Here is a 57,671-nt window from a genome sequence, read left to right on the forward strand (position 1 = left end):
TGGATATCGAATGGTTTATGCCATCAGAACCAGGTTATTACCAGCCCATTGTAACTGCTCGAAAAAAGGTGTAGTTTAAGCTAACGGGAAACGATAGTTCAGAATCAACCACCTAATTTAATCAGGTGGTTTTCTTTTGCCTGTAGATGAACATTTACAAGCAAAAATTAAAAGGAGGACGCGCGAACGTCCTCCCCTTGACCAGGGTATCCCCCGGCTGAGATAGCGGCCCGCCGCGCGCGGCATTTATCGACTCCGCCGCTATCTCGGATTCCATCATAACGGAAAGCCGAGGGGAACGACAGTGGGAACACCTGAGAATAAAGATTTGCTTATGCAACATGAACTCGCGGTCATGGAAGGTATCCTCGAGAGCAAGGAACAATACAGGAAGATCGTCAAGGCCGGTATAGCCAAGTGGGTTAAGGATTTTCAGGAGGGCCGGATTGAAATCAAGACGGCGGATGACCTGAAGAAGCTGATTGAAATAGATATTGAGCTGCAGAAGGATGGGTTTGATTAATCGCTAGGCAATAACCGCTTTTTCTTAAGACCCAAGTTATTAGTCCAAACAATTTTTTGTAGTGGGCAATAAACTGTCTTAAATAATGCTGGGGGGCGATCGCATTTAAAAGACTAAAATGGGTGGTAATACATCCAAAATATAGACGTAGATGTAGGAGGAGACCGAAAAAAAGTATTTCTAAAGCTACAAGGCCCACGGGGTTTACAAGGTCCCCAGGGCTTACTTGGTCCTCAAGGTGTTCCGGGGCCACAAGGTCTTCAAGGAGTGGCTGGCCTTCCTGGATCCCAAGGTCCTCAAGGAATTCCTGGCCCTACTGGCGGCCCTACCGGACCACAAGGCATACCAGGCCCAGTTGGAGCTACGGGCCCACAAGGAGAGATAGGTGCAACAGGTCCTCAAGGTATACCAGGAGCGACAGGTCCTCAAGGTATACCGGGAGCACCAGGTCCTCAAGGTATACCGGGAGCACCAGGTCCTCAAGGTATACCGGGAGCACTAGGTCCTCAAGGTATACAAGGCCCTACAGGTCCTACGGGCCCGGTGCCGATATCTGCATTCAGAGCAGAAAATAATACGGATCAAGAAGTTCCTATCAATACGGACGTTTTGATATCTTTTCCGAATGTAATATTTGATCTTGCCGGCGAGTATGTACTTCCGAGTACATTTATCCCTACTGCAACAGGTATTTATTCTCTAAGTGTAAGTGCCCTTTTTATAGGCACAACTATTGGTTCAGCAGAAGTCCGACTCTCAATTCAAGTAAATGGTGCTTTTCGCTCGTACTATTTTAAACTCATCATTCCACCAGCTGGTCAAACTGTGATTGACACTGTAGGATTTACAACTATACTGCAGTTACAAGCTGGGGATCTAGTAACAGTTAGATTTTTTAGCAGCCAGGCGGTTATAATACAAAATGATGGGAACGCAACAAATTTTTCTGCGGCAAGATTTCCTTCGTAGCTCGTCATTGATCTTATGTCATTAAAAAGACGAGTTAAATTAACTCGTCAGGTTGTCGAGAAACCCCCTGTTTTTTGCAGGGGGTTAAAATTTGCCTTAATAGTTTCAAAACTAGGGCCTTTGATCGTTTTAAATCAATTTTTGTTTTAAAAGATGAGTCTCCCCATATAAAAAAATGAAGTGGCGAACAGTCCTCTGGACTTTCTAGATACTCTGACGAGTTAAATTAACTCGTCTTTTATTGTTGTATAAGAAAACCCCCGGTTCGACCGGGGGTTCAGGAAAGCTTATAGCTATGAGTAAAAATCCCTTGAACTTCATGATAAGATGGTGCCGGTCTGAGGGCCGCATCATCAAGATCAAGGAGGACAAAGGAATGGTTAAAAGCAGTCTAGCACATACACGATGGAACTGTAAATACCACATCGTATTTGCGCCGAAGAACCGCAGGCAAGTGATTTATGGGAAATTAAAAAGAGAAATTGGGAAAATCATTCGAGAGTTATGCGAGCGCAAAGGAGTAGAGATTCTGGAGCGGAGGCATGTGTAGATCCTATTCACATGCTGGTGAGCATACCACCGAAGTTGAGTGCATCGGAGTTTATGGGATATTTAAAAGGAAAAAGTTCACTCATGATCTTCGATAAATTTGCAAACCTGAAGTACCGATATGGAAATCGGCAGTTTTGGTGTAGAGGATATTATGTGTACACAGTAGGACGAAACAAGAAAGTGATCACCGAGTACATTCGGAATCAACTAACAGAAGACAAGAACTACGAACAACTCACGATGAAAGAACTGTTCGACCCGTTTACGGGTGAGTCGGTAGGAAAGGGCAAATAAAAAAGCCCCTTTGAGGGGCAAGCCTGAGAATACCCGCGGTTGGCAGACTTTCAATGCGCCTTATAGGCGCTTGTTAGTACCATGCCCTTATAGGGCTGATGGAAGCCACCGGCTAAGCCGGTGGTTATGACTTGCTGTTTATATGGCTGCAGCCATAAATGATCATAGCGAGCGTGCTGCTTGGTATCAGTTTAACCATCTGATGATCAAGCGGGGGATATAAAGTACAACATCGAAGATCAAGGATATAACACCACCGGAATGCTCTAATTGGGTTCTTCCCAACTTCTTCATACTTCTTGTGCACCTCCATTTTGATAAGGGGTGTTGCTGCTGCCTTAGTTCTTCGTTCGTCACGAATGACGAATCAGATCATCATGTTTTCACGAAAGGTCCTTTGAAACAATACGCCCAAATCTCTCCGTGGTTTCAACATGTTCTCCTTGGGGAATTTGTAATCGCAGGCGACTTGCGTTACATTTTAGAGGAGCCGTTAAAGACCAGACGTAATCCAAGGGCTGCGGCTGGTTGGTATGTCAGCTCATTTTAGTACATAGGACGGGGGATCATAGTGTCAGAATGGGTATTGAATCAGTCCTGGGGACTGCCTGTGTTGCTTGCCTTTTTGGTGATTGTATTCGTGTTTGAATCGAGAAAAGCCTTCAAGGCTTACAAAGAAAAAAGACGCTTCGAGCTGGGCTGGGCACTTTTATTTGCGCTTGTGGCTCTATTGGCAATCATTGTCCTGGTGGCTTATTAAAATACATAGCAAAACAAGCGCCCGTCAGCTGCTGACGGGCGCTTGTTCCATGTTATAAAGATATAGCGGTAGGGGGATCGTTTCCCTGTTCGTCAACGTTCATTCATGACGGCTTCGGTAGCGGACCAGGCTCTGCCGGCACGCATGGCCAGGAAGAAGCAGAGAATGAGCACGATGGAGGCAGCGATGTACGGATAATTGATATCCAGGTCAAACAAATACCCGGCCACAAGCGGGCCTGCGATATTTCCAAGGCTGGTGTAAGCGGAGTTTAAGCCGGCAACATAGCCCTGCTGGTCCTTGGCCAGCTTGGACATTTGCGTACCGATAGCGGGACGCAGGATGTCAATCGACAGGAACACCAGGAAGGTTACGAGGAATATCAACCAGTACTTATGCACAAACAGGGTTAACAGTATACATATCCCCGCGGTTAACAAACTGAGTGTGATGACTCTTTTCTCCCCAAACCGGTTCAGGATCCATCCGAATATTGTGGCCTGCACAACGGCGCCTGCAATCGAACCAAACGTTATGATCATGGCAATATCTTTGGGGGTAAAACCGAATTTATGATCCACGAACAATCCGAACACAGTCTCATAATTGGCAAGACCGAAGGAGAGAACAAATACAATGACCAAACTTAAGAAATAAGGCTCTCTGAAGGAACGCGCCAGCTGGAGAAACAGACTCTCCTTCTTCCGTCCCAGTACGGTAGGCGCTTCTTGTTTGGCTGAAGATTCGGGCAGCAGAATTAACGTTACCAAGGCAGCGATACCGCCCGCGACCGCGGCTGCATAGAAGGGAACCCGGATCCCAAACTCAGCAATGAAACCCCCGATTCCCGGCCCGATAATGAATCCGGTGGTAATCGCAGCATTAATGAAGCCCATGCCTCTGGCACGCTCCTCATTAGAAGTCACGTCAGCCGTGTAGGCCATAATGGCAGGCATGATGAGTGCGGCACCTATGCCGCCAAGCATTCTGGCTGCAAACAGCAGCGTCGGCGTGCTGGCAGCCCCGAACAGCCATTCCGATAAGGCGAATACAATCATACCGGAGATGATAATTTTTTTACGTCCTACGGAGTCGGACAAGCGGCCCGCGAGTGGCGAGAACAGCAGCTGTGTTAATGAAAAAGCAGCCACGAGCATGCCCACGGTACTGCCGTTAATATTAAGCTCCGTCATATAGGTGGGCATAATGGGTATGACCAGACCGATACCGGTAAAGACTAAAAATATATTGAACATGAGGAGCAGGATCGCTCCATTATTACGCAGCAGTAATGACATGATGATTCCTCCAAAAATAAATGACGATCCAACGTGTTGTCGTGATTTACATGTTTATATAATTGCATACTATAATTGCATACTGAACGTTCGGTTTGTAACATTCCACAAAAAATGGAAAGTTTATCTGCCGTTATTCATGCCAGGTTTCTTGGCGATACCATACAAGAGCACACGAATGGCAGAATGATAAAGCGCGAGCACATTGTCGAGCTTGGCCATTTGAGACATCTGGCTTAAACCCGCGATCAAGCTTTCAAATATAATTGAGAGGTGCTCCACGTTATGGTTCTCAAATTCACCCTGATCAATCCCTTGCTGCAGCATTTTCTGATTAAATTCCAGTCGATTCCGAATGATCTGGGTAATCCGCTGTTCCACATCCTCGCTCATACTCTCGCTGCTGCTCAGAAATTCATCCAGTGCTTTGGAGAACGGGTGGTTCAAATCATCAAACACCAATTGATCCGCGATGCCGTACAATTTGTCCGTGATGGTGGTATATTGATGTTCTTTGCTGCTCCACTTTTGCTCCCATTCCAGATCCCATTCCTCGATAAGATACAGAAACAGCCCTTCCTTGCTTTTAAAGTGGTAGTAAATGTTGCCCTTACTGCTTCTTGTTGCTTCTACGATTTCCTCAATCGAGGTCGACTTGTATCCTTTTTGCATAATGAGGGCTTTGGCCGCTTCAGCGATGCGCCGCTTGGTGTCTTCGCTCTGCTGTTGTTTTTTGTTCATTAGCGCCCCCCTTATACGTATAGATATTGTCATTATTTTTCTATACTGAACGTTCGTTCTGTATCTTATCAAATGGATTTAAAATATTCAAGTGGGAGTTTGAATGTCCGAAACAGCGAGAAATCAGCTGATAAAAAATAACCGTTACCTCCTGCAGGCAGCGGTTATTTTAGCATTGCAATGGGATGAATCAGTGGTTTACTTCAATAAACTTATGCGATTTATCATGATAGGAGAGCAGCTCGGATACAGTAACAAATGTGAAGCCACGCTTTTGCAGCTCCGGCAAAATCACGCTGAGCGCCTCCACCGTCTGTGTACTGGTCGGGACAAAATCGTGCATAAGCACGATGTCTCCATTGTGCGCGTTATCCAGAACCTTTTTGACGATCCGGTTGACGCCGGGCTTTCGCCAATCCAGCGTATCCTGGTGCCATGACCACAATACGGTCAGCATACCGATATCCTTGCTTGTTCTTACAATGGATTCATTGTAACTTCCACCGGGCGGGCGGAACAATACGGTTTTGCTGCCTGTCGCTTTGAAAATCGCTTCCTGGGTCCGGTTCAGTTCACTGGTTAATTTGCTGGCGTTGATATTGTGGAAGGGAGGATGGGTGTAGGAGTGGTTTCCTATTTCATGCCCTTCGTGAAGCTCGCGAGCCACGATATCGGGGTGTTTCTCCACCCGGTTGCCCACAACAAAGAAAGTCGCCTTTGCGCCATATTGTTTTAACAGATCCAGAATTTCAACGGTCGTGTGTGCATCCGGACCATCATCAAAGGTGAGGGCAATCACTTTGCTGGGTGTGGGCACTTCCCATACGATCTCTCCGCGTTCCTCATAGTAGTCTCTTCCCTTGGAAGCAGACGGCACATGATCTGCAACAACATGCTCGTTAAGGCACAGGGAGAGGGAGAGAGTAAGCCATATAACAGTTGAGAGCTTTTTCATGGTGATCATTATCCTTTTCTCTGCTGTTCTAGTCTTGGCATGTGACATGCAAGCTTCTTTATCATTTGGTGAACACGGTAAAATTATTCCTAATGTCTGGCTCAGACGCCGTTCGACATTAAACACCGATCCGCACAAGCATGCTCCGCATGCAGAACATGTAATGGTAGAAAGGAGTGATCCAGATGCAATCACGTAATCGTTCGAATGCCCAAGGGATTGACGTGAGCCGCTACAGGGGGTGGTGGATTGGGCAAAGGTAAAGGCTTCCGGTAAAGCATTGGACATAACGGAGCAGCGCGATCGAATCGATGAATTAGAGCAGCGACTCGGGGCAATCGAGAAAAATGGGGGATCGCATTCAGGGTGATGCGAAAAAATATGAGTTTCATATATTGACATCATATGGTTAGACATGGTATTATCGATTTTGTCGCCAGAACGAAAAGAATCGCAAAATTTTCCGTTAATCGGTATGAATCCCATATGGTGATTTGAATAGAGCGAATCTAAGATAAAATATGCCGGGGTGGCGGAATTGGCAGACGCACAGGACTTAAAATCCTGCGGTAGGTGACTACCGTACGGGTTCGACCCCCGTCCTCGGCATTATAACAGCGTCTGGTAAGATGCAAATAAGTCGGCCCCCTGTATGGGTGCCGGCTTATTTTTTAAATTGACAAGAGGTCAATTTTTTTGTACGAAGGCTATTATCGGAACAAACGGAATGGAAGACGTTAAAGTCCTTTCTATAAAAATCGCATTCTTTTATAATTCCACGCTGACCTGTGTGAGGAGGAGGGGAGGAGAGATGCGGATGTTTAACAATGATTGGGACGTTATCCTGAACGGAGAGATGGATAAGCCTTATTTTGAAGCGTTGATGGAACGGGTGGACGAGGAATACCGGCGCAGCACGGTGTATCCTCCTAAGGAAGATATATTTCGAGCTCTTCACCAAACATCGTATGAATCCACAAAAGTCGTTATTTTGGGACAAGATCCCTATCACGGACGAAAGCAGGCACAGGGATTAAGCTTTTCCGTTTCACCCGGAGTTACGATTCCTCCGTCTCTGCGCAATATACATAAGGAGCTGGCATCCGATTTGGGTGTACCTGTTCCGCACCATGGCTCTTTGCAGTCATGGGCTGATCAGGGGGTGCTGCTGCTTAATGCGGTTCTTACGGTACGCGAAGGTGAGCCCAATTCGCATAAAGGAATCGGGTGGGAGCGATTCACGGATACCGTTATTGCAAAGCTGAATGAACGCGATCAGCCAATGGTGTTTATATTATGGGGCAGTTACGCACAGAAGAAGGGTTCTTTCATAGACCGAAGTCGGCACAAGGTGCTTGAGTCCAGTCATCCGAGTCCATTTGCAGCGCACAAAGGTTTTTTCGGCAGTCGTCCATTTTCAGCATCGAATGCTTATTTAATGCAAAAGGGTATGGATCCGGTGAATTGGGACATCCCAAGCACATCGGGCGATGGAGTTGAATAATCCGCGAGAGGTGACCTTCATGAAGCATTGGATCGGTCGTCATGTTGTCATTCAGCGTTTAGACGGGGCGAAAAGCACGGTTGAAGGTGTGTTGAAATCATGGGACCCCATTCAGGAGAAGGTCATTCTTGGCCCGGGGGAGCTTGTCATCCCGTTTCGCTCCATTCATAGAATAATGCCGAGAAATTCTTCTCCGGCTCTAAACTCTATCGGTTATGTCGTGAATCATACGATTCAATTTGATAATGCAGTCTACTTTGGATCTTGTGTGATGGTATGGAGGGGCAATCAATTGGTCTCCTCTCAGGCCGTTCTTGCTTCTCATGATGAGGAGACGGTCACGCTGTCAAATGGAATGATTTTGCGTAAGGACGAGCATTATTTTGTCGTTCGGTCCTTGCGGGGCAATGCGTAATCATTTGAATAAAGGATGTCCCCAGCAGCCATCGTAAAGTTGGCGGGGACATCCTTTTTTTGTTTGAATGAAGGATAAGCAGAATTCCTTGAAGCGTTTAAGCCTCCTCTACTTTTTCAGCAAGGAAGAGTTCGTAGATCCGCACCACGAGAATTTTAATGATCATATAGGCAGGAATAGCGAGCAGGATACCGAGGAGTCCGAAGAAATCCCCACCTACCAGAATAAGGACCACCGTGGTGAGAGGGTGAATATCGAGCTGTTTGCCATAGATTACGGGGGTCAGAATATTATCTTGAATTTGCTGTGCGATCACAATGACTACGACAGACCATATGGCGATGGACGGAGCTTCAATGAACCCGACGATAACGACAGGGATGGTTGCAAGCAGCGCACCGATATACGGAATGAAATTCAAGAAGAAGGAGATCACGGTTAACAGCAAGGAATAGGGCAGTCCAATAATTAAAAATCCGATATAAATCAGAACGCTAAGTATAAGATTAAGGATGACTTTGCCGATAATAAAATTGCTGAGTGCGGAATCCATCTCACCCAGCACTTCCTGACCGTCACGGCGGAATCGTCTAGGCAGAACGCTGAGCAATCTTGGCGGCAGCTTGTTGCCCTCCTTGAGCATGTAGTACAGAATGATGGGAATCGTAGCAATAATGACAACAACACCGGATACAACGGTAATCAGGTTGTTGATGGAGTTGCTAATCCAGGTAATGATGCGATTCATATATTCCGTGAGCGAAGTGGTCAACTCTGATTCGGTTGGTATGAAGCGGGACCAGTACGGATTCTGCTGCAGCTGGTCAATCTGTTCCTGGACGCCCTCCACTAGGAAAGGGGCGTTGCTTATGAAAGTCTCCATCTGTTCCCGAAGTGTCGGCCACACCACGATGCCAAAGATCGCACAGAGTCCGGCAAACACGAAATACAGCATCAAGACGCCAATGGAGCGTTTGATTTTCTGGCGTTCCAGGTAATCGACAATTGGCCGAAGCAGGTAATAGAAGAAGCCGGCCATCGCGACAGGAACAATCAACATGTTGAACATGGAGACGATTGGGCGGAACAAAAAGCTGATCTCGGATCCTAGATAAATGATTAAGAGCAGCGCGATTATACCGAAGCATGTCCTGAAATATTTGCTCTGCATCATGGGCAATCCCTCCATAACAACGAATAGGTAAATACGTAAGTACCATATAACATTTGTATTTAACCAATTTGGAGGGATTTGAAATCACCAGTCTATGTTATTAGTTTCGTATGGTGACCTGGGTATGCAGGGGTACGAGCGAAGCAAGCTGCACAACATCCTCATTGTACATCCGAATGCAGCCATGGGAAACGGATCTGCCGATGGATGAAGGATCATTCGTGCCATGGATGCCGTAGTGCGGTTTGGACAAACCTAACCAATAAGCTCCGAATGGTCCGCCTGGATTGGGCTCTTTGGTGACGATTGTGTAATTGCCGGGAGGGGTCTGCGTGGCCATTTTGCCTACAGCAATCGGGTACGTATGTACCACGGCGTCACCGTCCAGCAAATGCAGCTGATAGTTGCCCACATCGACAATGATGCGGTACTTGGGCATCATCATCCACCTCCTTTTTCATCCATGTTATGAGTCGGGGAAGGCATTCGACCCAGAATCGGCCTAAAATAGGCAGATTGCACCTTCACGGTTTGGAAGAAATTTCATCCGTTGATAAGGGCGGGTCGATGTTATATTTAATAATGAAAAGCTTTACATCAGGAAGGGGATAACCGATGTCTCCTGTTGGGTTTTATCAAAAATACATCAAAAATAATATGTTTACCAAAATGCTGCTCTTGATTTCCCTAATTGCGGTGGTCACCATCGTAACTTTATCTTTTCTAATGTATTATTTCTTGTTTCAATCCGCTGTTCGCAGCGAACTGGATATCCAGCGCAGCGGAGTTGAACGGGTGGAGCGGCACGTGAATCAAAAATATGAGAATGTACAGTCCTACGTGAATGACTTGTATCGCAATGGTTCCCTTGGCCTTGACACCTCCTACTTTCTCATGAACTCGTTCAATGAATATATTGCCAAGCGGATGAACCGGATTGTGGGCAGCGGGCAGTCCAATACGGATAGTGTGCTTGCTTACTTTAAGCAGCGGCTGGACGATGATCCGGATATTGAGAATATTATGCTGTACAGTGCCGAGAAGCAGTATGTGTATGTATATAAACAGGGTAGCATGACCCGGCTCTATCAGGCGAACGCTACGCATTCTTACATACCCGATGTTATGGCCATGGAAAGCCAGAGCGTCACACTGCCGAATTTCTGGGTTCGCAAGCTGGCTGGAGATGCTGCTGTACCGCTATTCTCGATACGGAGTCCGATCAATGATATGACCACCTACAAGAATCTGGGGCAGCTGCTTGTTTTATTCCGGACGGAAGCGCTCGCAACCGTGCTGAACAGCAGCGAGGATGAGATGAAGGGATCTGTAATGGTCCTGTCGGGTGATGGCAGCGTAATGTTTGATTCTGGTGGCAGATATTATGGCGAGAAGTATCCGTATGCGGAGCGGCTGCTCAATTCCAAAGAAACCGTATTCTTGGACGAGGAGTCGTATGTAACCATATCGGCTCACAATCAGGCGGGCTATACGGTGGTAGGGATTACTCCGAAGCACGAGGTTGCGGAATCCCTGCATGGCTTGCAGAGCACGATTATTATTGCAGCCTTGTTATGCATTGTTGTTGCCGTTTCCATTCCGGCCCTGATGATTGTGAACTACTCCAAGCGGACCGATAACATCATCCGATTCATGCGCAAGGTGGAGAAGGGCGAGTTTGTTGCCCGGATGCAGGATACCAAGGAGGATCAGCTGGGGCAAATTGCCGGCAGCTTTAATGAAATGCTGGATGAGCTGACACGATATATCGATAAGGTATATAAAGCGGAGATCAACCAGAAGAACGCGGAGCTGTCCGCGCTGCAGGCCAGAATTAACCCGCATTTTCTGTATAATACGCTTGAAGTGATACGAATGAGAGCTCTCTCTCAGGGCGCTCAGGATGTTGGTGATATGATCTACAGCTTATCGATGCTGTTTAAGAATATCGTACAGCGCAAGTCCAACTATACGTTGAAGGATGAGCTGGAAGCTTGCCGGCTCTATCTGGAACTGTTCCGTATTCGCTATAAGGACAAGTATATTTATAAAATGTTCTGCGAGGAACCAATCAAGAGTGTGCCGATGATGAAAATGTCGCTGCAGCCGCTCATTGAGAACTATATTGTACATGGATTGCGAAGCGACCAGGATGATAACTGGCTATCGATCACCGCTACGCAGCAGGACGGTGAGGTCTGCATTGTGATCAAGGATAACGGTAAGGGAATCGAACCAAAGCGGCTTGAGGATATCCGTGCAAGACTGCAGATGGCTGAGTCCAACGGAGAATCCTTTGGGCTGCGAAGTGTGAATGAACGGTTAAAGCTGACGTTTGGAAGTTCTTACGGGATGGACATCGAGAGTGAGCCGGGTAACGGAACGACGGTGACCGTCAGATTTCCGGTGACAGAAGGGAAGTTGGATAACGATGTATAAGGTATTTATCGTGGATGATGAACCGTTCATTATAGAAGGATTGGTAGATGTCGTGGATTGGTCCAAGTATGGCATTGAGGTGGTGGGTCACGCAGGAAACGGTCGCCAGGCATTGGAGAAGATGTCGGTCGTTCCCGTTGATATCCTCATAACGGATATATCAATGCCTGTGATGACAGGACTTGAATTGATAGAAGGCGCACGCAAGCTGAACCGCAATCTGAAGGTGATCATCCTCAGCGGCTTTGACGATTTTGCCTATTTGAAGGAAGGCATGCGTCTCGGGATCGAGAATTATTTGCTCAAGCCGATCAATCTGAAGGAACTGGAAGAGACCATTGCCAGTACGACCGATAAGATGAACAATGCCAAGAGAGAAATGAGACTGGACGAATACGACATTAACATTCTGCGAAGCAATATTCTATACCGCTGGATCACGGACCGGATTGAGCCGGAGGAGCTGGAGGAACGCGCTAATCTTCTGGGGCTGAACCTGAATTTGCCCTATGTCATGGCATCCATACTGCGAGCTGATTTCACGCCGCTTGAGAGCTGTCTGTATCAATTGATGGAGCATGAGCAGGGCGTTATGTATTTCCGGGACAATGACGGCGACCATGTGGTGATATTTATGATGAGGGAGCCGGATACGGAAAAGGCGAGGGCGATCAGGCTCCTGCAGCAGGTGCGCGAGCAGTGTTATGAAGAGGAGCTGTGCATATCGCTTGGGAGCATAGAGAGCCTCGGAGGAAATTATAAGGATAGCTATCTCCATGCGAAGGAGGCACAGGAATACTATCTCGTGCTGGAGCAGCCCTCCTACGTGGATTATGTTGATGTTCAGGCGAAGAAGGGCGAAGCCGCGGAATCCTACACGGTCCAGTGGCCTGAGTATGCAAAAGGCATCGCTGGCAGGGACAAGCAGGGGCTGTTTGAGCTGATCGACAGCGATTTTGACCGGCTTCGCCACACGCAGGGACATGACCCCAACGATACTGAAGAGTGTCGCGGTTGAGATGGTTGTTCGCCTGAAGTTGGAGCTTAACGATATTCAATACACGGCTGCCCCCGATTTTGTAAAAAACACGATTACCGATATTATGGAGTCCATATCGATAGACGACTTGATTACGGCCGTGAAAGAAGGGGTCGGCGGTCTGGTTGACTCGCTCAACAATGACGTGAAGAGCCCTGTCATTCAGCAGATTTTGCACCATATCCAGCAGCATTTTAACGAGGATTTGTCATTGAAGGTGTTAGGTGCCCAATACCATATTCATCCCGTGTATCTTGGGCATCTCTTTCATAAAGAAACGGGAGAGAGCTTTACGGAGTATATTAACGGGTACCGCATCGATAGAGCCAAAGAACTACTGCGAAACTCCTCTGCCAAAGTTCAAGATATCGCAAAAAATGTAGGTTACTGGGAAACGGGTTATTTCTATAAACAGTTCAAAAAGTTTGTCGGCGTATCGCCAAGAGACTTTAGAGGAATGCTCTGATTGATTTAATCAGAGTTTTTTTCTTTATTTTCACCATAATTCCTTTAATTTTTCGCCTATGTGAAACTGCTTTCATCAGATAACCTTATAGGTGTAGAGACACAAGGATTCAAAAGGGAGGATAAACATGAGTAAATCGAAAAAGAAATGGCTTCTGCCGCTTACGCTTCTTTTGTCCGCATCCATGCTGCTGTCAGCATGTGGAGGCAATAAGGAAGAGAGTGCAGGAAATGGCGGGGGAACTGCCGAGAAACCGGTAGAGCTGATCTGGTACACGATCGGAACACCTCAAAAGGATGTTGACAAGGTTGAAGAGGAAATCAATAAATACACAACTGAGAAGATTGGTGTAACCGTTGACATGAAAATGATCGACTTCGGTGACTACAACCAGAAGATGCAGGTAATGGCAGCTTCCGGCGAACCGATGGACATCCTCTTCACAAGCTCATGGGCGTTCGACTATGTACAAAATGCACGTAAAGGCGCATTTATGGAATTGGATGCACTGATCGAAAGCCATGGACAAGGCATTAAAGACGCAATTGATCCGGCGTTCCTGGAAGGTTCCAAGGTAGACGGACACAATTACGCAATTCCGGCAAATAAAGAGCTTCCTGCTCAAGAAGCATGGCGCTTTAATAAAACGCTGCTTGATAAATACAATCTCGATATTTCAGGCGTGAAATCGATGGAAAGCCTGGAGCCGCTGCTCAAAACGATTAAGGAAAATGAACCAAACGTTGTTCCATTGGCCGTAAGCAAGGATTTCGGCCCGCTGCTTCCGTTTGATTACATCATCGAAAAGATGCCAATGGCTGTATACCTGGATGACAAGGAAGAATTAAAAGTTGTGAACTTCCTCGAAATGCCAGAAACGATGGACATGCTCAAATTGATGAACAAGTATTACAAAGCGGGATATATCTCCCCAGAAGCAGCTACAACAACTTCGACGCAAGACCTGATGACATCCGGCAACTGGTTTGCGGATCGTGCGGCAACACAGCCGTTCGCAGACAATCTGTGGAGCCAAAGCTACGGCTATCCGGTCGTATCCACGCCGGCTGGCGATGCCAACATCTTTAACTGGTCGGTTATGGGTTCCATGCAAGCGATCTCCGCTAACTCGAAGTACCCTGAGAAAGCGATGGAATTCCTGAACTTGCTGAACACGGACGTATATCTTCGCAACCTGGTTGACTCCGGTATCGAAGACGTGCATTACAAGAAGCTTAGCGAGAATGTAATGGAAAACTTGCCAGAATCGAAAAACTACGACATGCCTACCTTCGCACTTGGGAATGTTATGCTGACGTACTTGAATCCTGAAGATCCCGAGAACAAATGGGAAGAGTTCAAGAAGTTTAACGAGTCCGGCAAGCCTGCTCCGCTGCTCGGTTTCAACTTCGATCCAACCAAAGTATCCACAGAGCTCGCTGCAGTCAATAACGTAAAAGAAGAGTTCTGGGCACCGCTGATGACAGGTACCGTGAATCCGGAAGAGTTCCTGCCAAAAGCGAATGAAAAGCTGAAAGCTGCTGGCCTGGACAAGATCATGGCTGAAGCACAAAGCCAAATTGATGCTTGGAAAGCAAGCAAGTAATAACAATGCATGAAGCAGTCCGCATGTCCACTATGGGCAAAGATACCGCTTCAGCATGAACAAGGACGGGGCGGCGGATGTTCACCGCCCTTCTTTTGTTCATTCATATACTTCACGAGGAGGGGTAAGCGTGAGAGCAATCGGACAGTTTTTCAAAAATATTATGACGAATAAGGCCATGCTGTTCATGGTTTTACCGGGGACCCTATGGTTTCTCTTATTCTCATATTTGCCTATGTTCGGGACGATCATTGCATTTAAGGAATACCGCTTTAGCCGGGACGGCTTCTGGGCAAGCATCGTTAATAGTGAATGGGTAGGCTTCCAAAACTTTAAGTTCCTGTTCTAGTACCAACGATGCTTACATCATTACCCGCAATACCGTGCTTTATAATTTTGTGTTTATTATTCTCGGTCTCGTTCTTTCCGTGGCACTGGCTATCGTATTGTCTGAAATCGTGAACAAGAAATTGGCCAAAATCTATCAAACCGGGATGTTCTTGCCGTATTTCTTATCTTGGGTTATTGTAGGTTATTTTGCTTTCAGTTTCCTGAGCATGGACAAGGGGATGCTGAATCAAATCCTGGGCTGGTTCGGGATGGAGCCGGTTCAGTGGTATTCCGAGGCCAAGTATTGGCCGATATTCCTGACGCTGATCAGCTTGTGGAAATCCGTAGGTTACAACAGCGTTGTCTATCTGGCAGCGATTATGGGGATCGACAGATCCTTGTACGAGGCGGCAATGATTGACGGAGCGAACAAATGGCAGCAGATTAAAGCCATTACCCTTCCGATGCTGAAACCGCTGATGACAATCTTAACTCTTCTTGCGATCGGTAAAATCTTCTACGCTGACTTTGGTCTGTTCTATCAAGTGCCAAGGGATTCGGGAACGTTGTATTCTGTAACGAATGTTATCGATACCTATGTATACCGTGGTCTGAAAACAACAGGCGAAATCGGAATGAGTACCGCTGCAGGACTGTACCAGTCGGTAGTCGGCTTTATCCTGGTTATGGTATCCAACTACATCGTGCGTAAATATGACAAGGATAACGCTTTGTTCTAATCGATCAATCTACCAAGAAGGGGGTATGTGATGTGTTCAAATCGAAAAGCAAGATGAAAGATTTCCATGAGCTTTCATCCGGGTGGAATGTCGTATTCAACCTGATAGCCGGTATTTTCTCGTTCCTGTGTGTATTTCCGTTCTTATTCGTGATGATCATCTCATTTACAGATGAAGGTTCTCTGGCCCGCAACGGATATCAGATCTGGCCGGAAAAATGGAGCCTTGAGGCTTATAAATATGTATTCCAAACCGGGGATACACTTCTTCGTTCGTACGGCGTTACGATTTTTGTGACGGTTGTAGGTACGCTGATTAGTTTGTTTATTATTTCGCTGTACGCTTATGCGGTCTCCCGCAAAGGGTTCAGATATCGTAATTTCTTCTCGTTCTTTGCATTTTTCACGATGCTGTTTAACGGCGGTTTGGTGCCGACTTATATCGTAGCAACGCAACTGCTCGGCTTGAAGGATTCGATCTGGGCTCTGATCCTGCCACTGGCGGTTAATGCCTTCTATATTATGATTCTTCGAACCTTCTACAGCACAAGTGTTCCGGATGCCATCATTGAATCCGGTAAAATCGACGGCGCGAGTGAATTTAAAATATTCTACAAGCTGGTATTGCCTCTTTCTCTGCCGGGTCTGGCAACCATCGGACTGTTCAGTACCCTCGGCTACTGGAACGACTGGTTTAATGCACTTCTCTATATTGATGATCCCAACCTGGTTCCACTGCAATCCATGCTGATGCGGATTGAGACCAGCATGCAGTTCATCCTGCAGAATTCCCAGAATTCATCCCTTAGCATGGCCGCTCTTCAGAGCATGCCGCAGGATACGTCACGGATGGCCATGGTCGTTCTGGCAACCGGGCCGATTATTCTGGCCTATCCTTTCTTCCAGCGCTATTTCATTCAAGGTCTGACCATCGGCGCGGTTAAAGAATAAATTCTTCATGTACCGGAGGGTATGAGATGACTTATCAAGATTCCAGTAAACCCATTGCGGAAAGAGTGGAACATCTTCTTGGCCTTATGACAACGAAGGAGAAGGTGGGCCAGTTGGTCCAGCCGTTCGGCTGGAAGACCTATGAGGTGAAGGAAGGCCGGATTACCTTAGCGGATTCATTTAAAGAGCAAGTGAAAGATGGCGGCGTCGGCTCCCTGTACGGGACCCTTCGCGCCGATCCATGGACCGGTGTAACACTTGAAACCGGTCTTTCTCCACGTGAAGGAGCGGAAGCCGTTAATCAAATTCAGCGGTATGCAATCGAGAATTCCCGTCTCGGCATTCCGATTCTCATCGGGGAGGAATGCTCGCATGGTCATATGGCCATTGGCGGCACGGTGTTTCCGGTACCGCTCTCAATCGGAAGCACATGGAATGTGGAGTTATACCGGGATATGTGCCGCGCCGTTGCGCTTGAGACGCGCAGTCAGGGCGGTGCTGTGACCTATTCCCCGGTCTTGGACGTTGTACGCGATCCCAGATGGGGACGTACCGAGGAATGTTTTGGCGAAGACCCCTACCTGATCAGTGAATATGCAGTCGCATCGGTTGAAGGCCTTCAAGGCGAGTCTTTGGACAGTCCGAGCAGTGTTGCAGCAACGCTGAAGCATTTCGTAGGTTATGGCAGCTCTGAAGGCGGAAGGAATGCGGGACCTGTGCACATGGGGACCCGTGAGCTGATGGAAGTGGATATGCTGCCGTTTCGGAAGGCCGTGGAAGCGGGAGCTGCCTCCATTATGCCGGCTTATAACGAGATCGATGGCGTGCCTTGCACCGTAAATACGGAGCTGTTAGGCGACATTCTCCGCAAGGAGTGGGGCTTTGACGGCATGGTGATCACCGACTGTGGTGCCATCGACATGCTGGCCAGCGGCCATGATACGGCAGAAGACGGAATGGATGCCGCTGTTCAGGCTCTATCGGCCGGTATCGATATGGAGATGTCGGGTGAGATGTTTGGGAAATATCTGCAAACGGCAATCGAGCAAAACAAGCTGGAGGCCTCCGTTCTGGATGAAGCCGTTCGCCGCGTATTGACTTTGAAATTTAAACTCGGTTTATTTGAGAGTCCATACGTTGAACCACAGATCGCCGAGGAAGTGATCGGCAGCGAACAGCACGTAGAACTTGCCAGACAGCTTGCGGCAGAAGGCATCGTGCTGCTTAAGAATGAAGGAAAGGCCCTCGCCGTTACCGAAGGACGGGGGCGTGATTGCTGTCATTGGACCTAATGCCGATCAGGGATACAATCAGCTTGGGGACTATACATCACCACAGCCGCCAGCAAGCGTGGTCACGGTGCTGGATGGGGTTCGTGCCAAGCTGGGGGATGTTCCAGACCATGTATTGTATGCTCCGGGCTGCCGTATTAAGGACGATTCCAGGGAGGGTTTTGAATTCGCATTAGCTTGTGCGGATCAGGCCGATACCGTGGTGTTGGTGCTGGGCGGCTCCAGCGCCCGCGATTTCGGCGAAGGAACGATCGATTTGCGCACAGGGGCTTCGAAGGTCACGGACGACGCTTTAAGCGACATGGACTGCGGCGAAGGCATCGACCGGATGACGCTGCAGCTATCCGGCGTTCAATTGGAAATGGCCCAAGAGATTCATAAGCTTGGCAAGCGGATGATCGTTGTGTATATCAACGGCCGGCCGATTGCGGAACCGTGGATCGACAACCATGCCGATGCCATTCTGGAAGCGTGGTACCCGGGTCAGGAGGGCGGACATGCGATTGCCGACATCCTGTTCGGGGATGTGAATCCGTCCGGGAAGCTAACCTTGTCAATCCCAAAAGATGTCGGACAGCTTCCGGTTTATTACAACGGCAAGCGGTCGCGCGGCAAGCGGTACCTCGAAGAAGATTCCCAGCCGCGTTATCCGTTTGGGTATGGGCTTAGTTACACCGAATTCAGTTATTCGGATATCCAGCTATCCTCGGATGTCATTGGAATCGGCGAAACGGCAGTTGTCACCGTCAATGTCACGAATAGCGGCACTCGGGAAGGATCCGAAGTTGTTCAGCTGTATGTGAGCGATGTGGCCAGCAAATACACAAGACCAGCCTGTGAACTGAAGGGTTTCCGCAAAATATCTCTGAAGGCTGGAGAAAAACGAAAGATTGAATTTACGATAGGCGCCGAACAGCTTCAATATGTCGGTCAAGATTATAAGCAGGTTGTTGAACCAGGTCTGTTCCGAATCATGGTTGGCAGACATGTCAATGACACGCTGAGTGCGGATTTGACCGTGCAGGAGGGCTGATGGATGGAACGCATTAGGCGATTTATACGCGAATTGTCGGAGCGCCAGTGGCTTGAGTCGAGAGAACTCAAGGGGTGGGATATTACGCGGACCACTTATATGGTTCCGGGCGTGTATGAAGACTCAGCCCCTTTTGCCGAAGGACATGACTTCAACAGATTCCCGAGCACGCAGGGCACAACCTATTTCTTTCGAATGAGCCTTGAGCTGCCCCCGCAGTGGGCAGATGGCGCGATAGGGCTTCTGTTTCAGTCCGGAGGCGAAGCTTTGCTGCGTGTTAACGGAGCTTCGTATCAGGGTTTGGACCGCAATCATACGTTTGTAACGCTTGATCCGAAGCGCACCGGCATGAACATGGAGCTGGAAATCGAATTATACGATCCGATTCCGGAGCCCGTGGATCCGCTCAATCAGCAGGCTGTCATCCAGCCTCCGATTACCCGAGTACAGAGTCTGCTTGTCAACGTGAACGTGCCTGTTCAGAGTCTGATGTACACTGCAACTGTTATCAGGGATTCGGTTATACTGCTGCCGGACAACGATATGCGGCGCATCCGATTGATGGAGGCCTTGTATCAGGCGATGGATCGTTTTGTAAGTCTGAATGAGGCATCGATCATCGCAGGTGAAATGGTGACCGCGATTGAGCAAGAGCTTGTGCAGCAGGTTACAGCCATTGGCGGCCATGCTGAAGGAACCGAGCACATGGTCGGACAGTCTCATATCGACATCGCCTGGCTGTGGCCGGTCCGGGAAACCGTTCGAAAAACAAGCCGGACCTTCTCCACGGTGGACGCGCTGATGAATGAATACCCGGAATACAAATATGCGCAGAGCCAGCCCTTGCTGTATCAATTCCTGAAAGATCATGATCCCGAGCTGTACGAGAGAGTGAGGGCTAGAATCATGGAGGGACGCTGGGAACTGGTCGGCGGGATGTGGGTCGAGCCGGATTTAAACATTCCGAGCGGAGAGTCCCTCATGCGCCAGATGCTCTATGGACAGCGCTTCTATCAGGAAGAGTTCGGTTTGACATCACATATTGAATGGCTCCCGGATACGTTCGGATATTGTGCATCACTGCCCCAAATATTGAAGCATGGCGGCATTCGTTATTTCATGACAACAAAGCTCGGCTGGAATGATACGAATGTGTTCCCGTACGACTTATTCCACTGGGTGGGCATTGACGGAACACCGATGCTCTCCTATCTTAATCATGGCGTGAACGAGAACACACTGCCAAATGATGTTCACGAGCATTGGCAGTCTTACCGGCAAAGACCCGTCCATCCGGAGCAGATGCTGCTCTATGGACACGGTGATGGCGGCGGGGGTGTGACTCGCGAGATGCTGGAATATATCAATCGGGCTGAGCTGATGGTTGGGCAGCCTGCCAGCAAGTACAGCACGGCCGCCGAATTTTTCGAAGGGATTGACGCCGCTTCGCCAAAGCTGCCGAAATGGCGCGGAGATTTATATCTTGAGCTGCATCGAGGAACCTACACAACCCACGCACGGAACAAGCGCTTTAACCGCAAGGCGGAAATCTTGTACCGTGAAGCCGAGTTATGGAGCTCGGTTGCATTCCCGTCGATGGACGGTGGGCAGAAGCAGGAAATCGTCAGCGAGCTGCATGAGGGCTGGAAGCTGATATTGCTTAATCAATTCCATGATATTATTCCGGGCTCTGCCATTACGGAGTCTTATGTTACCTCTGAGAAGGAATATGCCGAGGTGTTCCGGAAGGGGAATCGCAGTCTCACCCAAGGGCTGCAGGTATTGGCCGGTCAGGCCGATACAGAAGGGGAAGGTCTACCCTATGTCATCTTCAATGGACTTGGATGGGAAAGAAATGGGGTCATTTCGATTGAGGGCGGACCGGAGCTTGTTAGCCACGCTCCCTATGATTCCGATGGAGCGCTGCTGCAGTATGATGTTCGGACCTTAGAGAGCGGCGAAGCCTTTCAGGGCTTGAACGTTTATGTTCAAGGCATCCCCGCGTTTGGTTACAAAACGATTTGGCTTAGACCCTCGGCAGGAAACGAGGCAGCGGCGGAGAAGTGTTCTACTGGACTTTCGGATGGCTGGGAAACGGAGTTTTATAAGGTCCGCTTTAACGCGCAGGGCGAAATCGTGAGTCTGTGGGACAAAGATGCGGAGCGGGAAGTGATTAAGCCAGGGGAAGCCGCAAACCGCTTCCACTTCTTCCATGACCGTCCGACCCTGTGGGATGCATGGGATATCGATACTCGCTATGAGGAGCAAATAGCCGATCAAGCGCAACTGATCGAGATGAGGCTGCTGATGGCGGGTGAAGTACAGGATGTGCTTCGTTTCCGTTGGCGCATCCATAACTCGGAGATCACGCAGGATTTGATTTTTTATCATCATGACCGGCGGATCGACTTCACGACCTTTGTCAGCTGGAACGAATCGCACAAGCTGCTGAAAGTCGGTTTCCCGATCGCTGTTGTTGCCGACAAGGCAACGTATGAGATTCCGTTCGGTACTATTGAGAGACCGACCCATCGCAATACGAGCTGGGAGCAGGCGCAATATGAGGTCTGTGGACACCGCTTCGCCGATGTATCGGAGCATGGATACGGCGTCAGCCTCATCAATGACTGCAAGTACGGGTACGACATTCAGGACAGCACGATCCGGTTGTCCCTGCTGCGAGCGCCGAAATGGCCCGATGTTACAGCAGACCTGGGAGAGCATGAATTCACATATTCCCTGTATCCGCACGAAGGAGACTGGAGAAATGCCGGCATCGTTCGTAAAGCTGCTGAACTGAATCATGAACTGCCATGCGTGCGAACAAGTTCGAAGCAGGGCATTCAGCCCTCTGTTCATTCTTTGATCCCATACGAGAGCCAGCATGTTGTGCTGGATACGGTTAAACCTGCAGAGGATGGAACCGGTTATATTCTGCGATTCTATGAATCTGCAGGGGGTAGAGACGAAGTGAAACTGACTTGGCCTTATCCTTGCGAAACGGTCCACCTGTCCAATGCAATTGAAGAGGAACTCGAAAGGCTGGATACAGCAGAAGGAAGGTTAACCCTTCATTTCCTGCCGTATGAGATCAAGACCATCAAATTGACTACACAACATACCTAATCAAAAGGAGCCAGAACAAATCATGGAACAATTCAGACTCCCCAAAATACCAATGCCGGAGCTTGAGCTGCCGCAATCGATTCAGGCGGTTCTGCAAGAGGCCGAAGAAAAATTAGCACATCGTCCCAAGCTGCTGCAGCTGTTCAAGAACTGTTTTCCAAACACGCTCGAGACCACAACGAAGCTGATGGAGGACGGGACGACATTTGTTATTACCGGTGACATTCCGGCTATGTGGCTGCGTGATTCCGTAGAACAGGTGATTCATTACATTCCGTTTGCGAAGAACGATCCAGAGCTTCAGCGTATACTCAGCGGATTGATCAAGCGCCATTTCCAATATATTCATATCGATCCTTATGCCAATGCCTTCAATGAATCAGCGAACGACTGGCACTGGAACACAACGGATGAAACCGAAATGTCGCCATGGGTCTGGGAGCGGAAGTTCGAGATCGACTCACTCTGCTTCTCTGTCCGCCTGGCCTACCTGTACTGGAAGGAAACTGGCCTGACGGACGTATTTGATGCAAACTTCAAGTCAGCGATGATCAAAATCATCGAGCTGTTTAAAACCGAACAGCATCATTTCGAGAAATCACCTTACCGTTTCACGCGGGACAACGGCATACCTACCGATTCCTTGCGCAACAACGGACTCGGCATGCCGGTTAACTATACGGGCATGATCTGGTCCGGCTTCCGTTCAAGCGATGATGCCTGCGATTTCCATTACAATATTCCAGGGAATATGTTCGCCGTTGTAGCCCTTCGTCAAATGCAGGAATTTGCGGAATGGGTATTCCGTGATATGAAACTGCTTGATGAGCTGAAGCGCCTTACAGCCGATGTGGATCACGGGATTCAGTTATACGGTATTTACCGTCATCCGGAGTTTGGTCCGATTTACGCTTATGAAACTGATGGTTATGGGAATTACTGTCTGATGGATGATGCAGGCACGCCCGGTCTGATGTCTATTCCGTATCTGGGTTATGTGACTGCAGATGATCCGATCTATCAGAACACCAGACGATTTGCGCTGAGCAAAGAAAATCCTTTCTATTACGAGGGGGCAGTTGCCAAGGGAATTGGCAGTCCGCATACTCCGCCGGATTATATTTGGCATATGGCATTGTCCATGCAGGGAATTACGGCGCAGACGGCAGAAGAGAAGCTGGAGATGATCGCGCTGCTGGAAGCGACCGATGCGGATACCGGCTTCATGCATGAGGGCTTCCATGCCGATGATCCTAAAGTCTTTACCAGATCATGGTTTGCCTGGTCCAACAGCCTGTTCTCGCAATTGGTGTACCAGGCGATGAAAGCAGGGATTCTATGAGTGAACGCCTGATTGTATTCTATGATCCGTCCTTTCCGGCAGCTGAAGCTGCCGGACTGCCGGTATCGGCAGCCGGTCTGGATATGTTCGATTCCGTGTGCGGCGCAGAGAACTTGGCTGAAACGCTGGCAGCAGCAGCAGGGGGACAAGGCGTTAGCTTTGTCAATTTACACGCTCCGTACTTTCCGAAATCCGCTTGGAGAGCCATCCTGGACTTTCTGAGAAATGGCGGCGGCTTGGTCAGTGTTGGGGGTGCCCCATTCAAACGTCCCGTCCGCATGGAGGACGGTGCCTGGGTGGTAGAGCATGAACAGACGGCATATCATCAGCAGCTGAACATTCATGAGGCGCTGCCTGTGGATTGTGGGCGCGTGAATGATTTGATCGCGAGTGAAGATATTCCGCTGATGGAGAACAGTCACAAACGGTTTACCGTTAAGGATACATGGAACTTGGTTCCGCATGTTACCAAGAGCAGCGATCTGCCTCACCAGATGGGCTCGGCAGGACCGATGGATACGCGGATTTATCCGCTCCTCAAGGGATGTACAGCCAAGGGAAGGCAAGTCGCTGCTCCTGTAGTTCTGTGGGAGAACGTTGGCGGGCCGTTTCTGGGAGGTCGCTGGTTGTTTGTAAATCAACCTCTCTCCGCCTCCTTCTGGGAACAGGATGGGGGAGAAGAGGTGCGCCGGTGGGCGGCGTTCTGCGCCAAAGGGATTACCGAGCTGTGGATCAAGCCGAATTATGCAACCTATGAGTCCGGCGAGCGCGCGACCCTGACCCTGCAGGCACAACGGATGGGGCGGAATCTGCCTGTCCATGAGCCGCAGAGCTGGACGTTCCGCATCTCGGTTCAGCATGATCTGGATGAAGCTCCGGTATGGAATCATTCCGTAATCGTTGATGTAACTGGACAATTTCATGTACAGCGCATTCCGGTTGCGCTTGATATCAAGCCGGGATCTTATCGGGTGTTGTGTGAAGCCGAAGGTCCGGATGGAGAAATCCGCAGGCTGAGACAAGGCTTCTGGGGAGCTGATCATGAGCTTTTGGAGACTGGAACGCCAGTCACCTGCAACCGGGATTACTTTATCAAAGATGGCCGCCCGCTGCCTGTTGTCGGGATGACTTACATGACGTCCGATGTCGCGCGTAAGTTCCTGTTCCTTCCGAATACGGATGTGTGGGATCGCGATATGGCGCAAATGCGCAATGCCGGCATCAATTGGATTCGTACCGGGATCTGGACCGCTTACCGCAATATCATGCAGGTGGACGGGCATGCATCCGAAGAGGTTTTGCGTTCGATTGACGCCTTCCTGTTAACGGCGAAGAAGCATGATCTGCAGGTCACGTTTACGTTCTTCTCCTTTACACCGGAGACTTGGGACGGACAGAATCCTTACCTTGATCCGCGAAGCGTGGAAGCGCAGAAGCGGTTTATCCGCTCCATTATCACAAGGCATAAAGCTACGAAGAACGTGGACTGGGATTTGATTAACGAGCCTTCCATGTTCGATCCGCCGCAGATCTTCTCGGACGGTCCTCGTTCAGCTAAGGATTCGTTCGAGCAGCAAGCGTATATCGATTGGCTGAAGAAGCGTCATGGCTCGGTTGAGTCTCTGCAGGAACGCTGGAACATGACTTCCGATCAGCTGCCGGCATTCGAGTCTGCGGTTCCTCCGGGACCTGAAGCCATTAATTTCGACGTTCAAGATATGCATCAAGGGAAAAAGGGCACCCAGTGGCTCGATTATGTACTCTTCTCGATGGACATGCACAACCGCTGGGCGAAGGAACTATATGATGATATCAAAGCGGTATGCCCTGACCATATGGTTACGGTTGGACAAGATGAGGCCTTAGGAGCACAGCGTCCATCCCCGTTCTTCTATGCGGAGGCTGTGGACTATACAACGGTTCACTCCTGGTGGTTTAACGATTATCTGATCTGGGACGGCATATTTGCCAAAACGCCGGATAAACCAAACCTCATTCAGGAAACGGGCATCATGTACGTGGAAACACCGGATGGCCGGGCGAAGCGGAGCGAAGCCGAGCTTCGGAACCTGCTGGAGCGCAAATATGCGTACGCCTTCTCAACAGGCGGTGCAGGCGCCGTTCATTGGATCTGGAACACAAACTTCTACATGGATAATGCCAATGAATCGCATATCGGAGCTGTCCGCGCTGACGGGACGGAGAAGCCGGAAGCGGATGTGTCGTATGATTTTGGCGCATTCATGGAGGGCATCCGGGACTTGTTTAAGGGACGGAAGCTTGAAGAGACAGCGGTCATTTTCCCATACTCGAACGATTTCTCGAACCGGAAGTTTGCTTTTGAAGCAACAACGAAGGCGACACGCGCCCTGGCTTACGAGCTGAATGTGCCTTTCCGCGCGGTTGGAGAGTATGATCTAAGCTCGCTGCGGAGACATCCGGTGAAATTCATCGTTCTGCCGAGTGCTCATAATATAGATGACCGGGCGTTTGCCGAGTTGATGGATATCGTAAAAGAAACGGGAGCTACGCTCCTTCTGACCGGACCTGTCGGTCTGGATGCATATTGGCATCCGGTCGAGCGAATGACGGCAGAGCTGGGACAGCGCAAAGTGGTGAATGTGCGCCGGGAAGAGAGCTTGCGTATCGGGGATGCCACATGGCCCGCGTCATACGGTCATCGGAAAATCGCCGAGCTTAGTAAGGAAATTGTGATCAGCAGCGACGTACATTCAACCGATGAGGCTGGCGACGCCGTCATCGAGGTCAAGCTCGGTGCCGGACGCCTTCTCTGGAGTCCGCTTCCCGTTGAGTTGAATGACCGGATCGATACCCTATCTGCACTGTATCGATACGCATTGGAGTTATCTGCTGCCGACACGGGGCTGATCTGGAGCCAAGGTGGAGACCATTCCGGCGTATACGGGCGCAAGGTAACGTTTGAAGAAGGGGCACTCTTCGTATTCGGTTCAGAGCAATCGTGGGATACGAATGTCGAAGTGAAGGATCCTTCAACAGGTCTTATCTATTCATTTATGCTTGAGGCGGATCGCTCGGTACTGTTCGCAGTGGATGCAAGCGGGGACCTGTTATCGGTGTACCGCCCGGATGAGGTTGGAATTACCGTATCGAAAGGCTAACATAAGGGGGACTACGTAGAGATGGATCAATCCAGAAAAGCACATATTATTTCTCATACTCACTGGGACCGCGAGTGGTATTTACCGTATGAAAAGCACCATGTACGGCTGATCGAGCTCATGGACAGCTTGCTCGAGACGATGGATAAGGACTCGGAATATCGCAGCTTTTTCCTTGATGGTCAGACCATTATTATTGAAGATTATTTGCAGGTAAGACCCGAGAAGAAGGAGCAGCTTGAGAAGCTGATCACGGACGGACGCATCATCATCGGGCCTTGGTACATTCTGCAGGATGCGTATCTGACAAGCAGCGAAGCCAATGTGAGAAACATGCAGATTGGGCACCAGGATGCCGAGCGTTATGGCACGGTTGCCAAAATCGGTTATTTCCCTGATACGTTTGGACTTACGGGCCAAATCCCGCAGCTGATGCAACAGTCCGGTATCGATAACGCCTTCTTCGGCCGGGGCGTGAAGCCAACTGGCTTTAACAATACCGTTTCCGATAGCGGTTATGAGTCCTCGTTCTCCGAATTGATGTGGGAAGGTCCGGACGGCTCCAAGGTGCTGGGCATCCTGTTTGCCAACTGGTACAGCAACGGCAACGAAGTTCCTGTTGACGAAGAAGAGGCGAAGAAGTTCTGGGACCGCAAGCTGGCGGATGCCGAGAAGTATGCTTCCACGCCCGAACTGCTCTATATGAACGGTTGCGACCATCAGCCGATTCAGACGGATCTCCCGGAAGGTATCCGTACGGCGAAGAAGCTGTATCCGGATACGGAGTTCATTCACTCCAATTTTGATGATTACCTGAAAGCGGTTCGTGAGAAACTGTCGCAGGACCTGTCCTCCGTAACAGGAGAGCTGCGCAGCCAGCGGACGGACGGCTGGGGAACGCTCGTGAATACCGCCTCGGCTCGTGTATACCTGAAGCAGATGAACCAGCGCGGCCAGACCCTGCTGGAAAAAGTGGCCGAGCCGCTGGCGTCGTACGCAAGCCTGCTTGGCAAGGAGTATCCGCATCATCTGTTCACTTATGCCTGGAAAACGCTGATGCAGAATCATCCGCATGACAGCATCTGCGGCTGCAGCGTGGACGAGGTTCACCGCGAGATGGTCACCCGCTTCGAGAAAAGCGCCCACGTGGCCGAAAATATTGTGGATGACAGCGTCCGCGTGATCGCGGATGCGGTTGACACAACCGGATTCGAGCAGTGGGGCTCTGATCCGCTGCCGCTGGTCGTATTTAATACGACCGGATGGACACGCAGCGGTACGGTCAGCATCGAGCTGGACGCTAAGCGGCTCTATTTCCGGGAAGGCTACTCTTTGGAAGAAACGAGCCGCCGGATGAAGGAAATCGATTTGTCCGGCCGCGTTCTGGTTAACGCGCAGGGTGAATCAGTACCGTGTACCGTTGAAGATCTTGGTCTTCAGTTCGGATACGATCTCCCGGATGACCGGTTCCGCCAGCCTTATATGTGCCGCAGGGTCAGACTGACATTCGAGGCAAGCGAAATTGCAGCAATGGGTCTGACAACCTACGCATGGGTGAAAAGTGATAATAAGCCAACTCCGATTAAATCCCTGATCAGCCATTCCAACGTAATGGAGAACGAGCTGCTCAAGGTTGAGATCGAAGGGGACGGTTCCTTCACCTTAACGGATAAGAAGAATGGACAGGTATACCGCGATCTGGGTGTCTATGAGAATACCGGGGATATCGGTAACGAATATATGTATAAACAGCCGGATGGCGAAACGGCATTGACTACAAAAGGTCAAATCGCCAAAATTTCGGTCCTGGAGGATTCACCATACCGCGCTTCCATCGAAATCGTCCATAACTGGTCCATTCCGGCTATGGCCGATGGCAAGCTGGACGAAGAGCAGCATGAACTGGTGTATTACCCGAACCGCAAGGCCCAAAGATCAAGCGAGATGGTGCCGTTGTCCATACGTACCGTGCTCAGCCTGAACCGTTGCGGCAAAGGTGTCGAGATCGAAGCCACGATGGATAATCAGGCGAAGGATCATCGGGTGCGTGCGTTGTTCCCAACGGATCTGCAGGCAGCGTCTCATAACGTGGATTCCATGTTCGAAGTGGCGAAGCGGGACAACGAGCCGGCTGCCGAATGGGAGAACCCGAGTTATACGGCTCATCAGCAGGCCTTCGTGGATGTTACCGCGGCTGCAGCAGGCTTGACGGTGGCGAACCAGGGCTTGAACGAATATGAAGTGCTGCGTGACGGTCGCAACACGATCGCGGTTACACTGCTGCGCTCCGTCGGTGAGCTCGGGGATTGGGGTTACTTCCCAACGCCGGAAGCTCAGTGTATCGGCGTTCATACGGTTCGCATGGAAGTGATTCCGCACCAGGGCGACGGCATCGGTTCCGGCGCTTATGCCGAGGCTTACCAGTTCCAGATCCCATGGACGGTTGCTCAGACCGGAGTTCATGCAGGTACCGTTGCATCGACCTCCGCGCCGCTTGGATGGAGTCATGAAGAGCTTGCCTTCTCTTCCCTGAAGGTGAACCGGAAGTCAGGCGATCTGATGCTGCGCTGGTTCAATATGGCAGGCACGGATGCAGAGCTGAAGTTGCAATCTTCCCTGCCAACCCAAGGCGTTTATAAGAGCTCGATATTGGAAGAAGAGGGATCCGTTCAAAGCTTGGATGACAAGGGAAGCTGCACGCTGCCAGTCAAGCCATATGAGATTGTGACACTTGGTGTTAAAGTTTCGGCCGAGTAAGAAACCTAATATATAGGCTGGGAAGGATATTAGCTTCTCGCCTTGGCAAAGCCCGATTCCAAGATGAAGGGATCGGGCTTTGCTGTTTCACACAATGATAGACAGCATCTCAAAAATGGGATCATGGAGGGAATGACATGAAGATTCATTTTGATCACCTGTCTGGAAAACTGCTTGAAGGGATCAGCGAGCTTTCAGACATATTGGACATCTCCATTACAGACGGAGAAGGGATCAAGATTCGGGTCGTTCAGATGGAAGGTCCGATTCAGGTGGCGCTGAAGGATGGGCAGGGACTGATCCGTTACCAGGAGAGCATACACTTTTTCCGTGCGCTCGGTTTGTTTCTGGAGCAGGCCAGGGAGGGGGCTTTATTCGAGCTGACGGCGGAACCGAAGTTTGACTTTAACGGTACGATGCTCGACGTTTCCCGCAATGGCGTTCTCAAGGTGGCGGTGATCAAACAGTTTATCCGTTATATGGCGCTGATGGGACTGAACGGACTGATGATGTATACCGAGGATACGTACGAGGTAGAAGAGCAGCCCTACTTCGGATATATGCGCGGCCGGTATACAGCTTCGGAACTGAAGGAGTGCGACGATTATGCGGATTTGTTCGGCATCGAGATGATTCCGTGTATTCAGACCCTGGGGCATCTGCAGCAAGCGCTAAAATGGGGGTATGCGGCAGATATGAAGGACCATGCCGATATTCTGCTCGCAGGCGAGCCAAAGACATATGCTTTCATTGAGCAGATGATCACAGCCGCATCCGGCATGTTCCGTTCCAAGCGAATTCATATCGGCATGGATGAGGCATTCCAGGTAGGTCTTGGAAATTATCTGAAATTGAACGGGGTTCAGGACCGTTTCCAGATCATGAATGACCATGTCAACCGGGTGCTTGCCATCACCGATCGTCTCGGACTCGAGCCGATGATCTGGAGCGACATGTATTTTAATTTGCTGGCGAATGATTATCAAGGGGCGCTGTACAATGTAGATGCGGATTTCTCGGATGACAATATGAGCCGAATTCCAAAAGGCGTTCAATTTGTGTATTGGGACTATGGACGCCGTGATGAAAACGGATATGAACAGTTATATGAGAAGCATATGAGGCTGGGCTCCAAGCCGATTTTTGCCGGCGGCATCCATATGTGGAACAGTATCTGTCCCAACAACGGCAAGACATGGATGACCAGCCAGCCTGCCCTGCGTGCTGCCAAAACCAAGGGCATCCGCGAGGTGATTGCTACCGTCTGGGGAGATAACGGCAACGAAAGCAATCACTTGGTCATTCTTGCCGGTCTGCAGCTATTTGCCGAGCATGGATATGGCGATGAGGTTGATGATAAGCTTCTTACAAGGCGGCTTGCGGCCTGTACGGGCATCGATTTGTTTGAATCGCTGAACGCCCTGAAATATATGGATGAGGTTCCCGGCGTGTCGGAGGGCAATCACTGGATGGCGAACCCATCCAAATATTTATTGTGGCAGGATCCCCTGCTAGGGCTGCTGGACAAACATGTGGAAGGTGAAGCGGAAGCTGTGCTGCCCCAGCATTACGCTGGACTGGAGCGGAGATGGCGGCAATGCAAGGAGCAATTCCCGGCACCGTTCAGTCGTCTGTATGAATTTTATGAACGATTGGCATCGGTGCTTGTTATTAAAAGCACCCTCGGCGTTACGCTGAAAAAGTGGTATAAAACGGGACAAAAGGATCAGCTGGCTGAGCTTGCAGCAGCACCGGATTCCCCGTTGCTCGTGCTAAAGCAGCGCATCGAGGCGCTGCGGCTCTCGCACCGTGCGCTCTGGATGAACACGTATAAGCCCTTTGGCTGGGAGGTACTGGACCTCCGCTACGGGGGGCTGCTGGCACGAATCTCTTCCACACAGGATCGGCTTGCCGATTATGTGGATGGGCATATCGAAGAGATTGAGGAACTGGAAGCCGAGCGGCTGCCGTTCGATCAGAACGGACTTACCGGCAGAGTGCTGGAGGTTAACGTGACCTATCAGGCAGCAGTGACGGCGTCCTGCTTCATCTAAAGAAAAGCTGCTCTTCCAGAGTCTATGCGGACTCATGGAGGGCAGCTCTTTTTTGTGCAGGGTTTGTTTATGGTGTATCCTCTGGACCTTGTTCTTTCTCGTAAGCAATCAGTGTGATATCTTTGCCTGTGAGCTCGGCGATCTTCGTCTCGGCATCTTCAATCGCTTTTAAGGTGCCTTCATTTCCATTCAGTGATGCGATTTTGTATTCCTCGGAATGGATATCCATGGTGAAACTCCCCCCTTAAGTGGTTGATTCATGTTATATAATGTATAAGGTATCCTTTAGGATGGAGATACATACCTCGATTCAAATGAAGTATGATAAGGCTGGCAGACCATCATAAAGCATTTATTCCGCTTACAAGTGAGGTGTGATACATGATTCAATATGTAGGACTGCACCATGTCAGTTTGGCCGTTCGGAATTTGGAAAAAGCCAAGGTGTTTTACTCGGAAGTCCTTAAGTTCCGCGAGCTGCGGCGTCCGCCGTTTACATCCAAAGGGGTCTGGTACGCGGTGGGGGATCAGCAGCTCCATCTGCTGGAGCATCCGATCAGCGATACGCTTCGCGAGCGCGGAATCGATACGACGGACGGGCATTTTTCCATCTGGGTGAAGAGCTACCGCGAAACCAAGGAATGGCTGGACCGAATGGGTGTTGAATATACTGCCAATCCCGACAGCGTTGCAGGTTTTGCGCAAATTTTCGTGCTGGATCCAGATCGCAACATTATAGAGTTTGGAGCTGCGTATGGCTCATAGAAATTAAAAAAGCCAAACACCGTCAAGTGTTCAGCTTCTAAGCTTTTGGATTATTTTTGGATGAGGACAGGGGTGTTCATTTTGACCTTGTCGTAGAGCCAGCGCACGTCCTTATTATGCATGCGAATACATCCGGCGGATACGTATTTTCCAATCGAATTCGAATTGTTGTTCCCGTGGATCGCATAGGCGTAACTGATCCTGCCGTTGACCTTCACGTTAATGCCCAGCCAGCGGTCCCCCAGCGGATTGCGCGGATCTCCGCCCTTGATGCCTTCCTTGTAGTAAGGTCTGTTTTTTACCTTTTCATGGATTTTGAACAGGCCTTCCGGCGTGTAGGAGGGCTTTTTGCCTGTGGCGACGGGGAATGTTTTAATGACCTTTCCCTTTTCGTAATACGTCAGCTTGTTGGTGGATTTATCAATGACGATAAATTGTGCATACGAAGTGTATTTACTGTCCAGTTTCTGCCCTGAGGCGGCATGGGTCAAGTTAGGGAGAAAGAAAACCAGCAGCAAGGTAAAAATCAGTATGCGGTTGATGCCCTTTATGATGTCCGATCACCTCTTTTCGTTCTCCCCCATATATATGCGGTTATTCGCGAATGTTGACGAAATTGTTCACCCTTCGAAAAATAGAACAAGTTGTTTTCAAAGAGGGCTGTAGAGGGCAAGGCGGGACAATCTATTTAAATCTGGTAGCGAGCTTGGCTGTGACACAAGACTTTGTGAGACAAGCTCAGTGCATGATCGAATCTTGACGATAAGAATTTGTGTTACCCTTTCATGATAAGGTTGTCAAGCTGTATGAATGGATCGGCTTGTGCATGAGGGCAGCTCCAGACAGAGCTTGTACCGGGTGTTTGGCATGATATTTTGCATATGGGTATTTTGCAGAGCGAATATGAATGAAAGGTTGATTTTCCTGAGCTCCCATAATAAGGTAGGTATGTGAAGACAATGAGAGAATAGGAGAATTCGTATACGATGTCTACAGATGAAGTGTTATCGATTCAAGATCTGCGCATGAAATATGATAATCGTTATGTATTGAACGGCATTGATCTGGAAGTGCGCCGCGGCGAGATGATTGGTTACATCGGTCCGAATGGAGCGGGAAAGAGCACAACGGTTAAGATTATGCTGGGACTGGTTGAGGGTTACACGGGGACCGTTCGCATATTCGGGCAGGATATTTCCGATGGGAATATCGACTATAAACGGAGAATCGGGTATGTGCCGGAGGTCGCAGAATTGTACGATCAGTTAACGGCAGCCGAGTATTTGACTTTTACAGGTGAATTGTACGGACTTACATATGATACTGCGGATTATAAGGCCAAACATTTAATGGATTGCTTTGGTCTGGACAAAGCTTATCACTCGCGGATTGCTACATTCTCAAAGGGGATGCGGCAAAAAGTACTGCTGATCTCGAGCCTGCTGCATGACCCGGATTTGTTATTCCTTGATGAGCCCTTAAGCGGGCTGGATGCGAACAGTGTCATGGTGGTTAAAGAAGTTCTCGCCCAATTGTCGGCTCAAGGCAAGACGATCTTTTATTCCTCGCATATCATGGACGTTGTTGAGAAAATCAGCAGCCGCATCGTTCTGCTCGCCGATAGCCGGGTCGTAGCGGATGGAACGTTCAAGGAGCTGCAGCAGCATTCACATGAAGGCTCCTTGGAAGAGGTGTTTAATCAGCTGACAGGTTTCCATGATCATGCCCAGATTGCTGAGCGGTTCGTATCGATCGTTCGGGAGGAGAGCTGACATGCCGGGGCCGGAATCAACCTTTCGAATGCTTAAGATTTTGGACCGATTTCAAGGCGTGATCTCCAGAACGGGTGTGGACTATGAGGTACTGCGCCGTATATTACATGTCAAACTCATCATGGACTCAAGGCGGGCCCCTGTCATCTTGTCCTCAGTCAATCGAAAGAAGGAGGAGCAGGACAAGAACCTGTTTGTCAGCTCTCTCTGGATGTACGGCTTGATCGGGCTCGTCCTGACGCCGTTTGTGTTCTGGAGCGATCCGGAATATCTACTGCCGATGAGCCTTTTATCCGCAATCTTAATGTTTCTGATTATGACCTCCATGATTTCGGACTTCTCCTCGGTGCTGCTGGATGTGCGCGACCGAAGCATACTGATGACCAAGCCGATCGACGGTCGAACGGTCGGTCTGGCCAGATCGATTCATGCAGGTATTTATTTGCTTCTTTTAACCGGGGCTCTTTCGGCCGGCTCCCTGGTCGTTGGATTGATCAAGCACGGCGTTGGATTCTTTTTAATCTATATCCTTGAGCTGATCCTGATGAATATGCTCATCCTTGTGAGTACTTCCATGATTTATCTGGTGCTGCTGAAATATTGGGACGGAGAGAAACTGAAGGATCTGATCAATTACGTGCAGATTGGTCTGTCCGCCACGCTGGCCATCGGGTATCAGTTTGTGATTCGTTCCTTTGATCTGATTGATTTCAATCTGGTGTTTACACCGGCTTGGTGGCAAATCCTGCTTCCGCCAGTATGGTATGCGGCTCCTTATGAGTGGCTGTTTGGCGAGGGGGGCGGGTGGCTGATTCTTCTCTCGGCATTGGCCGTATTTGTCCCGATTCTGCTTATGATGATATATGCCCGCTTGATTCCGTCATTCGAGTTGTATCTGGAGAAGCTGGCTCACAGCGAAGCGGGAAAAGGGCGGGAGCGTGGAAAGTTTGACCGGTTCTTGGCCAGATGGGTATGCCGATCGCGCACGGAGCAGGCCTGTTTCCGGTTGTCTGCCAGCATGCTTAAGAACGAGCGAGAATTTAAGCTTAAGGTGTACCCTACTTTAGGGTTAGCCGTGCTGCTGCCTTATTTATTCTTTTTCTCCACAATCCGTAATTCCTCATTCGCGGAAATCGGCAGAGGATCATCCTATTATGTGCTGTATGTTATGCTCATCATGGTTGCTACGGTCGTGATGATGCTGAAATACTCGGGCAAGCCCAAAGCCTTCTGGCTGTTCGGGTCAGCCCCGATGCCGAGCATGACCCCCTTGTACAAAGGGGCTTTAAAGGCGTTTGCCATCAAAATATTCCTGCCGCTGTTCGCTGTGAATGCGGTGGTGTTTGTCATCATATTCGGTATGCGAATCCTGCCGGATATTCTCATTGTGCTGCTTACCGGATTGATGTTGATCCCGTTATCAGCCAAGGCTATGCTGAGGACTCCGCCATTCTCCCAAGCGTTTAATATGGCTCAGCAGAAGGAAGGCTGGTGGGTTCTGGTCTACTTCATTGTTGTAGGCGGATTCATCGGTTTGCATTATGCAAGCAGTACCATTGCTTATGGCATTCCGGCCTATATCGTTGTATTGCTCGCTGTGAATGGATGGGTATGGACCAAACTGTACAAGTAAACAGCGGAATGTTCGGGTAACGATCCGAGACTGGATGAAGCGGGCTTCGGGCTGCGTTACGAGGACAACATATAAATCAGCTGCCGGGCAATATAGAACACAGGCTGCAGGGCTGCATGAAGCAATTCGGTCAGTGAAGACGAGTCCAGGCTGACTCCCCAGTCACCTTGACTCCACCTGTCTGGCATATATGGAGCCGTATCTTGGGTCGAAGGAGCCTCAAGATCATAGGATTCCCGTAATCGATCCAACGTTTGCTGGTTGAGTGGACTGTCGCTATTTGCATAGGTGGTTAACCAACTCAATGTAAGGAATAGAACTGTTAAGTTTTGCAGGATTTTGGTTCGCATGGCGTTTCTCCTTAGGCTGTCATTTCCAGTCAAAACTAACATACACAAAAACAGACCTGCTCACAAGGCTCTAATCCTATTGTAGGACTGGAGACGGCAAAGGAGAGGGGCATCCGAGATGGATGCCCCTTCTTTGATTTCCTATGTATCCTACTAGATACCGCTATTTTATACCCGGACCAGTATGCCGGCCAGAAGCGCAGCGCGTTTAGGGATATCGGCAATCAACACATATTCGTGAAGGGCATGGGCCCCGTCGCCGCGGGCGCCCATGCCATCCAGTGTCGGCGTGCCGCATGCGGCAACAAAGTTGCCGTCGCTGACTCCGCCCGTGCTGGTATCCGGCAGATTCAGATTCAGTTCTTCCTTGGCAACCTGTTGTGCCAAATGATACAGATTCATAATCGCCGCCGTTCGTTCCATGGGCGGCCGATTCATCTGCCCTTCGATCTGCAGGCGGATCTCCGGGTGGATTGGAGCAAGCTCTTGCATTTTATGTGCCATCCAGTTGAAATCCTCCATCGTTTCTACCCGGATATCGATGTAGGCTTCCGCCTGGGGGGCAACGACATTGGAGCCGATTCCTCCGTTTACGATGCCGACATTGACATGTATGCCGCGCTTGTCATCACTCAATTCCTGGAGGCTCAGAATGTGGCGCGCCATCTCGTGGATCGCCGATACGCCGGCAGCCGGATTAACCCCGGAATGAGCGGCACGACCTTCGATTTGGAGATGGTAGCGACCATTTCCTTTGCGAGCCGTTTTGACGGCGCCTTCCGGTTCCATCGGCGGCTCCAGCACAAAGGCGGCCTGGCTGGAGCGGGCATGCTCCTCGATCCAGAGGCGGGAAGAAGGGCTTCCAATTTCCTCATCGCTGTTAATCAACAGAATAAAGGTAACATCGGCAGGGAGCCTTTCCATCTCCTGCACCACCTTTAAGGCAAATATGGCTTGAATGATCCCGGCCTTCATGTCCAGAACCCCCGGACCGTAGGCTCTGTCTCCCTCTATACGAAACGGCCTTTGCGCGCATTCGCCTGCGGGCCACACCGTGTCCGCATGTCCAATGAGCAGGTATGCGTCCGCTGCCCGCTGCCGATATGAATCTCCAGGCGGTCGGCATATTCTTCGTTTGGAACCCGGATAGCTCTGGCATCCAGATGTGAGAGGCATATTTCTTCATACCAGTCGATCATTCGGTCGGTTAAGTCTTTACGCTGGGAAGGCGAATCCATGTTGACGCTTTGCTCTAGCAGCCGGAGCATTTCCGGGAGCAGCAGTTCCAGTCGGGTTACCCATTTCATATCCGTTCTACCTGCCTTAATGAGCGTGTGAGTTGGAGCCAAACAAACGATCCAAGCCGTATACGCGCTCTAAGATGAAAATAAATACCAAACTCAGCAAGATCACGATAGAGGATATCGATGCAACGAGCGGAGTTAACGATTCCTGCATGTAGTTGAAGATAGCCATCGGCAATGTTGTTGTGGACGGCGAGATCATAAAGAGTGACACGGTGACATTATCGAATGAGGTCAGAAACGCAAACACACAGCCGGAGAGCACCGCTGGGCGGATCAGTGGAAACGTAACGTCCCAGAAGGTCCGCAGCGGGTTTGCCCCAAGAATGGATGCGGCCCGTTCCAAAGTATAATCAAAGGTGCTGAGTCCCGTATAAACCAGTCGTACAACGTAAGGCACAGAAATCAGAATATGGGACAATAACAGACCGAGGAACGTGCCTGCAAGCCCAATGCGTGTGAAGAACAGCAAAGCCGCAATGCCGATGATCAGTGCCGGAACCGTCAGCGGTGATAACAGCAGGGAACTGATGACGCCTGAGCCGCGGGGCTTGTACTTGTGCAATGCCAGTGCAGCCAGCGTACCGATGACGGTTGCGATAACGGCGGTAATGATAGCAAGCTGCAGGCTGAACCCGAACGACTCGATGAACTCCGGACGGTCGAATATTTTCTCATACCACTGGAGCGAGAACCCCTGCGGCGGGAACCGCAGGACACCCGTCGACGTAAACGACGTCGGGATGATGATCAGCAATGGGGAGATGACCATCAGCACGACAAAGAACGTGATGATGCCAAGCACGGAGGGTCTGCGAGATTTTTTTTCACGAATCATGATGAGAACACCTCCTTATAACGCTTCGTTTCCACCAGCTTGGTAAATAGCGTGACCAAACCGATGGTTGAACCGAGAAGCAGGAATGCAATGGCAGCTCCAAGGGACCAATTGAGTGATGCCATCATCTGCTCATAAGCCAGCACCGGCAGTACTTTTACTGAGGTGCCACCCATAAGGGCTGGCGTGACGAAAGAGCTCATAGCCAGGCTGAACACGAGTGTTGTTCCGGCAAAAATGCCGGGAATGCTCAGAGGCAGCGTGATGCTGAAGAATTGTTTGAATCGTGTTGCGCCGAGAATGCCGGCTGCCTTGTACAGGGATGAGTCAACAGCATACAGGCTCGTGGAAATGGCCAGGACCATATAAACGATCAGCGAATCGGATAATCCAATCACAACACCAAGCTCATTGTACAGCAGCCGCAGCGGTTCGGAGATGACATCTAGCGACATTAACGTATTGTTGATAAAACCGTTGTTGCCCAATATCACGACCCAGCCGAAGTTGCGGATGACTACGCTGATCAGATGAGGGGAGATGATGAGAAATGTTATAAGACCCCGCATTTTCGGCGTAGCCTGAGCCATGTACATGGCAACCGGGAAGCCAAGGACGAGACAAACGCAAACCGTATACAGACTAAGCCTTACGGTTCTCCACAGAATCTGCACATAATAGGTATCTTTAAAGAGATGCGCATAGGATGCCAGTGTCCAGGCTCCTTGTCCCATGTCCTCGCGCAAGCTGATCATTAACATGTAGAACATAGGCAGGATGAATACACCCAGAATAATGATAAGTCCGGGTACCAGCAGCAAGGTGGCAATGAAGCCCTTGGATCGGAGCAGGGAGTTCATAGGCTATGCCTCCTTTGCTGGAAAAGCACTCACATGCTGGGAGTCCCAGCTTAGCTGGACGAATTTATTTTCAACCAGGTGAAGGTGCGGAGCGATGCCGTTTCGAACGGTGATCAATTGACCATGGCACTCTACGATAACTTCAACAATCGAACCGAGGAAGGAAACCAGCCTCACGATGCCAAACACGGTATTCATGCTGGGGGGTGGAGCGTCTCCCACCACTTCCTGTATGACAATATGCTCAGGTCTGACATAAGCCACGGCAGCATCTCCTGTTAGCTCCTGCCGTGAATGGCGGTCTGCCTGCAGGAGGATCCCTTCCTTAGTTGCAAAATGCCACAGGTGTTCGTCTGTAGCGGCAAGCTTGACCTGAAAGCGGTTGGACTTGCCTACGAATTCGTGCACGAAGGGTGAAGCCGGCCTCTGGTAGATTTCTTCCGGTGTTCCGATCTGCTCTACCCGTCCATGATCCAGGACAACGATCCTATCGGACATGTACATGGCTTCTTCCTGGTCGTGGGTAACAAAAATGGTCGTGACTTTGAGCTCCTGCTGGAGCCGTTTCATCTCTTCGCGCAGCTCTTCCCGGAGCTTGGCGTCGAGGTTGCTCAGCGGCTCGTCAAGGAGCAGTACCGAGGGCTCGGTTACCAAGGCGCGGGCAATCGCAATGCGCTGGCGCTGGCCGCCGGACAGCTGTTTGGGATAACGATCAGCCAGGTGGGGAAGCTTGACCAGCTCCAGTACTTTGTTCACTCTGGCAGCAATCTCGGATTTGGGGATTTTTCGCAATTTCAAGCCATACGCCACGTTTTCTGCAACTGTCATATGCGGAAACAAGGAGTATGTTTGAAACACCATGCCAAGATCACGTTTATTTGAGGGAACACCGTTCATCGGCTTGCCCTTGATCGTCAGGGTGCCTCCGTCAGGCTCCAGAAAACCAGCCAGCATATTCAATGTTGTTGTCTTGCCGCAGCCGGATGGACCGAGAAAAGTGACACATTCCCCGCGCTCCACCTGAAGATTAAAATCGTCTACCACCACGGTGCTGCCGAAGCACTTGCGGATCTGATGCAGTTCAACGTCATACTCCTTCGTCATCTGTGTTTCCTCCGATTCTGAATCTTCGTATCGAACTTATTTGCCTACAAGCGGAGCGATGTCTTTATTGAAGGTTTCCAGCCAGGCTTGCTTGTTCTCGCTGATTACACCGTAATCGAAATTCACAATTTTGCTCTTGTCAAAATTGATCAGACTGCCGATGTCGTCCGGAAGCGTAACGTCCATGACCGGGTTGTAATACAACTTTGTGGCAAACAGGGTTTGAATCTCATCGGTCAGGATAAAATCGATAAATGCCTTAGCCGCTTCAGGATTCTTCGCTCCCTTTACGATGGAAGCAACGGTTGGCACGATGTTTGCTCCTTCTTCCGGAATGACAAATTCCAGGTCGACACCCGCATCCTTCTGCACGATGCTGCGCGCCATGGTCCAGGCGGTGTATGCAGCTGTCTCATCCTGCAGATTCTGCTGGATTTGAGCGGCTGTTTTGGCGAATGTCGGCATATAAGAAGCAATCGTTTTCAATTGTTCAAACCCTTGCGTCATATCGGCTTCCGAGCCGCCGTTGGCATATGCCAGCATGATCGTTGCCGAACGGCCGAAATTACTCGACATTTCGGTAAGCGTTATATTGTTTTTCATTTCGGGGAGAGTCAGATCGTTCCATGATGCTGGAACGGGGAGGTTCTTATTCTGAATCAGCTTGGCATTGTAAGAGATCCCCATCGGGGTGTAATTGATGGTCACGCCGCTGTTCTCTGAGACTCTGAAGCGGTCATCGATTTTGGACATATTCGGGATTTCGTCCGCATTCAAGGCTTCCCAGAGTCCTTCAACGCGACCTGCTTCTTGTTCGCTGCCCTCAATAAATGCAATATCAATTTGGGAGGAACCCTGCTGAGCTTTCACCTTGGCAACAATGTCCGTCGCGACGCCGGCCACGTAGGTTAGTTTGACATCCGGGTATTTTTCATTGAATTTCTTGAAGATTTCATCTTTGAACAGGGATTCTACCGTTGCACCGTTGCCGGCAAAAACCAGTTCACCGGAGACGGTGGAACCTTCCGCTGACTCGGCACCGCCGTTTGAAGCCGTTTTTGCACCTCCGCATGCGGATAACAGCGAGATGGAGAGTGTTAAAGCGAGAATGATAGAAGCAAGGCGACCTTTTTTCACAATGATTCCCCCTTATTATTTGTTCACTATTAGAGAACGATGTTTTATAATAGTGAAATATTGTTTTTGATTTTAACATAGCAACATGGTATATTCAATCGTGTTTACAATGAAATATCTCACATGAAACCAAGTTTTTTTGATAGACTGTTTCGAACATGATTGACATATATTCAGCGCGTCAAAAACGATCTCATATTAAACGGAAGTGGCTGATAGGAGGCTAAAGATGGATCAGTTGTTGACATCCGTACAAAAAAGCTGCAAATTGCTGAAGTTATTTCTCCGCGATCAGAAGGATTGGGGGATTACCGAGCTTAGCAAGGAGCTGCAATGGTCCAAGGGGGCCGTACATAAAATGCTGGCGACCTTAGAGAGTGAAGGGTTCATTAAGCAGAATAGGCTGACACGGCAGTATTCGCTTGGGTATACATGTCTGGAGCTTGGAAACCGGGTTAAACGGAACAATGATTGGGTCAGCGTTGCAAGGCCTTATCTGGAGCGTATTGCCAAGCTAACCAAAGAATCGGTTTGTCTATGTGTGCGTGAAGGGAACGAAGCGATCTATATGGACAAAATCGATTCTCCGCTGCCCATACGATTTATTATTGATGCATACCGCCGGTTTCCCTTGTATGCCACGAGTGCTTCGCGGGTCATACTGGCATTCAGTCCTGAAGGAGTGAAGGAGCAGATTATGATCGAGCCGCTGGCTGCATTTACGGAGCACTCGATGAAGAGTGTTAAGGAACTGCGCGAGCGAATCAGCCGCATTGAGGATCAAGGATATGAGATCAGCTCGAATATGAGGAATGTCGGGGTAACGGGTATAGCAGCACCTATATACGACAGCGAGGGTCAGGTGAATGCTTCGATCAGTCTGGTTGGTCCAAGCGATCGTATCGTTCAGCATAAAGAGGATTGGATTCAGGAAGTATTACAGGCGGCAGCTGATATATCCAATCTGGTAGGGTATCATCCGTAAGCGATACCTGTGCTACTCACATAGAAAGGATGTCCCAACATCTTGGAAGATGTTGGGACATCCTTTTTTATCGTGGGAGGTAGATGTCAGAGATAAATGGTTTAAAGTGCTCCAAAGCAATTGAACAGGAACAAAAGTTCGTATATAATATAGATATAACTAATTAACTCCCTTCTTTCTCATCACACTTCATTAATCCATCATGGATTCCCCCACATTTGTATTTAATTACCTGTTGTTATGCCTATTAGGCCTTATATAATCGACTTAGATGATGATGTCAGGATCGCAATAGAATGACCAGAGTTATTCTGGATTAGTCATGTTCATAGGGTCGTGGATACTTGATAACTAAGGCTTGGTTTTAGTTTTCTGGATATAATTTAACGTTGCTGTGCTTTGATGCCCAAGGTGTTTAGCGTTTTGAATCGATTGCGTTTAAGACTTCTTAAACCTGATCCAGAGCTGTAACACCGTTTGATGTTGTTTGTATTTTCCAACAGAGTTTCCAGACATATAAGAAGTGGCAGCCGCCTTCTGATGACTCCAAGAACATGCATTCTTTTAGGATGACTCGATTGATTCCATAAGCTAATGGACTGTCGGAATACCATCTGATCAAGGCGTTATGACTTTCCAATGCAATCAGGGTAGATCGGGAAGCGGCGTAGTACACATCAAACCCATTTCTTATGGCATAGGGAGGAAATCTTTGAATGCAAGCCATTTGGTTTATGTTGTTTTCAACCTTTGAAACACTGGCGATTTATTCACTGATTATGACATTGCTTAGATTTAAAACCAAAGAGTACATATGGCAGGCGCTGGTGATCATGATCCTTGCCAACTTACAAAGTTTCATCATGCGAAATGAACTTCAACTGGACTTTCTGGCTCCTCTCATTACCGTGCTGATTTTTGTTTTCTTGTTCTCAGCCATTATTAAGATTCCTGTTATCTGGTCGGCTATTTGTACCATCATCGGGTACATGCTGTATGCTTTGATTCAGAGTGCTTATTTATCCGTTTTCTTCGGTTCTATTGACACACTTCAGACCAATCCTGCCAATGGTTATATCCTTCAATTATTGTCGGGCGCGACTGGATTATTAATTTCTTGGGTCATGTATAAGTTTCGGATAGGGTTTAAATACGATCTTGAGAAATTGCGCATTAAATCTGAACATATCCTGTTGATTGCGTTAATCATCGTTGTTTTGATGTTGATGGCAATTCTGTTTTACCTCAATCGTTTATGGCTGCATCTTCTTTTCTTTGGGATAACGTTTGGAATCTTCTTGTATTATGCCATCAATACAGAGGAGCGGGGTTCTTATGATCATAGAAGGATTGTCAAAGCGGATAGCGGAAGTGATAAAACGACAGATACCTGATCATAATTCTTCTATTTCTGTTTTACAGCACGCCGCTGCTATTCTATTGAACGTGATGCTCACGGTGATCTTCACGCTGCTCATTTCTGCTTTCACCGGTAATGCGAAGCAGGCCCTTATAAGTATGATAGGTTTTGCGGTGCTGAGGCAATTCTCTGGTGGCTTCCACCTTAAGACGGGAGCCGGTTGCATCGCTTTCACGACGGTTCTTTTTACCCTGGTATCTTTCGTGGACGTCAATCATGTCACGGTGCTGGTCATGAACGTTCTCAGTCTGCTGCTGATTATGATGTTTGCTCCCAGCCGAATCGAGAAGCAGTCACGAATACCGAGGGAACATTATTATAAACTTCGCTTGATTAGCTGTTTTATCGTTATGCTTAATTTTGGACTTCAGTCCCCCACATTGGCTGTCATATTTTTTATCCAGGCGCTCAGTTTAGTACACTGGAAAGGAGGACAAGCTCATGTTATGGATCAGCAAGGTTAGGCATCAGTTGTTTTCATTTATCGCATCTGCTCTGACGATGGTAGCCGTATTCGTAGTTAATACCGCAAGTCCCGTATTTGTGTACAGTGGAGAGACACCGGAAGAACTTCTGAAATAATTGCTGTGTTGATATGTGCAGTAAGGGGACTGAGGGACTCCAATTTAAGATAAGCTGCATGAATGATGATGAAATCCGGTGCCGTCTAGGTGCCGGATTTCTTTTTGCGTGAAGATGGGGAGGAAACAATTGAGCGGCTGTATAAGTATGGATAAGGAGCTATAGGCAGCGGCAAATTTGTGGATTTTATCTGCAAGATAATCAGGGTAAAATTGTTATTGATAAAGAACGAATGTTCGCATATAATACAAACAAATGTTCTTATTAGAGGCGGTGGCGTAATGTTTGAAAAATACCTGGAACAAACCATCGAAATCATTTACGAGGATCAGAAGGGTAAGATCACCCAGCGTAAAATACAGATCCATAGTGTTCGGGATTCGCGCATTAGGGCAACATGCCTGGAAACAGGTCAACCTCGTGTATTTAATGTAAACAACATTCTGTCCTGGAGACATGAGAAAGGAAGGGGTTCGCATGCTTCATGATCTGGAGGTCAAGCTGCTCAAGATATTGATTACCTATCAGGCTCATCGCAGCCGTGTCCCAACCTTGAGGCTGCTCAAATATCTTACCGGCCGGAAGGCGGTTGAAATTTTGGAAGGTATCGAATCATTAGAGCGGCAAGGTTACATTAGGTTTAATGTCTGGCGGGATATGCAAAGCCTAATTGTTCTAGAAGAGGAGTTACTGACTATAACGGAATGGAGAGAGGTGCCGTATTCTGGACAGCTCATTGAAATTCGATAGGCGAGGCACCCGTAACCATTGTTGGGATGATGCAATTCTGCTCTCCCCATGCCCAAAACTGCTGCAGCGTCAAAATCATCTGCTGGAGTTGGATAGATAGAGATAGGTTAATCTGAGATTTTCAATTTCATTAAATGAACATATATTTCGTTCCTGAATGTTTCGATTGCGGGGACCCTTCTCAATGTACAAATAGAGAGCAGGGAGATCAGCACATATTGAACCCTCTTAACTTCTATTCCATGATCTTCGTTGCTAACAAAATCACTCATGAAGTCCCTCCTAAAAGTAAAGTATTAACGTAACAGAAGATGCACCGCGCCACCAACTGCAAGCAGTAAAACACCGGCTAAAAAGAACCAATTGGCTGCTTTCCTTTTAGAAGTCCGGTTCACCTTCGATTCAGCATAGAAATTCCCTCTCTGCTGGTCTCCTGTAGTGAATGCTCCAGATAAGAGTCCTGTAACCAAGAGACAAACAATTCCTGCAATGATAAGCAGATTCATCTCGTGTTCCTCCCATCCATTTTGGGCTTATACGCTATTCCTTGTGGAGAGGTTGATTTCTACATTTAGATACTAATCCACATGTTCAAGTTTTCTAATGCCTTCTAATAGATTTATTCGTTTGTAGAGTCTATAAAAGGTTGGAGTAACTCCAACAATAATCAAGATAATAAACAATATATACATACCATACATTGAAAAAACCTCCAAGTTAATTGAAAAAGTTTCTAATTTCCAGAAAATAATATAACTTTTAAACTCAAATTTAACATATAGCTTGTTTTTACTAAATTACGCCTTTATTTGACATCAGAATAATAAGAATTTTGTAAAGATAAAATGCATTCATCCTATATATATTAATTTTACCAAATTTAATATTTTTTTGAGGGAATACATGGGTCAGAGAGGTGGATTAAGTATGAATATCAAAAAAACATTAGCAACCTTGTTTATGCTACGAGTCTTACAGTAACTTCCTCGTCGAGCTGAATCATCTCTTAATGCTGGTGAAGTGATGCAAAAATGTCGAATCATGCATTTTGGAGGGGGAAAATGGGATATTTAACATCGGTAATGACGAGCGATCCGTGCTATCAGGATTATGGTATTTTGGAGTAATTGCTATCACGGAGATATTAGGAATTGTCCTTGTTAACAAAATACTTACCAGACAGAATAAGCCTTAATGATCCTTTCAACTGCAATGGTAACATTATATTTCGTAATACCTGTGGATATACGCTTATTATTGCGAAGTAAAGAAAAACCAATAAAGGAACACCTGACAAAATGCGCCTCTATATAGACATCACGATAATATCTATTTCGTAAAAATGTGATACTTTACCCCTATATATATTAAATTTTCCAAATGTTATGATGTTGTTGATCGAAATACATAGATTTTAAGAGGAGGAGTAACATGAAATTGAAAAAAATGTTGACGGTACTCTTGATTTCAACCAGTGTTTTTTCGTTTTCGCAAGCAGCCTTTGCTGACAATGCGACAACAAGTGAAGTGGCCCCATTTGTGATAGGGGTTGGTGACTCTAGAGAACTAGCTATCGATCTTTTACAACAACAAAACAACTTTAATCTTTTCTTACAAAGCGGTGAAGATGAGGATTGGTTCAAATGGACCAATAATACAGGACAAGATCGATTCGTTTTCGGTGCTGTTTGGCCTCGTGGGTACGCTGATAATATCTTGGAATTGGGGGCGATTGTTAAATATAACGAAACAAGAGAAACGAATCTGATAACTGGAGGCCTTACCAACAAAGGTAATACTGGTTATCCATCATTTTTTCAGAACCTGTATGTTCCTGAAGGAGCTACGTTATTCTTGCGAGTGAAAGCTCATGAATTTGTAAATACTGAATCGTACGAATTTAGCTTTACTTATTACAGTGCTATTCCTTGATGAAAATGAATATTGATTCGTATCGAAGAGCAAGCACCCACTTAGGGTGCTTTTTCTTTTCCATAAAGTTCTAAGGAGGAGGTGATTCGCGTGATAAGAAATCAATATATTTACATCGGTCCAGCTTATTTACATCTTCTTTCGCAAATGAAATCAACCCTACTTTACATTTCTTTGTTTTCTGAGTGCTGGAAGGACCCGGATTCAGAATTCCGCTCCTTCAGCGAGTATTTCGATTAAAAGTCTTATTGATTACGTTTTTTTATTTCCTCAATAAACTCGTGACACTTATTGCGCATAAATTCTGTATAAGTAAGAAGTTCAGTTTCATAAGCCATGAAATTATCGTGATTTCGATTTTCCTTTGAATACTTCTCACTAATCGCAGACAACCCGTCAATAATATTAGTTATTATTGAAACAAGTTTCTTGTTTGTCTCGATTGCCTCAGGCAGATGCTTCTGTAATTGATGATTCATTTGATCTACATTTCTAAAAAGTTCTCCCTATTGAAAATTCTCTGTTGTAAAATAGCCCCAGGCTGAATTTAGTTTTTGGCTCAGAATCGTTGCCAGACCGTAAGCTTGCGATCTTTAGCCGGTTTTTCCGCCTGTCGTTGCTTACGTATTTGGTAAACAGCGATGCCGTACACTCCAAATACGCCTAATACGCCGCCTATAAATCCACCCATATCAAAATCCATATATAATCCTCCAACGTGGTTAAATATCCTTAAGAGCCATAATTCAACGATAGGATAGAAAAATCTTCACAGAGAATTATCCTTCATAAAAATTCCTTTCCGTCGCTCTTGTCATGCTGAATTTGCCTTTAGCTTTTATTGAAACTTTTGAACTGGAACGGTCCAATAATTGCCCCTCGGGACTGACCCCGTAATATGAGACAAATTAAAATACCTTCAAGTGAAAGAAACCATGTTGTTAAGATGTGGAAGACAACTTGGAGGTGTTTTTACGTTGGCAACACGAGTTAGCTACCCCGTAGAAGTGAAAATGAGGCAATTAAAATGAGGTTACCAGGTATCCCGACGAAGGAGGTCATGGACAAGCTAGAGATCAGGAATGTCACTCAACTTAAAGTTTGGATGTCGTGGTATCTTAATGGGGAACTTCATCGGCTTGAGCAGCCTGTCGGTAAGCAAAGGCAGATAATCGGTATCTGAAACAACAGCTGGAGTTACTAAAAAAGTACAAGGAGTTGGAGAGGAGGTGTCACCAGAGGCCGTAGTAGCCTGGATGGAATCTGTTCGAGGAGAGCTGTCAGTAAACTAGCATGGGAACTATTAGGGATTGCTCGTTCGTCATACTATCGCTGAAAAGGACCCCTTATTACAAAACGAGAAGATCTACTTACCGAGGAGATTCGTTAATTTTGCACCCGGCATAAATTCCTCGAAAGATTACTGCGCTGCTTCGAAAGGGCAATCCATCAATCACAAACGAGTACAGCGAATTATGCAACGTTGAGGGATTATAGTGTCGAGTCAGGACTAAGAAACGCAAGCCAACAGGACAGCCGACACATATAGCGGAACATCAGTTAAAACGTCAATTTGAGGCCAATGCGCCGATGCAAAAACTCGTAACGGGTATCACTTACTTGCCGTTTGGAGGAAAAACGTTGTATCTGTCGAGCATTTTGGACTTGTTTAACGGGGAGATCGTGGCGTACAGTATAGCAGACAAACAAGACACAGCATTTGTTTTAGATACGCTGAATCAGCTGCCTCTCACAAAAGATTCCATGCTCCACAGCGATCAAGGCAGCGTCTATACGTCACAAGCATATCAAGAGGCGGTGAAAGGAAAAGGCATTACCATGAGCATGTCCCGTAAGGGTGCTGATAATGCCTCTATCGAATCGTTTCATTCCACGCTAAAGTCTGAAACGTTCTATCTCGAAGGATTAACCTGCACAACGACGGCCATCGTTGAACAAACCGTTCGAGACTACATTTACTACTATAACTCAATTCGTATTCAGACGAAATTAAATAACCCGTCGCCGGTGGATTACCGACGACTGGCTGCTTAACTTGAAAGGTGTTTTGATCCCTGTTTCATAAACGGGGGGCAGTCCCCAGTCCCTTATTATCCTGAGCAGCTTTCTTTTTCGCTTCTTTAACCAAGATCTCTGCAATTGTATTGTGTAGGTCAGCTACTGCTGTTTAATTTTCACGGTTTAACAGCTATGATCTCGATCAGCCCATAGAACCCTCCATAACATCATACAGTTCTTCATTCTCAGGAAAGTTCCAACTCGGAGACTTAGCTCTCATAAAACTTTCTACATCCAGCCATTAGTTCCACATCCTCTCCTTTAAAACAAACCATTTCACCTAGCCTGCAAAATATATCGGTACTGTGATTCATTTTTTACATGTACTGTTGATTTAATAGCATGCGACGACTTCTGAATAAAGGAAGTCCGGGTCCCTCTGGGTTCTCAAATGGACTGCGGGTGTGGACGACCACGATCTAGCTCCAGATTTTGATTTTAAAAGTTACTTTCCCTTTCGCTTCGATATAATCGAAGAAGAATGATAGGATGATTAAATACCTAGAGAGAAGACTAACCGATCTGCAGCAGTATGTTAACCGGGAGATTGAAATGATATTAGATGATATCAAGCGAATGGAATGGAGAGAAGAGGTTCATAAGTCACAAGTGAGTAATTTCAAATTAACACAGGTAAGCGATGATCCTTGGAGGGATCCCCCGAGATTTTAACGCCTGCTGATATTCAAAAGGTTCTTGATATTGGAATTAATCAGACCTACAATTTGATCAAAGAAAATCGATTTCATCATGTACGTGTAGGTCGCAAAATGTTGGTACCGAAGAAATCATTTATCGATTGGTTAGAGGGCGTGACCCATCGATAGGGGGGAGTATTGTTATTCGCGGCACCAAAAAACTTTAATTGAATAAAGGGCACCAATTCGATACTTTTGCCTAGTAAGAGGAGGATGACAAGAAAAGAACCCTTGCTGCGCAAGGGTTTTCGGTTATGATCTGTAGTGGGCTCGAACCACTGACCCCTACCCTGTCAAGATAGTGCTCTCCCAGCTGAGCTAACAGATCATGAAATATTTAAAAAGGTAATTCATATATTACCAGCAGACATTATGGCTGTCAATGGTTTTCTCGTTATAAAAAATCATGTTCCGGTTCACACTACATAGAGCATGATTTTTCCATTAGAGGAGCGTGAATGGCATGAGAGGTGGGAAATCCCATCGTTTCAAACAAGCAGGGCTGCTTCTTTCATTAATCGTAATATCTACTCTCGGGAGCGGGTGCAGTATCCCGGAGAGAACGTCGGTGCAGCTTGAGCCGCTGCATGCTCCGGCAGCACCTGTGCTGCTTGATGTTTACAGCCGTTCTGTCGAGCAGGATGTATACTCCAAACCGGGAAGTGGGTCACTGGAGCCGGTATCCCCGATGGATTCGGAGGATACGTTACACGATCTGAATCCGTAACAAGCTGTAAGGACGATCCGAGCTGGATCGAATTCCGCAAACGGTCCGTACTCTTGCTCGATCAACGAGCAGAGCAAACCGCCGGCTGGCAGGCTGGCGGTTTGTCGTATAACGGCCGATGCTATTCCTCATCCCATTTGCGGGAATACCCTTTTTTAATCGCCCAAAAGACGGGGTAGATGATCAGGACGGCTATGATAATCGCCCAAAATATCGTAGCTCCCATGCCCATAGAGGCAACGCTCCTTTCAAGAAGACAGTAGCTTCTACTATACAGGAAAACGAATATTTTGTATAATATCTCGACCTGCAGAAATCACAAGAAATTGATTCTACATAAAAGAGGTGTTGAAATGGCAGCAGAAATCATAAATGTATCAACCGAAGAGCAATTGCAGCAGGCGCTGGATATTCGCAAGGACGTGTTCGTGCTGGAGCAGAAGGTGCCCATTGACTTGGAGATCGATGACTACGACAACCTGGAATCGGATGCGCATCATGTGCTGATCAAGTCCGAAGGGCAGTTTGCGGCAACGGGCCGCATCACGTATTACAATAAAGATTCCGCCAAAATGCAGCGCATAGCGGTTCGCAAGCCTTTTCGTTCCAAAGGGATTGGCCGGGTGCTGATGATGGCGCTGGAAACGCAGGCGCGTGAATTGAAGCTGCAGTATTCCATCCTGGATGCTCAAGTGCAGGCAGAGCCATTTTACCGCAAGCTGGGTTATGAGACGATATCGGACGAGCCGTTTGATGATGCCGGCATTCCCCATGTCCGTATGAAAAAGGAACTGTAGACGGTTTCGGTTTAATTATACGAAAATGCCGAACATCTAAATTGGTTATATAGAAAAAAAGACCCCGAGTTGAACTCGAGGTCTTTTTTTTGTTGATTAATACGTCGGCATATTGTCCAGGTTGTTGCTGGGATCACCATCCGCATTGGAACGAAGGTGTTCGTCGCCGTCACGTCCACGGAAGACGTTCAGGTTCTTGATCTCTTTATTTTTGACCATGTGTTGAGCTGTTTTGTAGTCAACGACAGTTCCGTTATCCAGCTTAAGTTCGATGATGTCGCCGTCGCCATTTTTGCGTACGCCTACGACTTCTTGTTGTCCATTGTCCATATCATATCGCCTCCCGAGTTTAGTATTCCCGGGAAGCCTTACAATCTATGCATGATATATTGATCTACAATTCGTATACCCGCTGCTGCTCTACAAATTCCATGGTGCCGGTCTTGCCAATGAACGCTTCAACGTCATCGCTGTAATGCATGAGATAGGTACGCTCCTGAATCTCTTCAGGAAGACTTAGCAGTTCGTCAAGGGTAGTATGAACCTCGCCCGGACCCTGCAGCTGGCATTCATGCAGAATAAATTCACAATCCCGCTCGTTCACCAGCTTGTGGAGCAATGCAGGATCAAACACCATATCCGCGCTGTAAAAAATCCGGTCATTCAAATAGAGGGAATAGCTATCCTTCCCTGGAATATGCTGCGTATGAATCAGCTCTACTGAGATTCCCGAAGAGATATCGGCTTTCACCCCAGGTTTCAGGGGACGAACGTCAAATACATCCTCCAGGGAGGAGATATGTCCTTGCTGGTATAATCCGCCCTTGAGAGAATGCTCCCATATCGGTTCGACCAGCGCTTCAGCGATGTAGAGCGGGATTTTGCGATTGTATTTCATTTTCATAATAAAAGCGAGCTCCTCCATACCGCCAACATGGTCAGCATGGATATGCGTGATGAGCAGAGCATCCAAATCATCGAACGTCAGATCTAATTGATGGAGTGCCATAGGAGCCGTAATACCGCAATCAATGAGCAGCGTGAAATCCCCGTCGTGGAACAGTGCATTGTTGTTGTAGTAGTTCTTGGCAAACGCACTGCCGGTGCCAAGCATTTGCAATTTCAGTGTCAATGGATGAAACCTCCTGATGAAATGATGTTAGTCCAGTAAGCTAATGTATATTTTAACGAATTATATGTAGATTTACACCGAGTTTATGATAGAAACACCCCGATGTTGCAGTGAAAATCAAGATAGGCACAGGCCGAAAGGCATGAGGAAAAAATTTTACCACAAAGTGCAAAATTGTCCGCAACTTGTTTTTTGACATGTAGTATACACATATAACAACATGATGAGCCAATGGAGGGAAATGATAAAATGAAGTGGAAAAAAGTGATGGCATGTATGCTCGTGCTTTCTTTAATGGGTAGCAGCACCCTTTTATTTGCAGATTCCGTCAATGAACGGGTTCGTGTATGGATGAACGGACGTGAATTAAAAGATGGCGGGTATTTAATTGATGGCAAAACCTATGTGCCGGTGAGGGAATTTGACGGTGCGGTGGATTGGAATTCTTCCAATGGACAAGTTCAAGTCATCAAGCCGAATGTGCATATTTTTCTGTTTAAAGGAGATACTGTATTCGGCAACGTGAACAAAGGCAAGTTGAAGTTCAATGTATTCAGTCAGGTAGACAGCTTGAACAATGACATCCATGCAGTGAAAGTCGCCATCGAGGATCCTTCGGGTAATATAAAAGATATCCAGTCCCAGGAAGTGAAGGACCGCAAGGATAACTTCTGGTTCAGAACCTATGATTTTACGTACGATTTTAAAACAACCGGCAAGTATTCCGTTGGCTTCTATGTAAAGGTCAAATCGGATACCGGATTTGTGAAAGTTGCGGAGAAAGTGATCACTGCACTTAACTAATGAGAGCGTCCCTTGGGGAAATTGACCTGAAGAAGCTATCCGTGATACGATACGAAAGTATGATAATTTAACCGAAGTGAGGTTTTTTCAATGAGTGAACACAAACATGAACACGGAGATGCTTGCGGTCATGACCACGACCATGAGCATGAAGAGTTTGTGCTGACATTGACGGATGAAGAAGGAAAAGAAGTAGAGATGGTTCTTGTTGAGACATTTGATGTCGGCGAGAAGCTTTACGCGCTTTTGCTTGAACGCGAAAATCCGGAAGCGGACGGCGTCATTCTACGTATGGAAGAAGAGAACGAGGAAATGGTTCTTTACAATATTGAGGACGAAGAGGAATGGAATGAAGTAGAGGCGGTTTATAACGAACTGGTCGCTGCTGCAAACCAGGAATAGTACGCCTTAACTGAAAATCCCGGTGCGAACCTCTCGCATCGGGATTTTTTGTGTGTACAGGTATTTAGAAGATCGGATTGGTTTCCACGATGACCTTCACATTTTGGATGCTGCGGTCCTCAGGACCTTTAACCGGAAGTCCTACATCGACATGATCAATGATGTAATCAATGTTTTCCTGGGAAATAACTTCACCCGGAAGCAGAATCGGAATTCCTGGCGGATAGACATAAATAAATTCAGCAATAATGCGTCCTGCTGATTCCTTGAAAGGAACAACCTCGGTATCCCCGTAGAAAGCATCGCGAGGGATAAGCGACAATTGCGGAATTTCCGGCGTTTTTACAATCAGTTCGTTAATTTCATTCACATGCATGTATACGTCCGAAAGCTCACGGAGCGCCGTCAGCAAAATGTCGATCGTTTCCTGGTTGTCTCCTGGTGTAATGAGGCACAGAATATTGTACATATCACTGAGCTCTACTTCAATATTGTAGTGATCTCGAAGCCAGTTCTCGGTTTCATACCCCGTAATGCCGAGATGGCGGACATGGATCGTCAGCTTGGTTGGATCAAAGGAGTACGTTGCTTCACCGCCTAAAATTTCTTCACCAAAGCTGTACAAGCCATCGATCTTATTGACCTCATCACGTGCATATTGTGCCAGCTCAATCGTTTTTGCAGCCATCTCACGGCCATGAAGAGCCAGGCTCCGGCGCGAAGTATCCAGCGATGCCAGCAAAATATAGGAAGTTGACGTTGTTGTCAGCATACTGATGATGGTCTGTACGCGGTAAGGGTTAATGTAACCGTTCTTGGTATTCACGTTCAGCACGGAGCTTTGGGTCATCGAACCGCCGAGCTTGTGAACGCTGGTCGCTGCCATGTCCGCGCCTGCTTCCATAGCCGACATCGGAAGCTCCTCATGAAAGTGAATCAATACCCCATGCGCCTCATCCACCAGAACAGGCACGTTATAGCTGTGCGCCAAATCGACGATTTCTTTCAGATCTGCGCTTACGCCAAAATAGGTCGGGTTGATGACCAATACAGCTTTTACGTCAGGGTGACGTTTTAACGCTTTCCGAACCGAGCTGATGGTGATCCCGTGGTCAATCCCTACATTATGATCCTGGGCAGGCGATACGAATACGGGCTTGGCGCCGGTAAAAATGATGGCGGAAAGCACGGACTTATGAACATTCCGCGGTACGATGATTTTGTCCCCAGGCGAGCAGACCGACATGATCATGGTCATGATCGCTCCGCTTGTCCCTTGTACACTAAAATAGGTATGATCAGCACCAAATGCGTCAGCAGCCAGCTTCTGGGCTTCCTCGATTACGCCTGTAGGCTGATGCAAGTCGTCAAGCGGCGCAATATTGATCAAATCTATAGAAAAGGCATTATCCCCTATAAATTCCCTAAATTCGGCATCGGTGCCGAGGCCCTTCTTATGTCCCGGAATGTGAAATTGCACGGGGTTTTTGGCCGCGTGTTCCTTAAGTGCGGTGAAGAGCGGTGTACGACTGTGGTCCATGGACGTTGTCACAACCTTTCCTTGTCTGTATTTTCATATGATTTGTTGAATACGGTTATTATATAAACAAAATTGAGTATAGCAAAATAGGGGGGGAATGCAAGGAGAATGTACGGCTTTTCTTGCTTTGTACACGAACCCTTCAAACTTTAGACATATTAAGGAGGAAACTTGAGATCTTCATCTTTCCTTCATTAAAATATCACCCATAAAAAAAGAGCCGCTCAGGCAGCCCTTTCCCCTTTTGATTGCATTCTCGCTTAAAATGCCAATTTATAAAGCGGCAGCAGCGTCTCAAACGTCTCCTGCACCTTCTTAACCAGCTCGTCCCCGTCCAGCTTGACGGCTTCCTCGCGCGGAATCTGCAGACCGCATAAGACCTCGGATTTTTTCACCTGCTTCAGCTTATGAATCAGTGAGGCGAACTCCTGCTCATTCATATCCTGATGAGGCGTGCCAGCCGGGTTCATATGATCCGTGGACCAATAGAAGTTTTTAGGGAGTGCCTTCGCTGTTTTCTTCAGTTTGGCTTCCAAATTGCTTGCAAACAGGGTTTTGTTCGGGCTCTCGTATATGACCGCGAAGATAATAAACAGATGTGTGCCGAACATGCCCACCTGAAAATGGGGCAGAGCTTTGTAACCCCGCTTGCTGGCAGCCCAAGCGACCCAGGTGTCGATGGGAGGGTTGACGGTGCGTCTTGCATGCTTGGCCACGTGCACAAACATCTCTTCACCGGCCAAAGCGGATACATAAGGCGCTATCTCGGCACCCAGCGTCTCCAGCTTGGGTCTTACCCGTTCAATGAGAACCTCCATACGGGCTTCAAGCCCGGGAACGGAGAATACTTCGAAATCTTTATCTGTGAATCCGGTAACCGTCATGGATGTGATGGCCTCCCTGTTGTTGATTTAGATAGAACCTAAACTCGGCTTTTGAATAACTTATTATACCATAAGGCCAATGGACGTCACGCATCGCCCACGAAAGCTTCACCGGATTTTCATGTGGGTTAAAAATAGTCAATAAACCAAGTTACCGTTACATAAGATGGAGTATAAGATATAGATAAGACAACGTCAAAAGCAGCCATTGGGGAATCTTCACCGTCGTCTAGTGATCGGTAGTAAACCGGAGGAGGGAGTGCCGTGAATAAGAGCGAGGAAGTGGAGTATTGCAACCTGGAGCTCCGGTTTGATCGCCGGCATATCCAGGACCTAATCAAGGAATTGATCCAAGAAGGATATTCGCTTTATTGGAGCGAGAATGATACGCAGTTTGTCATTTCAATCCGGACAGGGCGCAAGCTGGTAAAGCTGCGGTTTCAACGCACGGGCAGCGGATTTAAGCTGGTAGGTGATTATATGATTCGCGATCCCAAGCTGGCTGAATGGATGGAAAAATTAATCGAGAATACCCGTGGCCACGCTGTCGTCAAACGTTTCAAGGACCGGCAAATATTGATTGAGAATATTTTGTTCGGTGAGGTCATAAGGCTCGTGGAAATATCCGGCTACCGCCAGCGGGTTTTATTCCAGAAGGGGACGCCGATGACGGAGCAGGAAATGCTGCGGTTGTTCGAGTCGGATGTGGGGGAACAGCGGCTGCTGTTGTCCAGACTGGAAACGGACGATGAGCTTGAAAAGCTTCATGAAGCGCTGCAAGAGGGGAACCGGGATAAAGTCGAGGCGTGCAAGCAAAGATTACTTGAGCTTTCCTTAGAGCTGATGAGGTTGGAGTGGTAAACCTGACTTCACCCGCAGATACAAGTTTAAAGCACGAACAACACTCCGAAACAAAATAGGGGTGTTTTCGCGCGTGTTCTGATTTTGTGACAGGGGTTCACTTGTCAAATGAAAAACGTTAATATAAGATTATTGCAAATCATCTCGGATAGGGATGGGTTGTTTAAAAATATATTGGAGCAAAGGATGGAGAACCAGATGTCAAAACAACAAATCGGTGTCATTGGCCTTGCTGTAATGGGTAAAAACCTGGCCCTGAACATCGAAAGCAAAGGCTTCACCGTTTCCGTATATAACCGCTCTCCGCAAAAAACGGAAGATATGCTGAAGGAAACCGAAGGCAAGCAAGTGAAGGGGACGTTTACGATTGAAGAATTCGTGGATTCCCTTGAAACTCCTCGTAAAATCCTGATCATGGTTCAAGCGGGACAAGCTACTGACGCTACCATTGAACAGCTGATTCCACATTTGGATCAAGGTGATATTATTATCGACGGCGGTAACGCTTATTTCCCTGATACCCAGCGCCGCAGCAAGGAACTGGCTGAACAAGGCTTCAACTTTATCGGTGCTGGCGTTTCCGGTGGTGAAGAGGGTGCGCTGAAAGGCCCTTCCATCATGCCGGGTGGACAAGAAAGTGCATACAAGCTGGTTGAACCTATTCTGACAGCCATCTCGGCTAAAATTAACGAAGAACCATGCTGTACATATATCGGACCAGACGGTGCCGGCCATTATGTAAAAATGGTTCACAACGGTATCGAGTATGGCGATATGCAGCTGATCTGCGAAGCTTACCAACTGCTCAAAGACGTA

The 57,671-nt window shown here is 48.0% G+C and carries 54 protein-coding genes, 2 tRNA genes and 4 pseudogenes (1 of these 60 running past the window's edge); 39 read left to right on the plus strand and 21 right to left on the minus strand.

The features are described from left to right. Positions 1-334 precede the first annotated feature (334 nt). From PVOR_RS10415 to PVOR_RS10430, 4 genes and pseudogenes are all read left to right on the plus strand, one after another. Positions 335-523: a hypothetical protein gene (locus PVOR_RS10415; protein WP_179087352.1), complete on the plus strand. Its 189-nt coding sequence runs from the start codon at positions 335-337 to the stop codon at positions 521-523. Positions 524-1,066: 543 nt separating this feature from the next. Further along, positions 1,067-1,492, plus strand: a complete 426-nt coding sequence (locus tag PVOR_RS31635) for an ABC transporter permease (RefSeq protein WP_143767913.1) — start codon at positions 1,067-1,069, stop codon at positions 1,490-1,492. Positions 1,493-1,868: 376 nt separating this feature from the next. Further along, a pseudogene (gene tnpA, locus PVOR_RS10425) lies at positions 1,869-2,338 on the plus strand (IS200/IS605 family transposase). A gap of 571 nt (positions 2,339-2,909) precedes the next feature. Then, positions 2,910-3,098, plus strand: coding sequence for a hypothetical protein (locus PVOR_RS10430; protein ID WP_006209126.1), 189 nt, complete (start codon positions 2,910-2,912; stop codon positions 3,096-3,098). A 92-nt stretch (positions 3,099-3,190) separates the two neighbouring features. Here the strand turns inward: PVOR_RS10430 and PVOR_RS10435 are convergent, their stop codons facing one another. The 3 genes from PVOR_RS10435 to PVOR_RS10445 all read right to left on the minus strand — a co-directional run bounded on the left by PVOR_RS10435 (position 3,191) and on the right by PVOR_RS10445 (position 6,092). Next, positions 3,191-4,396 (minus strand): MFS transporter, encoded by a 1,206-nt coding sequence (locus PVOR_RS10435; RefSeq protein ID WP_006209127.1) that lies wholly within the window; start codon positions 4,394-4,396, stop codon positions 3,191-3,193. Positions 4,397-4,519: 123 nt separating this feature from the next. Then, positions 4,520-5,137 (minus strand): TetR/AcrR family transcriptional regulator, encoded by a 618-nt coding sequence (locus tag PVOR_RS10440; RefSeq protein ID WP_006209128.1) that lies wholly within the window; start codon positions 5,135-5,137, stop codon positions 4,520-4,522. Between the two features lie 190 nt (positions 5,138-5,327). Then, on the minus strand, positions 5,328-6,092 hold the full coding sequence (locus PVOR_RS10445; RefSeq protein WP_040680467.1) for a polysaccharide deacetylase family protein: 765 nt from the start codon (positions 6,090-6,092) through the stop codon (positions 5,328-5,330). 244 nt (positions 6,093-6,336) lie between these two features. On the opposite strand from PVOR_RS10445, the gene PVOR_RS32515 reads away from it, so the two are divergent. From PVOR_RS32515 to PVOR_RS10460, 4 genes are all read left to right on the plus strand, one after another. Next, on the plus strand, positions 6,337-6,462 hold the full coding sequence (locus PVOR_RS32515) for a hypothetical protein (RefSeq protein ID WP_006209130.1): 126 nt from the start codon (positions 6,337-6,339) through the stop codon (positions 6,460-6,462). Positions 6,463-6,615: 153 nt separating this feature from the next. Continuing rightward, positions 6,616-6,701: transfer RNA gene (locus tag PVOR_RS10450), tRNA-Leu, on the plus strand. Positions 6,702-6,909: 208 nt separating this feature from the next. After that, on the plus strand, positions 6,910-7,596 hold the full coding sequence (locus tag PVOR_RS10455; RefSeq protein WP_040680506.1) for a uracil-DNA glycosylase: 687 nt from the start codon (positions 6,910-6,912) through the stop codon (positions 7,594-7,596). 19 nt (positions 7,597-7,615) lie between these two features. After that, positions 7,616-8,011 carry a hypothetical protein gene (locus tag PVOR_RS10460; protein WP_006209132.1) on the plus strand — a complete coding sequence of 132 codons (396 nt, stop codon included), beginning with the start codon at positions 7,616-7,618 and terminating at the stop codon, positions 8,009-8,011. 97 nt (positions 8,012-8,108) lie between these two features. Here PVOR_RS10460 and PVOR_RS10465 read toward each other — a convergent pair whose 3' ends face one another. Together PVOR_RS10465 and PVOR_RS10470 are read right to left on the minus strand one after the other, a co-directional pair. Next, entirely contained in the window at positions 8,109-9,185 is a 1,077-nt protein-coding gene (locus PVOR_RS10465) for an AI-2E family transporter (RefSeq protein WP_006209133.1), read from the minus strand. A 100-nt stretch (positions 9,186-9,285) separates the two neighbouring features. After that, positions 9,286-9,624 (minus strand): L,D-transpeptidase, encoded by a 339-nt coding sequence (locus PVOR_RS10470; RefSeq protein WP_006209134.1) that lies wholly within the window; start codon positions 9,622-9,624, stop codon positions 9,286-9,288. A 176-nt stretch (positions 9,625-9,800) separates the two neighbouring features. Between PVOR_RS10470 and PVOR_RS10475 the strand changes: the two genes are divergently transcribed. The 12 genes and pseudogenes from PVOR_RS10475 (at position 9,801) to PVOR_RS10525 (ending at position 31,499) form a co-directional block, all read left to right on the plus strand. Then, on the plus strand, positions 9,801-11,624 hold the full coding sequence (locus PVOR_RS10475) for a cache domain-containing sensor histidine kinase (protein ID WP_006209135.1): 1,824 nt from the start codon (positions 9,801-9,803) through the stop codon (positions 11,622-11,624). Next, positions 11,617-12,642, plus strand: a complete 1,026-nt coding sequence (locus PVOR_RS10480; protein ID WP_234972832.1) for a response regulator — start codon at positions 11,617-11,619, stop codon at positions 12,640-12,642. The genes PVOR_RS10475 and PVOR_RS10480 overlap by 8 nt, the downstream gene beginning before the upstream one ends. Continuing rightward, positions 12,608-13,129, plus strand: a complete 522-nt coding sequence (locus PVOR_RS31640; protein ID WP_234972833.1) for a helix-turn-helix transcriptional regulator — start codon at positions 12,608-12,610, stop codon at positions 13,127-13,129. The genes PVOR_RS10480 and PVOR_RS31640 overlap by 35 nt, the downstream gene beginning before the upstream one ends. A 127-nt stretch (positions 13,130-13,256) precedes the next feature. Next, positions 13,257-14,735 (plus strand): ABC transporter substrate-binding protein, encoded by a 1,479-nt coding sequence (locus tag PVOR_RS10485; RefSeq protein WP_006209136.1) that lies wholly within the window; start codon positions 13,257-13,259, stop codon positions 14,733-14,735. Between the two features lie 139 nt (positions 14,736-14,874). Continuing rightward, a pseudogene (locus tag PVOR_RS10490) lies at positions 14,875-15,805 on the plus strand (ABC transporter permease). 53 nt (positions 15,806-15,858) lie between these two features. Next, positions 15,859-16,755 (plus strand): carbohydrate ABC transporter permease, encoded by an 897-nt coding sequence (locus tag PVOR_RS10495; RefSeq protein WP_036638029.1) that lies wholly within the window; start codon positions 15,859-15,861, stop codon positions 16,753-16,755. A gap of 26 nt (positions 16,756-16,781) precedes the next feature. After that, a pseudogene (locus tag PVOR_RS10500) lies at positions 16,782-19,080 on the plus strand (glycoside hydrolase family 3 N-terminal domain-containing protein). 3 nt (positions 19,081-19,083) lie between these two features. Beyond that, complete coding sequence (locus PVOR_RS10505) at positions 19,084-22,206, plus strand: alpha-mannosidase (protein ID WP_006209138.1); 3,123 nt, start codon at positions 19,084-19,086, stop codon at positions 22,204-22,206. Positions 22,207-22,228: 22 nt separating this feature from the next. Then, positions 22,229-23,548 (plus strand): glycoside hydrolase family 125 protein, encoded by a 1,320-nt coding sequence (locus PVOR_RS10510; protein ID WP_006209139.1) that lies wholly within the window; start codon positions 22,229-22,231, stop codon positions 23,546-23,548. After that, positions 23,545-26,688 carry a beta-galactosidase gene (locus PVOR_RS10515; protein WP_006209140.1) on the plus strand — a complete coding sequence of 1,048 codons (3,144 nt, stop codon included), beginning with the start codon at positions 23,545-23,547 and terminating at the stop codon, positions 26,686-26,688. Before PVOR_RS10510 ends, PVOR_RS10515 begins: the two co-directional genes overlap by 4 nt. Before the next feature lie 21 nt (positions 26,689-26,709). Next, a complete protein-coding gene (locus PVOR_RS10520; protein ID WP_006209141.1) occupies positions 26,710-29,445 on the plus strand; it encodes an alpha-mannosidase in 2,736 nt (911 codons plus the stop codon). Positions 29,446-29,582: 137 nt separating this feature from the next. Beyond that, on the plus strand, positions 29,583-31,499 hold the full coding sequence (locus PVOR_RS10525; RefSeq protein WP_006209142.1) for a beta-N-acetylhexosaminidase: 1,917 nt from the start codon (positions 29,583-29,585) through the stop codon (positions 31,497-31,499). 67 nt (positions 31,500-31,566) lie between these two features. Here PVOR_RS10525 and PVOR_RS31000 read toward each other — a convergent pair whose 3' ends face one another. Next, positions 31,567-31,728, minus strand: coding sequence for a hypothetical protein (locus PVOR_RS31000; RefSeq protein WP_006209143.1), 162 nt, complete (start codon positions 31,726-31,728; stop codon positions 31,567-31,569). A gap of 152 nt (positions 31,729-31,880) precedes the next feature. On the opposite strand from PVOR_RS31000, the gene PVOR_RS10530 reads away from it, so the two are divergent. Beyond that, positions 31,881-32,264: a VOC family protein gene (locus PVOR_RS10530; RefSeq protein ID WP_006209144.1), complete on the plus strand. Its 384-nt coding sequence runs from the start codon at positions 31,881-31,883 to the stop codon at positions 32,262-32,264. A 50-nt stretch (positions 32,265-32,314) separates the two neighbouring features. Here the strand turns inward: PVOR_RS10530 and PVOR_RS10535 are convergent, their stop codons facing one another. Further along, positions 32,315-32,755 carry a L,D-transpeptidase gene (locus PVOR_RS10535; protein ID WP_006209145.1) on the minus strand — a complete coding sequence of 147 codons (441 nt, stop codon included), beginning with the start codon at positions 32,753-32,755 and terminating at the stop codon, positions 32,315-32,317. Between the two features lie 495 nt (positions 32,756-33,250). Between PVOR_RS10535 and PVOR_RS10540 the strand changes: the two genes are divergently transcribed. Together PVOR_RS10540 and PVOR_RS10545 are read left to right on the plus strand one after the other, a co-directional pair. Further along, positions 33,251-34,036, plus strand: a complete 786-nt coding sequence (locus PVOR_RS10540; RefSeq protein WP_006209146.1) for an ABC transporter ATP-binding protein — start codon at positions 33,251-33,253, stop codon at positions 34,034-34,036. 1 nt (position 34,037) lies between these two features. Further along, positions 34,038-35,669 carry a hypothetical protein gene (locus PVOR_RS10545; RefSeq protein ID WP_006209147.1) on the plus strand — a complete coding sequence of 544 codons (1,632 nt, stop codon included), beginning with the start codon at positions 34,038-34,040 and terminating at the stop codon, positions 35,667-35,669. A 56-nt stretch (positions 35,670-35,725) separates the two neighbouring features. Here PVOR_RS10545 and PVOR_RS10550 read toward each other — a convergent pair whose 3' ends face one another. From PVOR_RS10550 to PVOR_RS10575, 7 genes are all read right to left on the minus strand, one after another. After that, positions 35,726-36,019 (minus strand): hypothetical protein, encoded by a 294-nt coding sequence (locus PVOR_RS10550; protein ID WP_006209148.1) that lies wholly within the window; start codon positions 36,017-36,019, stop codon positions 35,726-35,728. A gap of 168 nt (positions 36,020-36,187) precedes the next feature. Further along, on the minus strand, positions 36,188-37,072 hold the full coding sequence (locus tag PVOR_RS10555; RefSeq protein ID WP_327196532.1) for a M20 family metallopeptidase: 885 nt from the start codon (positions 37,070-37,072) through the stop codon (positions 36,188-36,190). After that, complete coding sequence (locus PVOR_RS32780) at positions 37,030-37,326, minus strand: hypothetical protein (RefSeq protein ID WP_006209150.1); 297 nt, start codon at positions 37,324-37,326, stop codon at positions 37,030-37,032. The genes PVOR_RS10555 and PVOR_RS32780 overlap by 43 nt, the downstream gene beginning before the upstream one ends. A gap of 16 nt (positions 37,327-37,342) precedes the next feature. After that, positions 37,343-38,161 carry an ABC transporter permease gene (locus PVOR_RS10560; RefSeq protein ID WP_006209151.1) on the minus strand — a complete coding sequence of 273 codons (819 nt, stop codon included), beginning with the start codon at positions 38,159-38,161 and terminating at the stop codon, positions 37,343-37,345. Beyond that, the gene (locus PVOR_RS10565; RefSeq protein ID WP_006209152.1) at positions 38,158-39,021 is read right to left on the minus strand and encodes an ABC transporter permease; all 864 of its coding nucleotides are present in this window, start codon (positions 39,019-39,021) and stop codon (positions 38,158-38,160) included. The genes PVOR_RS10560 and PVOR_RS10565 overlap by 4 nt, the downstream gene beginning before the upstream one ends. 3 nt (positions 39,022-39,024) lie before the next feature. Beyond that, complete coding sequence (locus tag PVOR_RS10570) at positions 39,025-40,125, minus strand: ABC transporter ATP-binding protein (protein WP_006209153.1); 1,101 nt, start codon at positions 40,123-40,125, stop codon at positions 39,025-39,027. 36 nt (positions 40,126-40,161) lie between these two features. Beyond that, a complete protein-coding gene (locus PVOR_RS10575; RefSeq protein ID WP_006209154.1) occupies positions 40,162-41,262 on the minus strand; it encodes an extracellular solute-binding protein in 1,101 nt (366 codons plus the stop codon). 229 nt (positions 41,263-41,491) lie between these two features. Between PVOR_RS10575 and PVOR_RS10580 the strand changes: the two genes are divergently transcribed. The 6 genes from PVOR_RS10580 (at position 41,492) to PVOR_RS10600 (ending at position 44,999) form a co-directional block, all read left to right on the plus strand. Then, positions 41,492-42,247, plus strand: coding sequence for an IclR family transcriptional regulator (locus tag PVOR_RS10580; RefSeq protein WP_006209155.1), 756 nt, complete (start codon positions 41,492-41,494; stop codon positions 42,245-42,247). 716 nt (positions 42,248-42,963) lie between these two features. After that, the gene (locus PVOR_RS10585; protein WP_006209156.1) at positions 42,964-43,641 is read left to right on the plus strand and encodes a hypothetical protein; all 678 of its coding nucleotides are present in this window, start codon (positions 42,964-42,966) and stop codon (positions 43,639-43,641) included. Next, positions 43,583-44,131, plus strand: coding sequence for an accessory gene regulator ArgB-like protein (locus PVOR_RS10590; RefSeq protein WP_006209157.1), 549 nt, complete (start codon positions 43,583-43,585; stop codon positions 44,129-44,131). Before PVOR_RS10585 ends, PVOR_RS10590 begins: the two co-directional genes overlap by 59 nt. Beyond that, entirely contained in the window at positions 44,109-44,249 is a 141-nt protein-coding gene (locus PVOR_RS29560) for a cyclic lactone autoinducer peptide (protein WP_006209158.1), read from the plus strand. Before PVOR_RS10590 ends, PVOR_RS29560 begins: the two co-directional genes overlap by 23 nt. A gap of 281 nt (positions 44,250-44,530) precedes the next feature. Then, positions 44,531-44,737 (plus strand): hypothetical protein, encoded by a 207-nt coding sequence (locus tag PVOR_RS31645; protein WP_006209159.1) that lies wholly within the window; start codon positions 44,531-44,533, stop codon positions 44,735-44,737. Further along, positions 44,706-44,999: a hypothetical protein gene (locus PVOR_RS10600; RefSeq protein WP_231888135.1), complete on the plus strand. Its 294-nt coding sequence runs from the start codon at positions 44,706-44,708 to the stop codon at positions 44,997-44,999. The genes PVOR_RS31645 and PVOR_RS10600 overlap by 32 nt, the downstream gene beginning before the upstream one ends. Before the next feature lie 296 nt (positions 45,000-45,295). On the opposite strand, the gene PVOR_RS10605 is transcribed toward PVOR_RS10600, so the two are convergent. Further along, positions 45,296-45,505 (minus strand): DUF5316 family protein, encoded by a 210-nt coding sequence (locus PVOR_RS10605; RefSeq protein WP_006209162.1) that lies wholly within the window; start codon positions 45,503-45,505, stop codon positions 45,296-45,298. Positions 45,506-46,430: 925 nt separating this feature from the next. On the opposite strand from PVOR_RS10605, the gene PVOR_RS10610 reads away from it, so the two are divergent. Continuing rightward, positions 46,431-46,931: a hypothetical protein gene (locus tag PVOR_RS10610; RefSeq protein WP_006209164.1), complete on the plus strand. Its 501-nt coding sequence runs from the start codon at positions 46,431-46,433 to the stop codon at positions 46,929-46,931. A gap of 559 nt (positions 46,932-47,490) precedes the next feature. Here the strand turns inward: PVOR_RS10610 and PVOR_RS30615 are convergent. Beyond that, positions 47,491-47,634 carry a hypothetical protein gene (locus tag PVOR_RS30615; protein WP_006209166.1) on the minus strand — a complete coding sequence of 48 codons (144 nt, stop codon included), beginning with the start codon at positions 47,632-47,634 and terminating at the stop codon, positions 47,491-47,493. A 274-nt stretch (positions 47,635-47,908) separates the two neighbouring features. Between PVOR_RS30615 and PVOR_RS10625 the strand changes: the two are divergent. From PVOR_RS10625 to PVOR_RS31650, 3 genes and pseudogenes are all read left to right on the plus strand, one after another. Further along, positions 47,909-48,986 (plus strand): annotated as a pseudogene (locus PVOR_RS10625) (IS3 family transposase). 513 nt (positions 48,987-49,499) lie between these two features. Beyond that, complete coding sequence (locus tag PVOR_RS31005) at positions 49,500-49,682, plus strand: hypothetical protein (protein WP_006209169.1); 183 nt, start codon at positions 49,500-49,502, stop codon at positions 49,680-49,682. A gap of 53 nt (positions 49,683-49,735) precedes the next feature. Next, positions 49,736-49,837 (plus strand): helix-turn-helix domain-containing protein, encoded by a 102-nt coding sequence (locus tag PVOR_RS31650; protein ID WP_231888113.1) that lies wholly within the window; start codon positions 49,736-49,738, stop codon positions 49,835-49,837. Between the two features lie 126 nt (positions 49,838-49,963). Here PVOR_RS31650 and PVOR_RS10635 read toward each other — a convergent pair. After that, positions 49,964-50,036, minus strand: a tRNA-Val gene (locus PVOR_RS10635). A 135-nt stretch (positions 50,037-50,171) separates the two neighbouring features. On the opposite strand from PVOR_RS10635, the gene PVOR_RS10640 reads away from it, so the two are divergent. Both PVOR_RS10640 and PVOR_RS10645 read left to right on the plus strand, forming a co-directional pair. Then, positions 50,172-50,435 carry a hypothetical protein gene (locus PVOR_RS10640; RefSeq protein ID WP_006209170.1) on the plus strand — a complete coding sequence of 88 codons (264 nt, stop codon included), beginning with the start codon at positions 50,172-50,174 and terminating at the stop codon, positions 50,433-50,435. Positions 50,436-50,788: 353 nt separating this feature from the next. Further along, positions 50,789-51,232, plus strand: a complete 444-nt coding sequence (locus PVOR_RS10645; RefSeq protein ID WP_006209172.1) for a GNAT family N-acetyltransferase — start codon at positions 50,789-50,791, stop codon at positions 51,230-51,232. A 96-nt stretch (positions 51,233-51,328) separates the two neighbouring features. On the opposite strand, the gene PVOR_RS10650 is transcribed toward PVOR_RS10645, so the two are convergent. Beyond that, entirely contained in the window at positions 51,329-51,562 is a 234-nt protein-coding gene (locus PVOR_RS10650) for a DUF3892 domain-containing protein (protein ID WP_006209173.1), read from the minus strand. Positions 51,563-51,626: 64 nt separating this feature from the next. Beyond that, positions 51,627-52,364 carry an MBL fold metallo-hydrolase gene (locus PVOR_RS10655; RefSeq protein ID WP_006209174.1) on the minus strand — a complete coding sequence of 246 codons (738 nt, stop codon included), beginning with the start codon at positions 52,362-52,364 and terminating at the stop codon, positions 51,627-51,629. A gap of 249 nt (positions 52,365-52,613) precedes the next feature. Between PVOR_RS10655 and PVOR_RS10660 the strand changes: the two genes are divergently transcribed. Then, entirely contained in the window at positions 52,614-53,168 is a 555-nt protein-coding gene (locus PVOR_RS10660; protein ID WP_006209175.1) for a hypothetical protein, read from the plus strand. Positions 53,169-53,258: 90 nt separating this feature from the next. Next, on the plus strand, positions 53,259-53,570 hold the full coding sequence (locus PVOR_RS10665; protein ID WP_006209176.1) for a DUF1292 domain-containing protein: 312 nt from the start codon (positions 53,259-53,261) through the stop codon (positions 53,568-53,570). A gap of 64 nt (positions 53,571-53,634) precedes the next feature. Here the strand turns inward: PVOR_RS10665 and PVOR_RS10670 are convergent, their stop codons facing one another. Both PVOR_RS10670 and PVOR_RS10675 read right to left on the minus strand, forming a co-directional pair. Beyond that, positions 53,635-55,110, minus strand: coding sequence for an aminotransferase class I/II-fold pyridoxal phosphate-dependent enzyme (locus PVOR_RS10670; RefSeq protein ID WP_006209177.1), 1,476 nt, complete (start codon positions 55,108-55,110; stop codon positions 53,635-53,637). 260 nt (positions 55,111-55,370) lie between these two features. Further along, positions 55,371-55,994 carry a DUF1054 domain-containing protein gene (locus PVOR_RS10675; RefSeq protein WP_006209178.1) on the minus strand — a complete coding sequence of 208 codons (624 nt, stop codon included), beginning with the start codon at positions 55,992-55,994 and terminating at the stop codon, positions 55,371-55,373. Positions 55,995-56,258: 264 nt separating this feature from the next. Between PVOR_RS10675 and PVOR_RS10680 the strand changes: the two genes are divergently transcribed. Both PVOR_RS10680 and gndA read left to right on the plus strand, forming a co-directional pair. Further along, positions 56,259-56,855, plus strand: a complete 597-nt coding sequence (locus PVOR_RS10680; RefSeq protein WP_006209179.1) for a hypothetical protein — start codon at positions 56,259-56,261, stop codon at positions 56,853-56,855. A gap of 198 nt (positions 56,856-57,053) precedes the next feature. Further along, positions 57,054-57,671, plus strand: the beginning of a protein-coding gene (gndA, locus tag PVOR_RS10685) for an NADP-dependent phosphogluconate dehydrogenase (RefSeq protein WP_006209180.1). 792 nt of this gene lie beyond the right edge of the window; the window shows 618 of its 1,410 coding nt (coding positions 1-618); the start codon lies at positions 57,054-57,056; its stop codon lies off the right edge, out of view.

Origin of the sequence: Paenibacillus vortex V453 (assembly GCF_000193415.1) — a bacterium.
Taxonomy (GTDB): domain Bacteria; phylum Bacillota; class Bacilli; order Paenibacillales; family Paenibacillaceae; genus Paenibacillus_AQ; species Paenibacillus_AQ glucanolyticus.

Excerpts from the sequence above, each read along its gene's own strand:
- PVOR_RS10415 (WP_179087352.1), top strand. The coding sequence starts at position 335 with ATGCAACATGAACTCGCGGTCATGGAAGGTATCCTCGAGAGCAAGGAA.
- PVOR_RS10435 (WP_006209127.1), bottom strand. The coding sequence starts at position 4,396 with ATGTCATTACTGCTGCGTAATAATGGAGCGATCCTGCTCCTCATGTTC.
- PVOR_RS10440 (WP_006209128.1), bottom strand. The coding sequence starts at position 5,137 with ATGAACAAAAAACAACAGCAGAGCGAAGACACCAAGCGGCGCATCGCT.
- PVOR_RS10445 (WP_040680467.1), bottom strand. The coding sequence starts at position 6,092 with ATGAAAAAGCTCTCAACTGTTATATGGCTTACTCTCTCCCTCTCCCTG.
- PVOR_RS10455 (WP_040680506.1), top strand. The coding sequence starts at position 6,910 with ATGTTTAACAATGATTGGGACGTTATCCTGAACGGAGAGATGGATAAG.
- PVOR_RS10460 (WP_006209132.1), top strand. The coding sequence starts at position 7,616 with ATGAAGCATTGGATCGGTCGTCATGTTGTCATTCAGCGTTTAGACGGG.
- PVOR_RS10465 (WP_006209133.1), bottom strand. The coding sequence starts at position 9,185 with ATGATGCAGAGCAAATATTTCAGGACATGCTTCGGTATAATCGCGCTG.
- PVOR_RS10470 (WP_006209134.1), bottom strand. The coding sequence starts at position 9,624 with ATGCCCAAGTACCGCATCATTGTCGATGTGGGCAACTATCAGCTGCAT.
- PVOR_RS10475 (WP_006209135.1), top strand. The coding sequence starts at position 9,801 with ATGTCTCCTGTTGGGTTTTATCAAAAATACATCAAAAATAATATGTTT.
- PVOR_RS10480 (WP_234972832.1), top strand. The coding sequence starts at position 11,617 with ATGTATAAGGTATTTATCGTGGATGATGAACCGTTCATTATAGAAGGA.
- PVOR_RS31640 (WP_234972833.1), top strand. The coding sequence starts at position 12,608 with ATGACCCCAACGATACTGAAGAGTGTCGCGGTTGAGATGGTTGTTCGC.
- PVOR_RS10485 (WP_006209136.1), top strand. The coding sequence starts at position 13,257 with ATGAGTAAATCGAAAAAGAAATGGCTTCTGCCGCTTACGCTTCTTTTG.
- PVOR_RS10495 (WP_036638029.1), top strand. The coding sequence starts at position 15,859 with ATGAAAGATTTCCATGAGCTTTCATCCGGGTGGAATGTCGTATTCAAC.
- PVOR_RS10505 (WP_006209138.1), top strand. The coding sequence starts at position 19,084 with ATGGAACGCATTAGGCGATTTATACGCGAATTGTCGGAGCGCCAGTGG.
- PVOR_RS10510 (WP_006209139.1), top strand. The coding sequence starts at position 22,229 with ATGGAACAATTCAGACTCCCCAAAATACCAATGCCGGAGCTTGAGCTG.
- PVOR_RS10515 (WP_006209140.1), top strand. The coding sequence starts at position 23,545 with ATGAGTGAACGCCTGATTGTATTCTATGATCCGTCCTTTCCGGCAGCT.
- PVOR_RS10520 (WP_006209141.1), top strand. The coding sequence starts at position 26,710 with ATGGATCAATCCAGAAAAGCACATATTATTTCTCATACTCACTGGGAC.
- PVOR_RS10525 (WP_006209142.1), top strand. The coding sequence starts at position 29,583 with ATGAAGATTCATTTTGATCACCTGTCTGGAAAACTGCTTGAAGGGATC.
- PVOR_RS31000 (WP_006209143.1), bottom strand. The coding sequence starts at position 31,728 with ATGGATATCCATTCCGAGGAATACAAAATCGCATCACTGAATGGAAAT.
- PVOR_RS10530 (WP_006209144.1), top strand. The coding sequence starts at position 31,881 with ATGATTCAATATGTAGGACTGCACCATGTCAGTTTGGCCGTTCGGAAT.
- PVOR_RS10540 (WP_006209146.1), top strand. The coding sequence starts at position 33,251 with ATGTCTACAGATGAAGTGTTATCGATTCAAGATCTGCGCATGAAATAT.
- PVOR_RS10545 (WP_006209147.1), top strand. The coding sequence starts at position 34,038 with ATGCCGGGGCCGGAATCAACCTTTCGAATGCTTAAGATTTTGGACCGA.
- PVOR_RS10550 (WP_006209148.1), bottom strand. The coding sequence starts at position 36,019 with ATGCGAACCAAAATCCTGCAAAACTTAACAGTTCTATTCCTTACATTG.
- PVOR_RS32780 (WP_006209150.1), bottom strand. The coding sequence starts at position 37,326 with ATGAAATGGGTAACCCGACTGGAACTGCTGCTCCCGGAAATGCTCCGG.
- PVOR_RS10560 (WP_006209151.1), bottom strand. The coding sequence starts at position 38,161 with ATGATTCGTGAAAAAAAATCTCGCAGACCCTCCGTGCTTGGCATCATC.
- PVOR_RS10565 (WP_006209152.1), bottom strand. The coding sequence starts at position 39,021 with ATGAACTCCCTGCTCCGATCCAAGGGCTTCATTGCCACCTTGCTGCTG.
- PVOR_RS10570 (WP_006209153.1), bottom strand. The coding sequence starts at position 40,125 with ATGACGAAGGAGTATGACGTTGAACTGCATCAGATCCGCAAGTGCTTC.
- PVOR_RS10580 (WP_006209155.1), top strand. The coding sequence starts at position 41,492 with ATGGATCAGTTGTTGACATCCGTACAAAAAAGCTGCAAATTGCTGAAG.
- PVOR_RS10585 (WP_006209156.1), top strand. The coding sequence starts at position 42,964 with ATGCAAGCCATTTGGTTTATGTTGTTTTCAACCTTTGAAACACTGGCG.
- PVOR_RS10590 (WP_006209157.1), top strand. The coding sequence starts at position 43,583 with ATGATCATAGAAGGATTGTCAAAGCGGATAGCGGAAGTGATAAAACGA.
- PVOR_RS29560 (WP_006209158.1), top strand. The coding sequence starts at position 44,109 with ATGTTATGGATCAGCAAGGTTAGGCATCAGTTGTTTTCATTTATCGCA.
- PVOR_RS31645 (WP_006209159.1), top strand. The coding sequence starts at position 44,531 with ATGTTTGAAAAATACCTGGAACAAACCATCGAAATCATTTACGAGGAT.
- PVOR_RS10600 (WP_231888135.1), top strand. The coding sequence starts at position 44,706 with ATGAGAAAGGAAGGGGTTCGCATGCTTCATGATCTGGAGGTCAAGCTG.
- PVOR_RS10605 (WP_006209162.1), bottom strand. The coding sequence starts at position 45,505 with ATGAATCTGCTTATCATTGCAGGAATTGTTTGTCTCTTGGTTACAGGA.
- PVOR_RS10610 (WP_006209164.1), top strand. The coding sequence starts at position 46,431 with ATGAAATTGAAAAAAATGTTGACGGTACTCTTGATTTCAACCAGTGTT.
- PVOR_RS30615 (WP_006209166.1), bottom strand. The coding sequence starts at position 47,634 with ATGGATTTTGATATGGGTGGATTTATAGGCGGCGTATTAGGCGTATTT.
- PVOR_RS31005 (WP_006209169.1), top strand. The coding sequence starts at position 49,500 with ATGATTAAATACCTAGAGAGAAGACTAACCGATCTGCAGCAGTATGTT.
- PVOR_RS10640 (WP_006209170.1), top strand. The coding sequence starts at position 50,172 with ATGAGAGGTGGGAAATCCCATCGTTTCAAACAAGCAGGGCTGCTTCTT.
- PVOR_RS10645 (WP_006209172.1), top strand. The coding sequence starts at position 50,789 with ATGGCAGCAGAAATCATAAATGTATCAACCGAAGAGCAATTGCAGCAG.
- PVOR_RS10650 (WP_006209173.1), bottom strand. The coding sequence starts at position 51,562 with ATGGACAATGGACAACAAGAAGTCGTAGGCGTACGCAAAAATGGCGAC.
- PVOR_RS10660 (WP_006209175.1), top strand. The coding sequence starts at position 52,614 with ATGAAGTGGAAAAAAGTGATGGCATGTATGCTCGTGCTTTCTTTAATG.
- PVOR_RS10665 (WP_006209176.1), top strand. The coding sequence starts at position 53,259 with ATGAGTGAACACAAACATGAACACGGAGATGCTTGCGGTCATGACCAC.
- PVOR_RS10670 (WP_006209177.1), bottom strand. The coding sequence starts at position 55,110 with ATGGACCACAGTCGTACACCGCTCTTCACCGCACTTAAGGAACACGCG.
- PVOR_RS10675 (WP_006209178.1), bottom strand. The coding sequence starts at position 55,994 with ATGACGGTTACCGGATTCACAGATAAAGATTTCGAAGTATTCTCCGTT.